The sequence below is a fragment of the Desulfomicrobium salsuginis genome, assembly GCF_054657795.1.
The window spans coordinates 280,598-336,156 of sequence record NZ_BAAHYA010000002.1; the positions used below are offsets into that span (position 1 = coordinate 280,598).

Below are 55,559 nucleotides of genomic sequence, written 5' to 3' on the forward strand. Positions count from 1 at the left end.
AAGAAAAGAAACGGCGCGCCCTGATGAGACGCGCCGTGTTCCGGCAATCAGGGAAAGGGGCGGATTCAGATGATGTCTTTTCTGGGCTTGAGGGAGATGAGTTCAATACCGGCCTGGTACATGCCTGACCAGCCTCCCATCTGCTGGTTGCACCAGCGGACCATCCCGACCATGAAGTCCGGCCGCTCGTAGTCGATGGCGCCGGTCGTCTCGTCGCCAGGGAAGACCTTGATCAGCACATCCTCGACGGGCAACGGGTAATCGAGTTCAAGCAGCAGGCCGTAGGCGCTGTGGTTGATGATGCGGGCGGGGAAAGGCGAGTCGTAGGCTGGGGAGATGATTCCGCACCGTCTGAGGCTGGCCGAGCGCGGGTATTTTCTGTTTTCCGAGTTGTCCGACATGGTTGTCTCCGGCTGTTTTGACACAGGTGTGGCTCTCTGCATTCCCAGAGCATGCTGCCGCGAATTCTGCCGGGTCAGGAGTCGGGCCCGGCCGTGGGTCATTTTGTCAACGATTCGGTATCATTCTCTTTTCAAGTTGCCAATCCTTGTCTGACATTTTTCTCGCTGAGAATGTATATTCGAGGGCGAGGCACCCCCGTCAATTTCAGGAGGAGCAGAAACGCGGAAGGGCGATCATGTGCTGCGCATGATCGCCCATGAGACGTTGCCCCATGAAGGCAATTCTAGACCAGCGCGTCCAACGTTTCGGGCTGCGGTTCGGTTGTGGTCCCCGTGGCAGTTCCGGTCACGCTGCCGCCGATCATGGTGTTGTATATCTCCAGAAACTTGGCGTAGGCTTGTCCGTTTCCCCGCGGCGACGAAAGGGGCGGCAGGGCCTGGGTTTCCGCCACGCTCTGCCGCAAATCGGCCATGAGCTTCGTGAGTTCCGTGCGCAAATTGTCGTAAGCGGAGGGAACGGGCGTATCCGCAGGCTGATCCGGTGATTCGATCCCCTCCAGGTCCTGCGCCGCCGCGGTGATCGTGGTACTGAGGTCCTCGGTGTTCTCAACCGGCGCCTCGGCCTCGGCCGCGATGTCTGCAGCCATCTCCGGGATGGTCTCGGCTGCTTGATCGGCCCCCGGTTCGGTCGAAGGTTCCGCTGCCGGTTCGGCTGCCGGCACGGCGGGTTCCGCCAGGGACATCAGGGCGGTTTCGAGGGCGTCCAGCGCGCCGTTCAGGTCCATTTCCCCGCTGCGGAATTGAGCGAGGATTTCCTCGGCGTCCTGCTTGAAGCCGTCGGCCAGCGCGGCAAGGTCGTCCGCCGTCATGTCGACGGCTTCGAGCAACGTGGCCAAGGGCCCCTCGCTGGTGTCGCCGAGCTTGGCGATCACGTCCTGCACGCCGCTTTCCAGTTCCCGCCCGGCATTGGCGGTTCCCGCGGCCTGGAGTTCGTCGAAGAAATTGATGCGCAGGCGCACGTCCGCCACGCCCTTGAAGTGCTCTTCCTGCAGGAGGCGGATGACCCCTCTGGCGCCGCCGCCCTCTTCATCCGCAATCACCCCATCTACGGCCGACGGCCCGGCCTTGGTAGTTTCCCTGGCTGCATGCCTGGCCTCCTGGAAGCTCATGTTGTCCAGTTCCGGCCGGATATGTCCCCATCCCTGCGAATTTCCAGCACCATGCACGTTCATGGCCTTGCCTCCCCTGGAACAGATACTCGTACCATGTTACCTTTATCGGCATTGTGCGTGTTTTCTTTACCGCAGACGCCCCTCGCATTTGCCGTAGACATGGCGTTTACATTGTCCCGGCCATCGGGTAGGGCGCCCTTGTTTCGCGCGACGTTTTGAAATGTATTGTGAAATGAAAGTGTTATGATCGAAAATCGATAATGTGTTGTAGATCGTCAAGGAGCGTGCAGTGTCTCAGGAACTGAACAAGAAATTCGGTCTGTTCACCGCCATCGCCATGGTCGTGGGCATCGTCATCGGCAGCGGCGTGTTCTTCAAGGCGGAGAAGATTCTCACCGCCACGGGCGGGAACCTGCCGCTGGGCATCCTGTCCTGGGTCATCGGCGGGCTGATCATGATCTCCTGCGCCTGCACCTTCGCCATCATGGCCACCAAGTACGAGCGCGTGAACGGCATCGTGGACTACGCCGAGGCGGCCATGGGTCGAACCTACGGGTATTATGTCGGCTGGTTCATGGCCATGATCTACTACCCGACCCTGACCTCGGTCCTGGCCTGGGTCTCTGCTCGCTACACCTGCGTGCTCTTCGGCTGGGACATCACCGGCGGGCAGTGCATGACCATCGCCGGCTTCTACCTCGTGGCCAGCTACGCCCTGAACGCCCTTTCGCCCGTCCTGGCAGGGAAGTTCCAGGTCACGGCGACGGTCATCAAGCTCATCCCCCTGGCGCTCATGGCCGTGGTCGGCACCGTCTACGGCATGGGCAACGGCATGATCATGCGCAACTTCACGACCGTCGTGACCGAGGTCGAGCCCACCGTGGCCCTGTTCACCGCCGTGGTGGCCACTGCCTTCGCCTACGAGGGCTGGATCATCGCCACGAGCATCAACGCCGAACTCAAGGACTCCAAGCGCAACCTGCCCATCGCCCTGGTGGCCGGCACCTTCGGCGTCATGCTCGTCTACATCCTCTACTACGTGGGCCTGGCCGGCGCCGTGACCAACGAGACCCTCATGGCCGGCGGCCAGGAAGGGGCCAAGCTCGCCTTCGAGACCGTGTTCTCGAACCTCGGCGGGACGCTGGTCTTCGTCTTCGTCATCATCTCCTGCCTGGGTACGCTCAACGGCCTCATGCTCGGCTGCACGCGCGGCATCTACTCCATCGCCGCCCGCGGCGAGGGCCCGGCCGTGGCCATGTTCCGGCAGATCGACCCCGTCTCCAACATGCCGACCAACTCGGCCATCTTCGGCCTGCTGCTCTCGGCCGTCTGGCTGGTCTACTTCTACGGGGCCAACCTGACGGACCCGTGGTTCGGCTTCTTCTGCTTCGATTCCTCGGAGTTGCCCATCGTGTCGCTCTACGCCATGTACCTGCCGATCTTCGTGTCCTTCATGCGCAACGAAGGCGACCTGCCCGTGCTGACGCGCTTCGTGCTGCCGGCACTGGCCCTGTGCGGAAGCCTCTTCATGATCTACGCCGCCATCTACGCCCACGGCATGGCCGTGGTGGCCTACCTGAGCATATTCGCCGTGGTCATGCTGGCCGGTGTCGTGCTGGCGAAATCCAGAGCCCGGGCCTGACGGGCTGCGACGCATCGGGATGGCTGTGCATCCCCCGCACAAAGCGAAACCCCCGACCGATGGCCGGGGGTTTCTTTTTTCAGCGCAGTTCCACCGCCCACGATTCGAGGGGCGGCATCGTGGTGACGAGCTTCTCGCGCTGCAGGAACTCCGCGAAGCGCGTGTAGCGGGCCCGGTCCAGGGCGCCGGGGCGCAGGGCGAAGCGGGGCAGGGTGTCACGCCAGGCGCGGCGGTTCAGTTCGTCGTCCAGGCCGGCCCGGTCGCCGGAGACGAAGAGCTTCCAGCTCTCCTCGGGGTGGTTGACCAGGAACTGCACCCCTTCCTCCAGGGCGTCGACGAAGCGGCGCAGCCTCGGGTCGGCCGTGTTCTTGGACGCGGCCACGAGGATGAGCTCGTCGTAGGGCGGCACGCCGTGCTCCTCCACGAAGAAGGCCCGGCCCGGACGGCCTTCGATGTCCATCTGGTTCAGCTCAAAGTTGCGGAAGGCGCCGATGACGGCGTCGGCCTGGCCCGTGAACAGGGACGGGGACAGGGAGAAGTTGACGTTGACGAGCTTCACGTCGTCGAGGGTCAGGCCTTCCTGAGCAAGCATCGCCTTGAGGATGGCCGTCTCGAAGCCGCCGACGGAATAGCCGATGGTCTTGCCCTTGAGGTCGGCGATGGTCCTGATGGGGCCGTCCTTCATGACCACCAGGGAGTTGAGCGGCGTGGCGACCAGCGTGGCGATGCGCGTCAGGGGCAGGCCTTCGGCCACCTGCACCTGGTGTTGGTGCTGGTAGGACACGGCGATGTCGGCCTGGCCGGCGGCCACGAGCTTGGGCGGGTCGTTGGGGTTGGACGGGGCGATGAACTCCACGTCCAGGCCGCGCGCCTTGAAGAAGCCCTTTTCCTGGGCCACGAAGAGGGGCGCGTGGTCGGGGTTGACGAACCAGTCCAGGAGCACGGTCAGCTTCTCGGCCTGGGCCGTCGTGGCGAAGAGGAGGAGGGAGGCGAGGATGATGAGTTTTTTCATATTGCGTCCTTGTGGTTAAAGTTTTGAGGATGGTACGGAATTTGGGGGCGTGGCAGGGCGGCCACGCACCGGTTCACTGCGGTCCGGGGCCGCCACCCATCATTGCGAGGAGTCTTCGACGAAGCAATCCATCTTTTTGGGCAAACTGCGTACGTTGAACGCCACCTTGGTTCCGGGGCCGGGAAAAAGGAGGGCGGCAAGGCGGCCGCGTATCGGTCCGCTGCGGTCCGGGGCCGCCAAAACTCCTTCGCTGGCCTCGTACTGTTTTCCCGTCGCCGCTGCCGGACAAGCACCTGCACTTCGGGCGGAAGGCGACGGGAAAACAAACGATGCCCGGCTCAGTCAGACAGTTGCCGGCCCCGGACCGCAGCGAACCGACACGCTGGGGCGGTTCCTCGGGCGGTGCTGAGACGAAGATGGATCCCCGCCTTCGCGGGGATGACACCGATATGGGCCTTGGGGTGGAACCTTCGGATGCCGTCACTGAATCCCGCGCGTCACTCCGGAGTCATTCCCGCGAAGGCGGGAATCCATGCCTTTCCACTCGCGATCCTGCGCATCACCTCGGAGTCATTCCCGCGAAGGCGGGAATCCATGCCTTTCCACTCGCGATCCTGCGCACCACCTCGGAGTCATTCCCGCGAAGGCGGGAATCCATGCCTTTCCTTCCACTGCGTCGCGGGCTCCCCAATTCCGCGAGTTTGACTCGGGGAATTGGCGCACAGGTGTTTTCATTGCCTTGCATGCCTCGGCTGCCAGAAGACCAGCCTGTCCAGCAGCCGGTCCACGAGAAAATAGAGACTCAAGGACGCCGCCGCCAGGACGGTCAGGGCGGCGAACATGAGGTCGATCTGCATGCGGGCGTTGGCGTGCAGCATGAAGTAGCCAAGGCCCCGGCTCGAACCGACCCACTCGCCGACCACGGCGCCGATGGGGGCCACGGCCGTGGCCACGCGCAGGCCGGCGGCGAAGGACGGCAGGGCCGAGGGGATGACGATGCAGGTCAGGACCTTGAGGGGCCTGGCGTCCATGATGCGGGCCAGTTCCAGCAGGTCGGCGTCGGTGCGGCGCATGCCGGAGTAGAAGGACGAGGCCACGGGGAAGAAGATGATCAGCACGGCCATGGCCACCTTGGAGGCCATGCCGTAACCCAGCCACAGCACCAGGATCGGGGCCATGGCGAAGACCGGGACGGCCTGGCTGGCCACCAGCACGGGCAGCATCCAGCGCTTGAGCAGCGGCGAAAGGATCATGGCCAGCGCGGCCGAGGAGCCCAGGAGCGTGCCCACGGTCAGGCCCAGCAGGATCTCCGTCAGCGTCGCGCCCAGATGCCCGGCCAGGGCCGGCAGGTGCGCGGCCATGGCCCGGGCCACGGGCAGGGGGCCGGGCAGGATGTAGGGCGGGACCCCCGTCAGGGTGACCAGCAGCTGCCACAGGCCCGTGAGGCCGACCAGCAGGGTCAGGGGGCGCAGGGCCTTCATGCGGCCTCCGCGTTCATGAGCCGGGCCAGCAGCTGCGCATACAGGGCCGCCAGCTCCGCGCCGGGTTCCCGCGGCGTCGGTCCTTGGGGTTCGACGATCTCCATGACCCGCGCGGGGCCGCCGCCCAGGACGACGATGCGGTGCCCCAGGCGCAGGGCCTCCATGGGGTCGTGGGTGACCAGGACCACCGTGGCCCCGGAGGTCAGCTGTGCCGCCAGGTTCTGCAGGCGCACGCGAGTCAGGGCGTCCAGGGCCGAGAAGGGTTCGTCCATGAGGATGACCGGTCGCTCCTCCATCAGCGTGCGCAGCAGGGCGCCGCGCTGGCGCATGCCGCCGGACAGGGCGGCGGGGAGTTTGTCCTCGCTGCCGGCCAGGCCCGCCTCGCGGATGAGGGCCAGGGCCTTGTCCCGCTTTTCCGGGCACAACTCCCCGCGCAGCCTGGCGCCCAGCAGGACGTTGTCCAGCAGGGACAGCCAGGGCAGGAGAAGGTCGTTTTGGCTCATCCAGGATACGGCCGCGTCCGCGCCCTCCTCGAAGCGTACGGAGCCCGAAAAGGCGTAGTGCGGCGTCCCGGCCATGATCCTGAGCAGGGTCGACTTGCCGCAGCCGCTGGGGCCGAGGATGCAGGTCGTCCGCCCGCCCGGGATGGTCAGGTCGAGATCCCGGAAGATGGGCCGGCCTTCGAAATCGAAGGACAGGCCGGTCAGGGTGATGGCGGAGGCGCCGCGCGCCTGTGCGGGAAGGACCAGGTCGGGACGGTTTGAAAGCTCAGGCATCACGTGAAGAATTTGAAGAAGTGGTGCACGGGCCCGTGCCCTTTGCCGATGACGTACCCGGCGCCGGCGCGGATGGCGCCGCTGATGTACTCCTTGGCGTTGCGTACGGCCGTCTCCACGTCGTGGCCTTTGGCCAGGTTCGAGGCGATGGCCGAGGACAGGGTGCAGCCGGTGCCGTGGTTGTTGCGCGTGGGGATGCGCTCGCCGCGCAGGGTCACGATGCGGTTTTCCGGGCCGACGAGCAGCGTGTCGTCGCTGTCGCCCGACTCCAGATGCCCGCCCTTGACCAGCACGTTTTCGCAGCCAAGGGCCGCCAGGTCCATGACCGCGGCGCGGGCTGCCTCGGCCGTGTCGATGTCGCGGCCGAGCAGGACCGAGGCCTCGGGCAGGTTGGGCGTGATGAGGGTGGCCAGGGGGATGAGTTCGCGCTTCAGGGCGTCGATGGCTTCGTCCTGCAGCAGCTTGTCCCCGCTCTGGGCGACCATGACCGGGTCCAGAACGACGATGCGCACGCCGTGGCGCGTCAGGCCGGCGGCCACGGTGCGGATCAGCTCCGGCGAGAAGAGCATGCCGATCTTCACGGCGTCGGCCCCGATGTCGCCCAGCACCGCGTCCATCTGCGCGGCCACGAAGTCCACGGGCACGGCGTGGATGCCCGTCACGCCCTGGGTGTTCTGAGCCGTCAGGGCGGTGATGACGCTGGCCCCGTAGCAGCCGTTGGCGGCGATGGTCTTCAGGTCGGCCTGGATGCCGGCGCCGCCGCCGGAGTCGGAGCCGGCGATGGTCAGGACGCGCGCGTATGTCTTGGGCTGGTTCATGATTCCTCCCGAGCCTTGCGGATGATGGAGAGAAGCTCGGCAGCGGCCCTTTCGGGGTCGGCCGCCGAGACGATGGCCGAGACCACGGCGATGCCGTCGCAACCGGCCCGGATGACCTCGGCCGCGTTGGCCGGGCCGATGCCGCCGATGCCGACGACCGGCAGGGACACGGCCGCGCGGATGGCCGCCACGCCGCCCAGGCCCAGGGGCGGGGCCGTGTCGGTCTTGGTCGGGGTGGCGAAGACCGGGCTCACGCCGATGTAGTCGGCGCCCCCGGCCTGGGCGCGCACGGCGTCCTCCACGCACTCGGCCGAGACGCCGATGAGCATGTCCGAGCCCGTCAGGCGCCTTGCGTCGGCCAGAAGCATGTCGGTCTGGCCCAGGTGCACGCCGTCGGCGCCCACGGCTAGGGCCACGTCAACGCGGTCGTTGATGATGAGCGGCACGCCCGTCCCGGCCAGGATGTCACGCACGGCCCTGGCCTCGCGCACGAACTCCCGCGTGCCGCAGCTCTTTTCGCGCAGCTGCACGCAGGTCGCCCCGCCGGCCACGGCCGCCCGCACGATGTCGGCCGTGTCGCGGCCCAGGGACAGCCCGCGGTCCGTGACCAGGTAGAGGGAGAAGTCAGGCATGGCGCTCCTCGCGGATGCGGCACGAGGCCGCCAGTTCCTCGGGGGTGATGGCGTAGAGGGCGTCCAGGAGGTGGACCTGGAAGGAGCCGGGCCCTTCGGCCCTGGCCCCGGCGCGCTCCCCGGCCAGGCCGAGGAAGGCCAGGGCCGTGGCCGCGGCGCTCAGCGGGTCCGGGTCCACGGCGTGGAAGGCGCCGACCAGGGCCGAGGCCGTGCAGCCCGTGCCCGTGACGAAGGGCATGAGCGGGTGCCCGCCCTCGATGAAGAGCGCGCGCCGGCCGTCGGTGACGAGGTCCGTCGGGCCGGTGATGGCCAGGGTGACGCCGAGCTCCAGGGCCAGGCGGCCGGCCACGCGCGCGGCGTCGTCGACGGAGTCGCAGGAGTCGACGCCCTTGGTGGCCGCGTCCTGCCCGGACAGGGACAGGATCTCCGAGGCGTTGCCGCGCACCACCGAGACCTTCGTTTCGGCCAGGATGGTTCTGGCCGCGTCCGTGCGCAGCTTCGTCGCGCCGGAGCCCACGGGGTCCAGGACGATGGGCTTGCCGAGCTGCGTGGCTTTCCTTCCGGCCTTGAGCATGGACGCGACCCAGACGTCGGTCAGGGTGCCGATATTGAGCACCAGGGCCCCGGCGAAGGCGGCCATCTCCTCGACCTCGTTCGCGGCGTGGGCCATGACGGGGGAGGCGCCGCAGGCCAGCAGGGCGTTGGCCGTGGCGTTCATGACCACGAAGTTGGTGATGTTGTGGACGAGCGGCTTGTCCCGCCTCACGGCGGTCAGGTTCGCGGCGGCTCTGCGGGCCAGGTCGGACATGGGAATACCTCGCACTGCTAAGGATGGAAGCGGTGGAGGCGAGGACTGTGAGGGGGCGCCGGGAGACCCGGCGGACGTCTTGCAATTCCCTTCGCTGGCACGACCCAGATCAGGTTCAACGGGTATCATCTCAGGCTCCTCGCCACCCCTGCAAAAACTGCTTCCCGGCTAGGGCAAGCACGCAGAGGTGTCAAGGGGCGGCTGCGCTACAGACCCATGCAGCAGTTCCGCCCTGCGTCCTTGGCCTTGTACAGGGCCTCGTCGGCCCGCAGCAAGGTTGCGTCGATGCTCTCGCCTGGGCGGTGCAGGGTGTAGCCGATGCTGACTGTCGGTGCGGGAAGGTCGCCGTCGGTCCGCGGGGTTTCGTGCACGTTTCTGCGCAGGCGTTCGGCCACGGCAGGTGCGTTTTCCTGCGCGCAGGACGGGAAAAGGAGCAGGAATTCCTCGCCGCCCCAGCGCGCGCAGAGGTCGTATTCGCGCAGGGTCAGTTCCAGGGCGCGGGCCACGGCGTGCAGCACGCGGTCTCCGGCGGCGTGGCCGAAGCTGTCGTTGACGGCCTTGAAATTGTCTATGTCGGCGATCATGACGGCAAAGGCGTGTTCTGGCCTGCGCGCGGCCTGGGAAGCCGCCTCCTCCAGGCGCCCCGTCATGTAGCGGCGGTTGGGCAGGCCAGTCAGGGCGTCGTAGTTGGAGGCGTGCTCCAGGCGTTCCTTGAGCTGGTGCAGCATGGTCTGGTACTGGTCGCTGATGCGTACGATCTTCTCCAACTGCCGGACCTTGCGCTCGTATCTGCTCAGATAGTCCTGGCTGCGCTCGCGCTCCGCGGCCTGGAAGCGGTCGGCGATGTGGGTCAGCCTGTCCAGCAGGTGCTGTTGGTCGCGGTAGCGCCGGAAAAGCTCGGCCAGGGCGTCCTTCCACCCGTCGGGGGGCGTCTGCGCCGAGAGGATGGATTCGATCCGCTCCTCCAGGCTGTCGGTGCCGGTGCGTTCGGTCATGGTCAGGACCTCGGGGCGATGGTGAAGGAAAAGGTGCAGTCTTCCTTGAACTCCTCGGCCAGTTCGCCGACCCGCTCGTTGTCAGGGTCGTAGCTCCAGTGCACGCTGATGCGGCGGCCGCCCTGGTGGGCCTCCTCCAGCCGGTCGAAGATGTCCATCATGGCCCGGATGCTGCTCGTGTTCAGGTAGACCAGGGCCAGGTCCAGGGACAGGGGCGCGCTGCCGTTCGCCAGGAAGCCCTCGACCCACTCGATGATGGGCTGGAAGAACTCGAAGGGGTTTTCGGGGTAGGAATCCCCGGCCATGGTCAACCGCCCCTCCCGGCTGCTCGTGCGGACCAGGGGGGTGCTGGGGGTCTGGGCAAGGTCTATGTCGTGCATATCGTTCTCGTTTTGTGCTGAAGGCGTTGGTTCAGAGCATGACGCGCAGGCTCAGGAAGCTGCGCCCGGAGTCGATGGCGCGCAATGTGGCCGCCAGGGGGCAGGAAGCCTTGCGCGCCATGTCGATGAGGCCCAGGCCCGCGCTGCCGTTCAGGGTCTCCCTGGGCTGGCGCAGCTGGGTCTTGAAAAGGGTTTTGAGTGCGGCGCGGTCCATGGCCGCCAGCTCATCCACGCGCCGCACGAGTTCCAGGCCGTCCTGCGGTGCCACCACATTGCCGGCGCTGATGACATAGCGTCCGTCCTCGCGGGACACGACGATGGCGGCGTTGGCCGCGCCTTCGAGCTCCGGATGCTGGTCGGCGTAGCGTCGGATGTTCTGGGTCATCTCGATGTAGACCGCAAAGATGTCGGCCACGGCGCTGGGCGCTTCCTGCTGGTGCTGGAGGTAGTCGCGCAGGGCGCGTCCGATCTCCTCGATGAGGGCAGCATTGATGGGGCCGTTGAAGCAGACCATGATCTGCTTGCGGTCGAAAATTTCCCGCAGGTCGTAGAGGTCCGGGGTGGTCATGAGTCGGTCTCCTTCGAAGGGTCTGGCGTCGCCTGGTCGAAACGGAAGGCCAGGACGGTGATGTCGTCGCGTTGCGGCTTTTCCCCGCGGTAGTTGTTCAGGGCCCTGGCCAGGGACGCTTCCTGGTTCTCCAGGGGGAGGGCGGCGTTGTCACGCAGCCAGGCCGTGAACCCGCCGCGGCCGAAGGGCAGGTCCCTGTCGCCGCCGGCCTGGTCCAGAATGCCGTCCGTGACGAGATAAAAGACGCAACCCGGCTCCAGGTCAAGGGTCAGTTGCGTGAAGGTCCTCGGTTTGCGGTCGTTGATCCCGCCCCGATCGCCCCTGAAATTCCTGATCTCCCCGTCGCAGGCCGCGAAGAGGTCGATGTGCGCCCCGGCGAAGCGGACCGTCCTGGAAGCCCTCTCCACGTAGCACAGACCGATGTCCATGGACGTGGCCAGGCGCTCCAGGCGCTGCGTGTCGGGCAGCATGTCCCGCACGGCCCTGTCGGCGCGTTCCAGCAGCGCCGCCGGCTGGCCGAGGCCGAGTTCCACGGTGGCGCGCTCCAGGGCGGCGTGGGCGATCATGGTCATGAACGCGCCCGGCACGCCGTGCCCCGCGCAGTCCACCACGCCGAAGAGGCACCCGCCCTCGTCCTCGCGGTAGAGGTAGAAATCGCCGCCGACCACGTCGCGCGGTTGCCAGACCACGAAGTAGCGGCCCTGCATGTTCGTGTCGAGCCGCCGGTCGGGCAGGATGACGCGCTGGATGAGACTCGCGTAGCGGATGCTCTCGGTCAGCTGGCGGTGGGTGGCGGCCAGCCTGGCGTGGGTCGCCTCCAGTTCGGCCGTGCGCTCGGCCACCCGCCGCTCCAGGTCCTCGGTATAGGCCTGGACTTCGGCCGCCATGGTGTCGAAGGCGCGGGACAGGGCGCCGATCTCATCGTTGCGCTCCGAGCGCATGCGGATGCCGTACTGCCCCTGGGCGATCATTCGGGCCGAGGCGGTCAGGGTCAGCAAGGGTTGCAGGACGAGCCGGTCGAAGCCGAGGGTCAGGCCCAGGATGACCATGAGGATGATGACCCCGCCGCCGATCAGGGCCAGGCGGATGAAGCCCGAGGACAGGACTTCGGCCGCCTCGGGATTGACGCTGCTGACCACCGTCCACCCCAGCTCCGGAAGGTGGGCCAGGGCCATCACCCGCCTGCCTTCGGGGGTGATCTGCTCCATGACCTCGACTCCCCCGGCCTGACGCCGCACTTCAGCCAGCAGCCGGGAAGCGGTTTCGCGCCCGGACTCGGTGCTCAGGTCGGCGAAGAGGGTCCTGTTTGACTCCTGCTTGTCCAGGGCGCCGTATTCGATTTTCGACGGGTCGGGATGGGCCACGATGCGGCCCGCCGTGTCCACGATGAAGCTTGTGCTTCCCTGGGTTCTGGGTGCGAGCATGCTGGCCAGGAATCGGTCGAGCCGCATGCCGGTCCCCACGAGGCCGAGGGGGGCTCCGGCCGCATTGCGGACCTGCACGTTGATCCAGAGGTTCGTGACCTTCAGCATCGCGTCGGGGTTGACGTTCAGCGTGTAAGGGACCGCCTGCTCCATGGTCGAGAAATACCACGAGTCCGCGGTGTTGTTGCGGTCCAGTGTGTAGCGGTAGATGGCGCGGGGCCGCTCCGCATCCGCATAGTAGTAGGCCAGGGTATGGTGGTGGATGACGAAATAGGCCCCGTCGGCGAAAGCCGGGCGGAAGCCGGCGGCCTCGGCCAGGAAACGCCCCCGGGCCAGGGGATCCTGCTCGGACAGGAGCCAGTCGCCCAGAGCGGTCAGGCCGGCGAAGCGCTGGGCGATGGCCAGTTCGCGCCCGACCAGGGACTGGATCTTCTCCCGGGTCAGCTGCGCTTCGGACACGGCCAGCCTGCGGCTCAGATCCGCGGTCAGGTCGTGCAGGATGCGCTTGCCGACGGCGGCCGACATGAGGAGCACCGCCACGGAAATGGCCAGGAGCAGGATGCCGATCTTGCGGCGAAGGCCCGGCAGGCGTCGGGAGTGATCCGATGAGGATGTGGGGGGGTGGTGCATCTGAACCTCGGGCGGCGGTGTCTGACGTCCGCTTTGTATATGATTTTCAGCATAGTGCAATCACCAAAGCGCGCCGGGAGACTCACCCCGCTGGCCAGCGGCGGAGCCCCCGGGCTTGTGCTCCGCATGGTTCATGCCTAAAGTCATACGTATGATGCGTGCCGGGTTCGGCGGGAATGGCAGGTATGTCAAGGGAGAGGGGTGGTCATGAAAAAATATGATAAAGGCGGTTACCGGGGCCTTTTCGGAGTCCTCTGGGCGAACTGGCCGTCGGGGCTGCTGATCGCACTGGCGCTGTGCGTCCTTTCTCGGGACGCCGCCGCCCAGTCTCCTCGTCCCGAACCCGTCCGGGTGGCCAGCGTCTTCGCCATGACCGGCCCGGGCGCAGAGGAGAATTCCCCCAACTACCGCATCGTCAAGCTCGCGGCCGACAAAATCAACGCTGCTGGCGGCGTTCTGGGTCGTCCGCTGGAAATCGTGGAGTTCGACACCATGAGCTCTGCCCTCGGCGCGCGCCAAGCCGCCCATGACGCCATCAAGGCCGGCGTCGTGGCCGTGGTCGGCCCTTCCTGGAGTTCCCAGGCCATGGCCATGGGTCCGGTCCTGCAACAGGCCGGCATCCCCATGCTCGGCGCCACCACCACCGCCCCGGGCGTCACGGCCATCGGGGACTACATCTTCAGGGTCTGCTACACAGACGATTTGCAGGCCATGATCCTGGCACGCTTCGCCAGACAGGATCTCGGCGCCGTCCGCGCCGTGGTCGTGACCATTGCCGGCGACGTCTACAGTGAGGGTCTGAGCGCGGGCTTCACGCAACATTTCACGGCCCTGGGCGGGGTCGTGGCCGGACAGGTGCGCTACCTTCAGGACGCCATGGATTTCGCCGCACAAGTGGAGGCCGTCAGGCGCGAGGCCCCCGACCTGGTCCTCGTGGCCGGGTATACGCGGGATTCGGGCCTCCTGCTCAAGCAGGCGCGCGGGGCTGGTCTGAGCATGCCGTTCCTGGGCGGCGACGGCTGGACCGCCCTCGAACACTACCCGTACCTCGATCCGGCCAGGGGCGAGAACTACTACGTCTCGCACTGGCATCCCGACGATGCGTCCCCGGCCAGTCGCGAGTTCGTCGAATTGCTGCTGCGCGAGTTCGGGCCGGACGCCCTGGACTCCATCGACGCCGGCAACGCCAACGCCTACGACGCCCTCTGCCTTGTGGCCGACGCCATCCGGCGCGCCGGCAGCGCCGAACCGTCGGCCATTCGCGACGCCCTTGCCGCCACGGACGGTTTTCCTGGCGTCACGGGGACGATCTCGTTCAGAGGATCTCGAGATCCCGTGAAGCCCCTGGTCGTTCTGCGCATCACGCCGGATGCCGTCGAGTTCGTGAAGAAGGTGGAGCCCTGATGGCGAGAAAAAGCATCGCTCAGCGCATGAACCGGGACATCATGGTGACCATCGCGGTCATCGCGGTCCTCTTCGTGGCCATGGGGAGCATCATGCAGCTGCGCTGGAAAAACGACAATATCCAGTCCGTATGCCGTTTCCTGGACATGCTCGTGGCCCGCGAGCAGAGCCAGATGGCCAACGAACTCTTCGAACGCAGGTATTCGGCTCTGGGGATGCGCGTCGCGCAGATAGGCGCCCTGGACGAGGTGCTGGAGGTCGTGCTCTACGACGCTTCCGGAAAGCCCCTCGTCCGAGTTGCGGGCGGGGCGCCCGAACTCTCCACGGCGGACGTGCCGGCTCTCGACGCCGTGCGTCCGGAACCGGGCGAGCCCTACCGCTTCGAGCACGATTTTTTGGCCCTGCGCTTCACCAAGGCCGTCACCGCTGCCGGGGAAGTCCTGGGCTGGGTCCGCATCAGCCACGACCTGTCGCTCCTGCGCAGGCAGATGCTCAGCTTCTTCACCTTCTTTTTCGTCCTGCTGACCATCACCCTCATCTGCATGCTGACGCTTCTGCGCAGGAGACTGCGTCAGTCCGTGGTCGTCCCCTTGCGGGAGCTCGGCTCGTCCATGCGGGCCACGGACACCGGAAGCCTGTCCCGCGGCGTATCCCTGCGCCAGGGCGACCTCGAAATCGCCAACCTCGGCGAGGCCTTCGAGGAACTTTTGGCGCGACTGGACCGGTCGTACCGCGAACTCGACGAGGCCAATGCCGCCCTCCGGCGCAGCGAAAGCCGGCTCTCGCGGGCCATCGGCGCCAGTACCGACGCCATCTGGGAGTGGTCCTACGTCACGGGGGAAACCTATTACAGTCCCCGCTGGTATGAGATGCTTGGCTACGCCGACCAGGAACTGCCCATGAGCTATGAGACGTGGCGCAGCCTTTGCCACCCCGACGACTGCGAGCAAACCGAGAGGGAGATTCTGGAGGCGGTGAACTCCAGGGGGCTCAAGTCGTATCAGGCCGAATTCCGCATGCGGACGCGGGACGGGGGCTGGAAGTGGATTCTGAGCCGGGGCGACGTCATCGAACGCGACGGGGACGGCAATCCCGTTCTGCTGAGCGGTACCCACACGGACATTTCCGAGCGCAAGCAGGCCGAAGAGAGGCTCAGGCAGTCCGAGGAGAAGTTCTTCCGGCTTTTTCGGCTCTCCCCTGACACCATCGTTCTCGTCAACGAGAAAACCGGACAACTCGTGGACGTCAACGATTCCTTTGTCGCGCTCTCGGGGTACTCGCGCGCCGAGGCCGTGGGCCGGACTTTCCTGGAACTGGGCATCTATCGCGACCCGGCCCAGCGGGATCTGCTCTACGGGATGCTCGAACGCGACGGCACGGTTCGCAACCTTGAAATCGACGTGCAGCGCAAGGACGGTTCCGTCACGCCTTGCGCCGTCTCCAGCCAGTTGATGCAGATCGACGGGACGACACATCTGCTGGCGGTGGTGCGGGACATCTCGCAGATGAAACAGATGCAGGAACTCATGATCCAGAGCGAAAAGATGCGCTCCGTGGGCGGCATGGCAGCCGGCATCGCGCACGAGATCAACAATCCCTTGGGCATCATCCTCCAGGCGTCCCACAATCTCGTGCAGCGCATGCGCCCCGATTTTCCCAAGAACATCGAGGCGGCCGGGCGCATCGGCCTCAACATGGAACTTCTCGAACGCTACATGCGCGAGCGCAAGCTCGACGTGTTCATTGCGGACATTCATACGGCGGGCGTGCGGGCCGCGGAGATCATCCGGCGCATGCTCGATTTCAGCAGGATGAGCGAAACCGGGCGCACGTCATGCGACCTGCGGCGGCTGATCGAACAGTCGGTGGCCCTGGCGGCCACGGACTACGATCTCAGGAAAAACCATGATTTCGGCCGGATCAGCGTGGAAATCGAAGTCGAGGAAGACCTGCCGCCCGTCGCCTGCACCGAGACCGAGATCGAGCAGGTCCTGTTGAACCTTCTGCGCAACGCTTCCCAGGCCATGGCCACGGCCGTTCCTCCGACCGCGAAGCCGAGAATCCGCATCCATGCATCCGCTCTGCCCGAAGGTGTGCGCATTTCGGTCGAGGACAACGGCCCCGGCATGGACGCCGAGGTCAGCCGCCGCGCCTTCGACCCGTTCTTCACGACCAAGGCGCCGGGGCTGGGCACGGGGCTCGGCCTGTCGGTGTCCTACTTCATCGTCACCAAGAGCCACGGCGGGGATATGCGCGTCGAGTCCGAGCCAGGGAAGGGGGCACGGTTCATCATCGACCTGCCTTCCGCCCAGGAGGAGACATGACCCTTTACGACAAGGTCCGTCTGGCCAGGGAGCGCATGTCCGACGCCCTGGCGCGTTTCGGGGCCCGTGCCGCCGTGGGCTGGACGGGCGGCAAGGACTCCACCGTGGTCCTGGCCCTGTGGCGGGGCGTGCTGCGCGAGGCGGGGTGCGGGGAGGCGCCTTTCGCCATCAACCTCGATACCGGCTGCAAGTTCCCGGAGGTGCTGGCGTTCCGCGACAGCCTGGCGCGGGAGTGGGGCGTGGACGTGACCGTGGTCCGCCCGGAGGTCGACCTGGCGCGCTATCCGCTGGCCGTGGACCCGGTGCAATGCTGCGGCGAGTTGAAAATCCGTCCCCTGAACGAGGCCATCTCCCGCCTGAAGATACCAGCCATGCTGACGGGCGTGCGTGCCGACGAGAATCCGGACCGCGCTCACCGGCCGTGGTTCGAGGACCACGGCGACCATGTCCGTATCCTGCCCATCCTGGAATGGACGGAACTCGACGTCTGGACCTTCCTGGTGCGCGAGGGCATCCCCTGGTGCCCGCTCTACGACCACGGCTACCGGTCGCTCGGCTGCGTGCCCTGCACTTCCCGTTCGGGCCGGGGCGAGCGCTCGGGGCGCGACGCGGCCAAGGAGGAGAGGATGGCGCAGTTGCGGAGCCTGGGGTATTTTTAGAGGAATAAACGCCGTGTGCTGAAGAGGTTGCGGCAGCGCGGCCGCGTTCCGGTCCGTACGGAACGCTCGGACCTGCGCGTTGGACGGTGGGATAAAGGAAATTTCACGGCAGAAGCACGCTTACTCTCCCCCTGCCAAGGGGGAGTACCCGAAGGGGGAGGGGGTATTCTTCCCGGAACCGGACTGGGCTGCGTCGGATGAACACGAGTCAACCACCCCGCCCTCCGGGCACCCCTCCTTAACAGGAGGGGAGTTGAAGTCCGATTCGGATCGCGATCCGGCTCAGTTTTCCTGCGCCGCGCACGCCTCCAGGGCGGCGATGTCGGGGATGCAGATCACGCCGCGTCCTTTCAGTTCGATGACGCCGTCCTTGGCCAGGGCGTTGAGCAGGGAGGACACGGTCTGGCGCGAGGAGCCGATGATGCTGGCCATCTGTTCGGTGTTGAGGCCCAGGGAGACCATGCCGCCGTCCTCGCACTTGCCGCAGTGCCGGCACTCCCGGCAGCGGGGCAGGCGCCTGGCCTCGTAGGTCAGGAATTCCAGGAGGCGGTTGCGCACGTCCTTGAAGGCCAGAGTGTCGATGACGGAGATGGCGTGGGACAGCAGGTCGCCCAGGACGTGGATCATGGCCGAGTTGAAGCTCGGCATGGAGCCGAGGTGGCGCCGGACCTCGGTCACGTCGGCCACGAGGATTTCGAGGTCGTCCAGGGCCTGCACCCAGCCCCTGGTGTGGGTCGCGTAGACGTCGCCCGCGTCCAGCACGGCCATGGTGAATTCCTTGTCGCGGAAGGACAGGAAAACGCGCGCCCTGCCTTGGGTGACGATGAAGATCCGGTTGTCCTGCCGGGGGTGGAAGACCATGGCCCCGCGGGCAAAGGCGCGGGCGTGGAAGGCCTGGCGGACGGGCGCCATCTCGGGGCGTTCGAGATCCTGCAGCAGGGTGGTGTCGGTCAGGCGCATGGTCGGCTCCGTTTCCGCGTCCCGGGAGTTGGGAGCCCGGCTGGCGTCGGGTGCGGGCTCCGGGCGGTCCAGCCGTCATGCGTTCTTTTGGCCGTCATGTCCAGGGCCCCGGCGTCTGCGCGGCCTGCTACGACATGGCCGCCATGAGCCGTGCGCAGACCCCGTCTATGGAGGGCCGGTCGTCCAGCTCGAGAACGCTGGCCTGTTCGAGCTGCCTGCCTGACAGGCTGGCCAGGGCCGGGACATAGACCACGCTTTCGGGCAGCCCGTCCAGACTGGGGAGCCGGGGTTCGCCGACAACCCGGTTGACGGCCAGGACCTGCCGCGGCAGGCCGAGATCCGCGGCCAGAGCGCCAACCCTGGCAGCCGTCTCCAGGGACCTGCGGCTCGGTTCGCTGACCACCACCAGTCCGTCCACCGCGGCCACGGTGCCCCGCCCGAGGTGCTCCACGCCGGCCTCCAGATCCACCAGCACATGGCTTCGTTCCCGCAGCACCAGATGGGCCAGCACGGACTTGAGCAGGGCGTTGGCCGCGCAGGCGCAGCCGTCGCCGGCCCCGGTGATGGAGCCCATGGTCAGGAGGCGCTTGCGGCCCGGCCGGACGCCTTCCGCGGCCGCGACGGGCAGATCTACGCCGAGTTCCCCCGGCAGGTCCGAGACGTCGGGGGTCAGGCTCAGGAAGCCAGAGCCGATGCGCTCCCGGATGAGGTCCTCGCGTGCGCTTAAGGGGACGGGCAGGTCGCCCGGCTCCAGCCCGCAGGCCTGGCCCAGGCTCAGGGCCGTGTCCGCGTCCACGAGGATGACGTCGTGTCCCTGCCGGGCGAGATAGTCCCCGAGCCAGGCACACAGGGTGGTCTTGCCCACGCCGCCCTTGCCGGCGAATGCGATCTTCATGCGTTCCTCCTTGCGGGGGTGCGGGGGAGCCGGGGCTCCCCCGCGTGTTTCCGGCCGGTTCCCGACTAGGCGGACCAGCCCAGGGCCAGGCGCTTGGCCGTGATGCGTTCGTCGATGAGCCCCGCGGCCTTCAAGGGGTCGGGCTCGACGCTGAAACAGGCGCCGAACACGTCGTCGAGGCCTTTGAGGGCCAGGTCCGTGATCATGGCGCTGCCCAGGATGTGCGGCGGCAGCCCGAGGTGGGTGTAGACGCCGCTGGCCACGGCGTAGAGGCCGATGGCGGCCGCCTTCTCGGAGTACCACTCGGGTGCGCTGGCCGCCACGGGCAGGTCGCTGATGTCCAGGCCCGCGTAATTGGCCAGGACCGCGCAGAGGTGCAGGATGCGCGAGTTGTCCACGCAGCTGCCCACGTGCAGCACCGGCGGGATGCCCAGGGCCCGGCAGATGCCGGCCAGCCCTTCGCCGGCCTGGTCGGCTGCCTCGGGTTCCAGCAGCCCGGCCTTGCCCATGGCCACGGTGGCGCAGCCCGTGACGACGACCAGGATGTCGCGCCGGATCAGTTCCCGCGCCAGTCCCACATGCACGTGGTCATGCTTGAGCTTGGGGTTGTTGCAGCCCACGATGCCTGCCACGCCACGGACCTTCCCGGCCTGCAGGGCCTGGATCAGGGGCTCGGGCGTGCCGCCCAGGGCGCCGAGGATGGCCTCGTTGGAGAAGCCGGAGGTGATGGATACGGGTTTGGATGGGATCTCGACCTTGGCCGGGTCGCGCCGGGGGAAGGCCTCGATGGCCATGAGCACCGCCTCGCGGGCTTTGTCGCGGGCGTTTGTGTAATTGAACTCCATGTGGATGCCGCCGGGGAACTTGGCCTTGTCCGACGTGGACACGAATTTCGTGTGATAGCAGCCGGCCACGTTGACCAGGCTCGGCATGATGCACTGGTAGTCGACGATGACCATCTCCACCGCGCCGGTGACGATGGCCAGCTCCGTCATGAGGTGGTTGCCGGCCATGGGCACGCCTTGGCGCATGAGCACCTCGTTGCCCGTGCAGCACAGGCCCGCGATGTTGATGCCCGTGGCGCCGGCCTCTTTGGCCTTGGCCAGGATTTCGGGCTCCCGCGCCGCGGCCAGGATCATCTCCGAGACGATGGGGCTGTGGCCGTGGACCAGGATGTTGACCTGGTCCTCCTTCAGCACGCCCAGGTTGACCACGGCTTTGACGGGCTTGGGCGTACCGAAGATGATGTCCGAAACCTCCGTTGCGATCATGGACCCGCCCCAGCCGTCGGCCAGGGCCACGCGGCCGGCGTGCAGGCAGATGGACACGGGGTCGCAGTCCACGCCCATGTGCGTGCGGTGGAGCATCTCCACGCAGTCGCGGTCGATGCCGCGCGGCGTGCAGCCGAAGCGCTCCCAGACGTCCTTGCGCTTCTGCGGGGCGCGGCCGCTGAAGGCCACGTGGTGGGACCGGCAGCCGTAGTCCTCGAAGAACAGGTCGGCCAGGGCCTTGGCCCGCTCGCGGACGGAGAGGCCTTCGACCGCGATGCCCAGCTCCGTGCAGATGCGCTCGAGCTTGGCCTCGTCACGGATGCCGTAGTCCGTGGTCTTGCCCTCGCCGATGGCGGCCAGGGTCTCCAGCAGGTCCCGGCCGTGGTCAGAGTGGGCGGCCGCGCCGGCGGCCACGAAGCGGCCGAAGTTGCGCGCGACGGTCAGGTCCCCGTCTGCGCCGCACACGCCGTGCGTTTTTCTCGGCCCCTTGGGGTTGATGCGGCAGGGGCCCATGACACACTTGCTGCAGGTCAGCCCCTGGTCGCAGAAGGTGCAGTGGGGCGTCTGGTCCTGGAGCCGGTCCCAGATGAGATTCACTCCCTCGCGCCGCGCCTTGGCGATCATCTTCTGCGCGTCTTCCCACGGACTCAGATCGTGAATTTCCCTTTCCTTGGCCATGCGAACCCTCCTTCAGTTTAACGGCCTGCGCCGGGTCTTTCCGATGATGGATGCAGCCTTGCCGCCCTGTGGCGGCCCATGGGACTGCCATAGGCCATAGCACGTCTTTTTGTCTGTCGCCTAGCTGACAGGCGGGGCGAATTTTAGGATTTCCCCCACCTTGGCTTTGACCGCCAAATTCATTACGCTCCCCCGCCATGACACAGACAGACGCATCCATCCTCGCCCCCCGGCGCGCGACCCGCACCATCTCCGTCGGCGGGGTGGGCATAGGCGGCGGCAATCCCGTGCGCGTGCAGTCCATGACCAACACGGACACCCGCGACGTCGAGGCCACCCTGGCCCAGATCGAGGCCCTGGTCCGGGCCGGCTGCGAGATCGTGCGCCTGGCCGTGCTCGATCTCGAAGCGGCCGTGGTCTTGAAGAAAATTTGCGTGGCTACGGGCGTGCCCCTCATCGCCGACATTCATTTCGACTCCCGTCTGGCCGTGCAGGCCGTGGAGGCGGGGGTGAAGGGTCTGCGCATCAACCCCGGCAACATCGGCGGCCCCGACAAGGTCGACCGCGTGGTGCACGCCGCCCGCGCGGCCGGCGTGCCCATCCGCATCGGCGTCAACAGCGGCTCCGTGGACAGGGAACTGCTCAAGAAACACGGCGGCCCGACCCCGGCGGCCATGGTCGAGAGCGCCATGGAGCACGTGCGCCTGCTGGAGGAGCGCGGCTTTTACGATACCAAGATTTCGCTCAAGTCGTCGAGCGTGCTGGGCACCGTCGCAGCCTACCGGCTCATGTCGCAGACCGTCGACTACCCGCTGCACATTGGCGTGACCGAGGCTGGCACGGCCATGCGCGGGGCGGTCAAGTCGTCGGTGGGCCTGGGCATCCTGCTGGCCGAGGGCATCGGCGACACGCTCCGTGTTTCGCTGACAGCCGATCCCGTCGAGGAGATGCTCGTGGCCTGGGAGATCCTGCGCGCCCTGGGCCTGCGGGCCAGGGGGCCGGAGATCGTGTCCTGCCCGACCTGCGGCCGGACCGAGATCGGGCTTATCGAACTGGCCAACGCCGTGGAGGACAGGCTGCGCGGGGTGGAGGAGGTCTTCACCGTGGCGGTCATGGGCTGCGTGGTCAACGGGCCCGGCGAGGCCCGCGAGGCCGACATCGGCGTGGCCGGGGGACGCGAATCCGGGCTCATCTTCCGCAAGGGCGAGGTGGTGCGCAAGGTCAAGGGCAGGGCCGAGCTGCTGCCGGCCTTCATGGAAGAGCTGGAGAAATTTCTGGACGAGCGGCGAGGCGGGGCGTGACCCGACCTCTTCCGGCGTCCGTGGCCGTGTGAGCAGAAAGGGGGGAACATGCCGGGAAAGGACATCAGGGACCGCGCCGCCGGCGCCGTCATGGGAGCCTTCATCGGGGACGGCCTGGGGCTCGGACCCCATTGGTATTACGACCTTGACGAGCTGCGCCGCGACTACGGCGACTGGATCACCGATTACACGGACCCCATGCCCGGCCGCTACCACGAAGGCATGCGGGCCGGACAGCTGTCCCAGGCGGGCTACATCCTGGAGCTGACCGCGCGCTCCCTGGTCGAGTGCGGCGGCTACGACGAGCCGGATTTCTGCCGCCGCATGGACGAGGAGCTTTTTTCCCTCCTCGACGGCTCGCCCGTCAGCGGGCCGGGCTTCTACACCAGTCAGTCCATCCGCGATGCCTGGCGGCGGCGTGTCCGGCAGCGTCTGCCCTGGGGACGGACGGCCGGCCCGGCCGACACCACCGAGGCCATCGAGCGGACCCTGGCCATCGCCGTGCGCTATGCCCTGGAGCCTGCCAGGCTGGCCGAGGCCGTGTCCGACAACGCCGCCCTGACCCAGAACGACGAGACGGTCCTGTCTTTGACCGTGGCCTACGGCGCGGTGCTTGGGCAGATGGTGCAGGGGCAACCGCTGGACACGAGAATTTCCGGGCGCCTCATGAAACTGGTCAAGAGCGGCGAGCTGCCGTTCCACGCCGTGACGCGCGACAACCTCCAGCCCCCGCGCCCAGGCGACCCGGACCCGCCACGGGCCGGCCGCTTCGCCTCGCCCGACGCCCTGCTGTCCCCGGCCTACTTCGCAGCGGCGGCCGCGGACCCGGCCGTGCGCATCGAACCGGCCTGGAAAGTCTCCCTGGTCTACGGCATGCCGTGCGCCATCTATCACCAGCTCCCGGCGGCCTACTACCTGGCGGCGCGCTTCCGGGACGACTTCGAGTCCGCCGTGCTCCACGCCGTCAACGGCGGCGGCCAGAACCAGGCCCGCGCCATCCTGACCGGCGCCCTGGTCGGGGCCCAGACCGGCCTCTCGGGCATCCCGTGGCGCTTCGTGGACGGCTTGGCACGGGGCAGTGAGCTGCTGGAACTGGCCGAACGGCTGGCGGAGCAGACGGCCGTCTGATTCAACTGTCCGGATTTATTGTCGGAAAAATATCGCGTTCACCAAGAATTCAACCATTTCTTTACATATTCATATCGAGGAGACATTTCATGCTGTTCAGCAAGTTCTACGCGCCCACCCTGAAGGAGACCCCGGCCGAGGCCGAGGTCATCAGCCACAAGCTGCTGCTGCGCGCGGGCATGATCCGCAAGCTGACCAGCGGCATCTACACCTACATGCCGCTGGGTCTTCGCGCCATCAACAAGGTCGCAAACATCGTGCGCGAGGAGATGAACCGGGCCGGGGCCCAGGAAATCTCCATGCCCATGGTCCAGCCGGCCGACCTGTGGCAGGAGAGTGGGCGCTGGGAATTCTACGGCAAGGAGCTCCTGCGCCTCAAAGACCGCAACGGCCGCGACTACTGCCTCGGGCCTACCCACGAGGAGGTCATCACCGACCTCATCCGCGGCGAGGTGCGTTCCTACCGGCAGCTGCCCCTGAACCTCTACCAGATCCAGACCAAGTTTCGCGACGAGATCCGCCCGCGTTTCGGCCTCATGCGCGGCCGCGAGTTCATCATGAAGGACGCCTACTCCTTCGACAAGGACGACGAGGGCGTGAACGCGAGCTACCAGGCCATGTACGACGCCTACGAGCGCATCTTCACCCGTCTGGGCCTGCAGTTCCGCGCCGTGAGCGCCGACTCGGGCGCCATCGGTGGCAGTTTTTCGCACGAGTTCATGGTCCTGGCCGACACGGGCGAGGACACCCTGGCCGTGTGCACGTCCTGTTCCTACGCCGCCAACCTGGAGAAGGCGGAGCTCAAGCCCGGCGCGCCCTGCACCGAAACGTGCGCCCCATTTGAGCAGGTCGCCACCCCCGGCAAGCACACCGTCGAGGACGTGGCCGGCTTCCTGGCCGTGCCCACGGAGAAGATCATGAAGACGCTCCTCTTCGACGTGGACGGACGTTCCGTGGCCGTGCTGCTGCGCGGCGACCGCGAAGTGAACGACGTCAAGCTCAAGAACATGTTGAACGCCACGAACGTCGACCTGGCCACGCCCGAGCAGGTCCAGGCCTGGACCGGTGCGCCCGTGGGCTTCGCCGGCCCCGTGGGTCTCAAGGTCGACGCCATCTACGCCGACTTTGAGATCGCCTCGGCCACGGATTTCGTCTGCGGAGCCAACGCCGCCGACGCGCACCTCCTGCACGTGGACCCGCGCCGCGACATCACCCTGTCGACCGACGCCGCGCCCACGGGCTACGCCGACCTGCGCTCCATCACCCTTGACGACCCCTGCCCGGCCTGCGGCGGCCCCCTGACCATGCCCAAGGGCATCGAGGTCGGCCACGTCTTCAAGCTCGGCACCAAGTACTCCAAGGCCATGAACGCCACCTTCCTCGACGAGAACGGCAAGGAGCAGGTCATCATCATGGGCTGCTACGGCATCGGCGTCAGCCGCGTGGTGGCCGCCAGCATCGAGCAGAACAACGACGCAAACGGCATGATCTTCCCCCCGTCCATCGCCCCCTTCGAGGTCACGGTCCTGGCCATGTCCACCAGGGACGAGAAGGTCATGACCATGGGCCGCGAAATCCACGACTGGCTGGAAAGCCAGGGCATCGACACCCTGTTCGACGACCGCGACGAACGCCCCGGCGTCAAGTTCAACGAAGCCGACCTCATGGGCTCGCCCATGCAGATCGTCATCGGCGGCAAGGGCTTGGAGAAGGGCGTGCTTGAGGTGAAGAACAGGAAGACCGGCGAGAAGCGCGAACTGCCCGTGGCGGATTGGCAGAACGCGATTCTGGAATGGCGCAAGGAAGTGATGAAGGAGTGGGGATTGGCGTAATGATGATGAGGTTGCCGTGTCTGAAAAGAAGGCGCAGCATCAACTCCGGGAAAACAATCTGCCTTCGCTTCGAACCTTTCGGCGTGAATTGCGCAAGCATCTGACCCCGGCCGAAGCAAAATTGTGGACGCACATCAAAAGCTCGCAACTCGAAGGCAGAAAATTCAGACGACAGCACAGTGTGGGCAGGTACATTCTTGATTTTTACTGCCCGCAAGAGCGATTGGCCGTTGAACTGGATGGTGAGGTGCACAGCTTTGTCAGTGCGCAGGAACGTGATTTGGAGCGGGATATTTTTCTGAATACACAGGGAATCAAGGTGTTGCGCTTTGAAAACAAGGTAGTGTTTCAAGATGTTGAGGCTGTGCTGATTGAGATTCAGCGGTATTTTGGGTGGTTTGTGGAAGTAGAGACTGGGTAAGAAGCAACCACCCCGCCCTTCGGGCACCCCTCCTTGGCAGGAGGGGAGTTGGAGCGGTCTTTGGGCGGATGTTGAGGCTTTATGCGTCAGAAGTATGTGCGGGATGCATGGGTCTGGCCTGACGGAACACGCCGAACGGTAAGCACAATCTGATTCTCCCCCTGCGAAGGGGGAGTACCCGCAGGGGGAGGGGGTATTCCTCTTTGAAGCGGGTAAGAGGCAACCACCCCGCCCTTCGGGCACCCCTCCTTGGCAGGAGGGGAGTTGGAGCGGTCTCTGGGCGAATGTTGATGTTTTATGCGTCAGCTGTATGTCGGGGATGCCTGAGTTTGATCTTCCGAAAGACGTTGCACGCCCAGCAAATCCGATTCTCCCCCTGCCAAGGGGGAGTACCCGCAGGGGGAGGGGGTATTCCTCTTTGAAGCGGGTAAGAGGCAACCACCCCGCCCTTCGGGCACCCCTCCTTGGCAGGAGGGGAGTAGGTGTGGTCTCTGGGCGAATGTTGATGCTTTATGCGTCAGCTGTATGTCGGGGATGCCTGAGTTTGATCTTCCGAAAGACGTTGCACGCCCAGCAAATCCGATTCTCCCCCTGCCAAGGGGGAGTACCCGCAGGGGGAGGGGGTATTCCTCTTTGAAGCGGGTAAGAGGCAACCACCCCGCCCTTCGGGCACCCCTCCTTGGCAGGAGGGGAGTAGGTGTGGTCTCTGGGCGAATGTTGATGTTTTATGCGTCAGCTGTATGTCGGGGATGCCTGAGTTTGATCTTCCGAAAGACGTTGCACGCCCAGCAAATCCGATTCTCCCCCTGCCAAGGGGGAGTACCCGCAGGGGGAGGGGGTATTCCTCTTTGAAGCGGGTAAGAGGCAACCACCCCGCCCTTCGGGCACCCCTCCTTGGCAGGAGGGGAGTTGGAGCGGTCTTTGGGCGGATGTTGAGGCTTTATGCGTCAGAAGTATGTGCGGGATGCATGGGTCTGGCCTGACGGAACACGCCGAACGGTAAGCACAATCTGATTCTCCCCCTGCGAAGGGGGAGTACCCGCAGGGGGAGGGGGTATTCCTCTTGAACCGGATTTTATCAGGCTTTCCCAATTTGTGACGCACTGCGTCACAAATTGCTTTAATCATCTGGATTGACCGTTCACCCTAAAAAATATTTAGCGTTCCTATGCACATTTTCTCCGTCCGCACCCTGACCCAGGCCATCAAGGACGTCCTTGAGGGCGAGTTCCCGTTCGTCTGGGTGCGGGGGCAGGTTTCGAACCTTTCCAAGCCGCCTTCGGGGCATGTCTACTTCTCCCTCAAGGACGAGGAGGCGACGCTTAACGTCGTGTGGTTCAAGGGGGCCCAGCCCAAGGCCGGGAAGGATGACGGGGAGCGGGTCAACCCGCTGACCGGCGAGGTGGAAAGCGGGGCGCCGCTGCAGTTGGCCGACGGGCTCGAAGTGCTCGTGGCCGGGCGCATGAACGTGTACCCGCCGCGCGGGGCCTATCAGCTCGTGGCCGAGCTGGTGCAGGGGCAGGGCATGGGCGAGTTGGCCGTGGCCTTCGAGGCCATGAAGGCCAAGCTGGCGGCCAAGGGGTATTTCGACCCGGAGCGCAAGATGACGCCACCGCGCAACCCGCGCCGGGTGGCCGTCATCACCGCGCCCCAGGGCGCTGCCCTGCAGGACTTTCTGCGCGTGGCCGGGGACCGGGGGTACGGGGCCGTCGTGCGGCTGTACCCGAGCCTGGTGCAGGGCGACAGCGCGCCGGCCCAGATCGCCTCCGCCCTGGACCGGGCGGACCGGGACGGCTGGGCCGAGGTCGTGGTGCTTATCCGCGGCGGCGGGTCTTTGGAGGACCTGTGGGCCTTCAACACCGAGCCCGTGGCCGAGGCTCTCTTCCGCTGCCGTCTGCCCGTGGTCTGCGGTGTGGGGCACGAGGTGGACACGACCATCGCCGACCACGTGGCCGACCTGCGCGCGGCCACGCCGTCCCACGCGGCCCAGGTGCTGTGGACCGAGCGGGCGGTGCTCAGGCAGCAGGCCGACGAGATTTTCCTGGCTCTCGCCCGAGGCATGGGACGCTTTCTGGACGAGCGCGAGGGGGGCCTGAACCGGCAGGTGCAGGGGCTCATGTGGAACTCGCCGGCCCGACGCATCGAGCGCGGGGGGTTCGAACTGGAGCGTCTGGCGGACCGGCTGCGACAGGCGGCCCTGCGCATGGCCGGGGAACGGCGCGAGGCCCTGTCCCGCCTGGACGAGCGCCTGCGCCGCGCCTTCGGTCCGGCCCGTCTCATGTCCCTGCAATCCGAGCTGGACCGGACCGGTTCGGCTCTGGCACAGTCCGCTTCGGCCCTGGTCGGCCGTCGCCGGGACGCCCTGCGCGACCTGGAGGGCCGCCTGGCCGCCCTGGACCCGGCCGCGCCCCTGACCCGCGGCTACGCCCTGGTGCGGGGCCGGGACGGGTTCGTGCGTTCGCTCCTGGACGTGCGGCCCGGCGATACGATCCGCGTGCAGGTCTCGGACGGCGAGTTCGGGGCCGAAGTGCTGCCCGAGGAGCTTTCATGATGTTTCGTTTTCTCATGGCGTTACTTTTCCTGGCCGCTGCCGTGCCTCTCGCGCCCGCCCGGGCCGCCCAGCTGCGGGTGGAGTGCCCCGAGGTCATCGGCATCGGCCTGCCCTTCGTGGTCCGGGTCGAGTCCGACACGCCTCTGGACAGGCTTCTCGTGGAGTGGGACGGGCGCAAGCTCCAGGTGCCAGCCGCCGGCGAGCGGAGCGTGGAGTTCCTGCTCGGCTCCGACGTCCTCAAATCCAAGCCCGGTCCGCGGGACCTGCGCGTGACCAAGCTGGGCCTGAGCCCCGTGTCCGTGTCGACGCACGTCCTGGTCGAGAAGCGCGAGTTCCCCGAGCAGCGCCTGACCGTGCCGCCGGACATGGCCACGCCCCCGGCCGCCGTGCAGGAGCGCATCAATCGCGAGCAGGCCGAAGTGCGCGAGACCCTGGCCAGAATTTCGGCCGTGAACCATCTTTCCCTGCCGCTCATGCGCCCCGTGCCGGGGGCCGTGAGCAGCGCCTACGGGCTGCGCCGTTTCTTCAACGACCTGGAGCGCAACCCCCACCGCGGGCTGGACCTCAAGGCCGCCCTGGGCGAGCCGGTGCGGGCCGCGGCCGCAGGGCAGGTTGTGCTCGCGGCGGATCATTACTATGGGGGACGCTCGGTTTTCATCGACCATGGTCTGGGCGTCTATTCCGTGTACATGCATCTCGATGAGTTCCGGACGGAGCAGGGGGCCATGGTCGAGGCCGGGCAGGTCATCGGCCTGGCGGGCCAGACCGGCCGGGTCACGGGGCCGCATCTGCACCTGGGCTTCTATGTGCTGGACATGGCCGTGGACCCGTCGGCCCTCTTTTTCCCCAAGACCGGGCAATAAACGCAGGACAGGATATGGCGAAGACACTGAGTTTCGAAAAGCGGCTGGAACGGGTCAGGGAGATCACGGCTTTGCTTGAGGGCGGGGAGCTTCCTTTGGAGCAGGGGGTCAAGCTCTTTCAGGAGGGCGTGCGCCTGTCCCGGGAGTGTTCGGCCGAGCTGGAGCAGGCCCGCGTCATCGTCGAGAACGCCGGGCAGGAGCCCGGCCCGGAAGCGGGAGAGGACGCATGACGCCGCAGGACATGAAGGCCGAGCTGAAGGCCCTCGGCGTGCTGGTGGAAGGGCGCCTGGCCACGGTTTTCGCTGACGGGGGCACGCCCGCGCATCTGGTCGCCTCCATGGACTATTCCCTCATGGCCGGCGGCAAGCGCCTGCGGCCCGTGCTCTGCCTGGCCTGGGCCGAGCTTGTCGGGGGGCGTCTCGACGAGGTGCTCGATTTCGCCTGCGCCATCGAATGCATCCACACCTACTCACTCATCCACGACGACCTGCCCGCCATGGACGACGACGACCTGCGCCGGGGCAAGCCCTCCAACCACAGGCAGTTCGACGAGGCCACGGCCATCCTGGCCGGTGACGGTCTGCTGACCGAGGCCTTCACTTTGGCCTCGGCCCTGAAACTGCCGGCCGAGCGGGTTATTAAGGCCATATTTCATCTCTCGACCGCGGCCGGCCCGCGTGGCATGGTCGGCGGCCAGGTCCTGGACATGGACCTCACGGGCAAGGGCGCCGACCTCTCGCTGCTTCGGACCATGCACGCCATGAAGACCGGGGCCCTCATCGAGTCGTCCTGCGTGACCGGCTGCATCCTCGGCGGCGGGGACGAGGCCGCCCTGGCCCGGGCCTCGGAATACGGCCAGGCCGTGGGCCTGGCCTTCCAGGTCACGGACGACATCCTCGACGTGGTCGGGGACACGGCCGACTTGGGCAAGCCCGCCGGCAGCGACGAAGCCCGGGGCAAGTCCACCTATCCGGCGCTCATGGGCATCGATAGAAGCCGCGCCCTTGCTCGCGAGAGCGTGGATCGGGCAGTGGGCGCCCTGGACGGCTTTTCGCACCCGCGCGCCGATTTCCTGCGCGCCGTGGCCGGGTACATTCTGGATCGAACGCATTAGGAGCATCCATGACCGAGCAAACCCTGCAGGAACTTTTCCCCACCCTGGCCGGCATCCGACAGCCCGGCGACATCCAGAGGCTGGACGAGAAGGGCCTGACCAGGCTGGGCGAAGAGATCCGCCGCATGATCATCCAGACCGTCTCGTCCACGGGCGGCCATCTGGCCCCGTCCCTGGGCGTGGTGGAGCTGACCATGGCGCTGCTGCGCGTGTTCAACCCCGCCCATGACCGCATCGTCTGGGACGTGGGTCATCAGGCCTATGCCTACAAGCTGTTGACGGGCCGCCTGGCGCGTTTTCACACCCTGCGCCAGCTCGGCGGCATCAGCGGGTTTCCGCGCCTGGGCGAGAGCCCCTTCGACCACTTCGGGGTGGGACACTCCTCGACGTCCATCTCCGCCGCCCTGGGCATGGCCGCGGCCCGCGACTTGGGCCGGCGGGACAACAAGGTCGTGGCCGTCATCGGCGACGGCTCCATGACCGCGGGCCTGGCCTACGAGGGTTTGAACCAGGCCGGGGGGCTGGGCAAGGACCTCATCGTCGTCCTGAACGACAACGAGATGTCCATCTCCCGCAACGTCGGCGCCCTGTCGTCCTTTCTGAGCCGCAAGCTGTCCATGCGCTGGGTGCAGCGGTTCAAGAAGGAGGCCGAGGCCATCATGCGCCAGATTCCCAAGATCGGCGACGACCTGGCCGACTACGCCCGCCGCAGCGAGGACTCCTTCAAGAGCTTCTTCACCCCCGGCATGCTCTTCGAGGCCTTCCGCTTCACCTACATCGGCCCCATCAAGGGGCACGACATGCGCCAGCTGACGAGCGTCCTGGAGCAGGCCAAGGGGCTCGAAGGCCCCATCCTGGTCCATGTCCTGACCAAGAAGGGCAAGGGCTACGAACCGGCCGAGACCAACCCGACCTATTTTCACGGCGTGGGCTGCTTCGAGCCCGAGACGGGCGTGGCCCGCAAGTTCGGCGTCTGCTCGCTGCCGACCTACACGGACGTTTTCGGCTCCACCCTCTGCGACCTGGCGGCGAGGGACGACAAGATCGTGGCCATCACGGCCGCCATGCCCGAAGGCACGGGCGTGGCCTGCTTCTCGGAGCGCTACCCGGACCGATTCTTCGACGTCGGCATCTGCGAACAGCACGCCGTGACCTTCGCCGCGGGCCTGGCCTCGCAGGGCGTGAAGCCCGTGGTGGCCATCTACTCGACCTTCATGCAGCGCTCCTACGACCAGATCGTGCACGACGTCTGCCTGCAGAACCTTAACGTGACCTTCTGCCTGGACCGCGGCGGCCTGGTGGGCGAGGACGGGGCCACGCACCACGGCGTGTTCGACCTGTCCTTCCTTCGCCACATCCCGAACCTCGTGCTCATGGCCCCGCGCAACGAGCCCGAATTGCAGCACATGCTGGCCACGGCCCTGGCCTACGCAGGCCCCGTGGCCGTGCGCTACCCGCGCGGCGTGGGCGAAGGCTCGGCCCTGGCCGAAAAGCCGGAAATTCTGCCCATCGGGCAGGGCGAACTGCTGCGCGAAGGCACCGACGGCGTCATCGTGGCCCTGGGCAGCCGGGTCACTCCGGCCCTGGATGCGGCACGGGTCTTCGCCGAGGAGACGGGAAAGGAAGTGGCCGTGTTCAACGCGCGCTTCGTCAAACCCCTGCCCGAGGCGCAGCTCCTGGCTCTGGCCGCGTCGCAGCCCTTCATGCTGACGGTGGAGGAGAACGCCCTGGCCGGGGGCTTCGGTTCGGCCGTGCTGGAGCTTCTGTCCGACCGCGGCGCCCTGGGGAGCTTGCGGGTCAAGCGTCTTGGGGTGCCGGACCAGTTCGTCGAACACGGCAGCCAGAAGGAGTTGCGGGCCAGGCTCGGCATCAACCGCGACGGCATTCTGGACGCGTTGCGCGGGATGGTCTGAGCGCACTTCGTCACCGCAACGAAAAAAGGCGTCAACTGGTGGCGCCTTTTTTCGTGGAACATTGCCCCTCCGGACAGCGCGTGGAACGATATTCGGAGGGGGTATCGTGAAACGCGGGCCTCGATCCGGAGTCGTGCCGCGTCCATTGCGGGGCGAGGGGCCTGACGCCGCCATCGGTCTTCCAGGCCCCGTCGCGTCGCTACTTCTTGACCACCAGCACCGAGCACGGCGAGTGGGTCACGACCTGGCTCGAAACGCTGCCGATGAGGAAGCGTTCCACGGCCCCGGCGCCCTTGTTGCCGATGACGATGAGGTCGATCTTGTTCTTTTCGGCGTACTTGACGATGGCGTCGGCCGCCGACGGGCTCTCCTCGACCACGACATCGACCTTTGCTCCTGCGGCCTTGGCCTGCTCCTGGGCGCGGCTGACGGTCTTCTGCACGCCCTCGCGCATCTTCTCCAGAAACTCGCCCGAGATTTCGCCGAGATACAGGTTCGTGTACGGCGCGTTGGAGACGGTCAGAGCCGTGAGGGCCGCGCCTTCCTGAGCCGCGAGCTTCATGGCCTTCGTCAGCACCAGCGTGGCGTATTCCGACTGATCGATGGCTGCCAGGATCTTCATGACGTCCTCCTTTTCTCGTTGGGAAACAGTTGTGGGGAAAATGCCCCTTTCAGCCTGATTAGTAGCTCCTCGGACCCGGGACCTGGAATATCTTGGACTCGGTCTTGTCCGGATGCTTGGTCGCCAGATGCTTGTATCTGTTGAGGGCCCGGCCGGACAGCAGGGCCAGTATGGTCGAGAGATCCGAACCTTCGTCGATTTCTCTGAAATTCTCGTTTTCGAGCATGCGCGGACTGAGCCGGTAGGCAGGATCGCCGTCCGGGTCGAAGGTCACATCCCCGGGCTCGATCTCGATCCGGTCCCCGATGGCTTTCTCCAGAAAGCTGTGGACGGTGCGTTCGAAAAACTTGCGCACGTCTTCCGTCGATTCCGCCGCGTCGATCTGGGTGCGATAGCGCGGTTCGACCTCTTTCTGGTGCATCTTGAAGGACATTTGATGTGTCATGTGTTCCTCCTCTGAGTATGTCACCCGGCCGGAAAGCGGCCCGGGACCGTCGTCTGGGGTGCTGCGGCGCGAGAGGGCGGTGGTGCGGCCAGTGCGTGATGTCAGGCGGAAATGCAGGCGGTATTTGAGAAAAACATAACGCTCCGGGAACCTTTTGGCAATGATTTGCTGAAAATCGTTCGCTTCGATGAAACTTTCAGTGAAATCAGGCGGCCGGGACCAGTTGATGGAGACCGGCCCGCAGGTCGGCTATGGGCAAGGACGTGGCGGAAAATGAGAGCCCCCTGGCCGCGTGGCGACGGCATTGGAGTCCGGGCTGGCTCGGCCGGCCGGACTGCGGCCGCCCTCACGCGAGCGCCTGGGCGGGAGGCAGGGGGCTGACGCTCCGGGTTGCAAAGATGGCGTCGATTGCGTAGCTTGATCGAGTGTCGGATCAGGCCGTGTTGTCTCGTGTCGAATACATGTGGGGCGAAGCATTGAAAAACGCAAGAATTGTCCAGATACTCCTTTTTCTCCTGTTGTTCGCATGTGTTCCCATCTGTTTCGCGATGGCGGACGAGCTGCTGCTTTCCGCACAAGAAGTGCAGGCGCTGATTGAACAGAACAAAGGCAACGATGCATTTGTCATACTGGATTTGCGCACTCCCGACGAATATCGACAGGGGCATATTGAAGGCGCGCGGCCGATGAACTACTACGCCACGAATTTTCAGCGCATGGTCTCCCTGCTGGATCGCGACGCGACGATTCTGCTCTACTGCCAGAAGGGCAGGCAGAGCACCCTGGCCCTGCGGGCGATGACGAAGCTCGGCTTTTCGAGGATGTACATCCTGGATGGCGGGATCGCCGAATGGGTCAAGGCAGGACTGCCGCTGGCCGGGCCCTGACGAGGATGCAGCGCGGCGCGCCTCAGCCGCGCAGGGGGAAGGGCAGGGGCGGCAGGGTCCACGTGTGGTGCGTATGCGTGAAGGGGCAGGTCAGGCTCATGCTCACGGCCAGAAGTTGCAGTCCCTGCGGGCAGGCGTTGTCGCGGCCGTAGCGCGGGTCCCCCATGACCGGATGCCCCAGACCGGCCAGGTGCCGGCGGATCTGGTGCTTGCGGCCCGTGTCGATGCGCGCAGTCAGCAGCGCGTTCCCCGCGTCCTGATCGCGCCGCAGCACCGTGAAGGCGGACCGGCTTTCCCTGCCGTCCATAGGTTCGCCCACCGTCACCTCCGTCCAGTCCGGAACGCCGCGCACGATGGCCATGTATTCCTTGTGCACACCTCCCTGCCGGAACAGTTCCCCCAGTTTCGCAGCGGCCGCCGCGTCGTGGGCCAGGAGGATGAGCCCGCGCGCCTCGCGGTCCAGCCGGTGCACGGGGTGCAGTTCGTTTCTGGCCCCGAGGGCTGCCTGGGCAAGGCGGGGCAGGGCGCAGTGGTCCGCGAAGCGGGTGCCCTGGGACAGCACTCCCGCCGGCTTGTTCCACACGGACCAGCGCCTGCCGTTGAAGACGAGTTCCGGCCCGGCCGGGACCAGGGCCAGCAGGGCAGGGTCGTAATTCATCTCCAGGCTGTCGCCCGGTTTCACTTCGGCCGTCGCCCGGCGCAGGCGCGACGCCTTGCGGCCGGGCCGGCGCCACCACACGCCCCCCTTGGCCATGCAGTCCTTGACGCGGGCCTTGGGCAGGCCGGTCAGGCCGGCCAGGGCCTCGCAGGCCGTTGAGACTTCCGTGACAGCCAGGGTGCGGGAAAAGGCTTCGGGCGTCATGGCTTGCCGAATCCCGGTCCGAATTTGTCGATGTGCAGTTCGCCGCCCGTGGCCCAGTTTTCCCGGTCGAACTCCTCGATCTGGATGGAGACCAGCTCCGGCGGGAGATCCAGGGACTGCGCCACGGCCCTGGTCACATCGGCCGCCAGCCTGCGCTTGCAGTCGATGTCGCGGCCCCTCGCCATGCGGATGCTGACGATGGGCATGCTATTTCCTTTGCGCCAGATAGGGCATGTAATCTTCGCGCACCGGGCTGAAGACCTCGATGGCGAGAGCCGTTTCGTGGACGACGGCGCCGTGCTCGACGCCCGAGGCGATGCACCAGCTGTCGCCGGGGCCGAAATGGTGCTCCACGCCGCCGATGGTCATGGTCATGCGGCCCGAGACGAGGTAACCGGCCTGCTCGTGCACGTGGGAATGCATGGGCAGGAAGGACTTCTCCTGCAGTTCGAAGCGGGCCATCAGGGTCTTCTCCCCGTGGACGAGGGTGCTGACCCGGATGCCGGGGATGAGGTCGTGCCAGACGGCGGTATCGTTGGTGGTGATCATGCGCGTGCTCCTGGAAGTGATGGTGAGGCCTTCCCATATACGATCGATTATCCCTTGACAAATTCCCCCTCCGCGGGCAATCGACTGATCCATGAATACCACGGTCACGACCCTTTCCCTCCTTTGGTGGCGGCATGAGAAACATGCCGTGGGATGCGTCTTGGCCTGAAAACCCGACCCGTAAGGGAAGAAGCGAACATCAGCCGCGGCAGTGCAACACTGACCGCGGTTTTTTTTTACCCGAACTCCAAGGAGACACCCCATGACCATGCCCACAGCCGACGGATTTTTCGGCGCCTACGGCGGCCAGTACGTACCGGAACCCATCAGGGACATCCTGAACGAGCTGGCCCAGGCCTTTGAACGTTACCGCAACGACCCGGAATTCATCAAGGAATACGAGTATTACCAGCGGCAGTTCACCGGGCGGCCCAACCCGCTCTACTTCTGCGCCAACCTGACCAGCCGCTGCGGCGGGGCCAAGATCTACCTCAAGCGCGAGGACCTGAACCACCTCGGCGCCCACAAGGTCAACAACACCATCGGCCAGATCCTGCTGGCCAAGCGCATGGGCAAGAAGAAGATCATCGCCGAGACCGGCGCGGGCCAGCACGGCGTGGCCACGGCCGCCACGGCGGCGCTCATGGGCATGGAGTGCACCATCCACATGGGCGCCGTGGACGTGGAGCGCCAGAAGCTCAACGTCTTCCGCATGCAGATGATGGGCGCCAAGGTCGTGCCGGCCGAGAGCGGCCAGAAGACCCTCAAGGAGGCCGTGGACGAGGCTCTCATGGCTTGGGTTCAGGACGCGCAGAACACGTTCTATCTGCTCGGCTCGGCCGTGGGTCCGCACCCCTACCCCCTCATGGTCCGCGAATTCCAGTCCATCGTCGGCCGCGAGGCCAAGGCCCAAATCCTGGAGGCCGAAGGGCGCCTGCCCGACTACTGCATCGCCTGCGTCGGCGGCGGCTCCAACGCCATGGGTCTCTTCTCCGAATTCATCCCCCATCCCGAGGTCAGGCTCGTGGGCGTGGAGCCTGCGGGCCGGGGTCTGGGCTACGGGCAGCACGCCGCCACCCTCTGTCTGGGCGAACCCGGCGTCATGCACGGCTTCAACTCCTACATGCTCAAGGACGGCCAGGGCGAGCCGGCCGAGGTCTACTCCATCTCCGCCGGCCTCGACTACCCGAGCGTCGGCCCCGAGCACGCGCACATGAAGGACACGGGCCGGGCCGAGTACGTGCACGCCAGCGACAAGGAGGCCCTGGACGCCTTCTTCCTCCTGTCCCGCACCGAGGGCATCATCCCGGCCCTGGAGTCGTCTCACGCCCTGGCCCACGCCCTGCGCATCGCGCCGGGGCTGTCGCCGGAGACCATCATCATCGTCAATCTCTCGGGCCGCGGCGACAAGGACGTGGACCAGATCGAGCGCATGGTCGCCAGCGGCGAGGTCGTGCCGCCGACGCTCTAGAACGGCGCAAGGCCCGGTCGGTTTCCCCGGCCGGGCCTTGATCGCGGTTGCGCGCAACGCGGCCTGCGCAGGTTTACCTCACCAGCCCCACTGGCACGCCGACTTCGAGCTGCATCAGGGCGTCGCCCAATTCCAGCTTGTCCAGTTCCCTCCTGAAGGCGTCCACGTTCTGGTCCAGGACCGGAAAGGTCCCCCAGTGCATGGGTGCGACCTTTTTGCACCGAAGCATCATGGTCGCCATGGCGGCCTGGGCCGCGTCCATGGTGAAGACGCCGCCGATGGGCAACAGGGCCAGATCGATGCGGTGGAGCTTGCCCCACAGGGCCATGGACGAGAAGATGCCCGTGTCCCCGGCGTGGTAGACCGTGTAGCCGTCCTCCAGGCGTATGATGAAGCCCGTGGGCACGCCGGCCTCGCAGGAGTGGTGGGCCTGGGTCATGGTCACGCTGACGCCGTGGTGGGTCACGGTGCCGCCGATGTTGAAGCCGATGCCGTTCAGAATCTGGCTGTCGGGCAGCCCCTGGCTCTTGAGCTTGGCGGCCAGTTCCACGATGCACCCCAGCGACGCGCCGGTGCGTTTGCAGATTTCGAGGGCCTGCCCAACGTGGTCGCCGTGGTCATGGGTCACCAGGACCAGGTCGGCCTCGACGTTCTTGGCCGTGGTCTTGGCCGAGGGGTTGCCGTCGAACCAGGGGTCGACGAGGATGGTCCTGCCCTTGGATGTTATGGCGAAGGCCGAGTGGCCGTGCCAGGTCAGCGTGTTCATGTTGCCTCCTTGTGGTCGTTGAGGGCGGACCGAAGCTCCGCCGCGATGCCCGCGGTCAGGTCCAGAAGGCTCCCGGCCGCCGGGGAAAAAGACTCGAAATCCGTGCCGGCCCTGGCCAGATCTTCCACCGCCTTGGCGGCCAGCCCTTCCGGCGTCAGCCCCATGTTCAGCAGCAGCCCCTTGACGGCGTGGGCGTGCCGACCGGCCTCGGCCACATCGGCCCCGGCCAGGCAGACCTCCAGGCCAGCACGGTGTTCCGCCAGGGAGTCCAACAGGCTCTGCACCAGCGGCATGGCCTCGTCCCGCTCCAGTTCGTACTGGGCGCTCAGGGCGGCCAGGATGCGCTCGAAGCAGCCCCTCCCGCAGACCGAATCGGATGGAGCGGCCTCATCCGTGGCGGGCGGGACGACATGCCCGGCCTGGCCCGGCGCCGATTGTGCGGCCTGGGCTTCCGTCCCGTCTCCGGAGCCCGCGAACGTGCCGAGTACGGCGTGCACCTCTTCGGCGCGCAGGGGCTTGGTCAGGTAGCCGTTCATGCCGATGTCCATGCAGCGCTGTTTGTCCTCCAGCAGGGAATGGGCGGTCATGGCCACGATGGGCGTGAACGTCCCTGCGATCTTTTCGCGCAGGGCCCGGATGAGGATGCTGCCGTCGAGGTCCGTGGGGGCGGGGCGGCCCTGCTCGCAGGCGCGGATGACCTGCGTGGCCGTGAAGCCGTCCATGACGGGCATCTGCAGGTCCATGAAGACCAGGTCGTAGGTGTGGCGGCCAAGCATGGTCAGGGCGTCGAGGCCGTCGCGGGCGTGGTGCATGGATTGGCCCATGCGCCGCAGCAGGAGTTCGGCCAGTTCCCGGTTGGTGGGAACGTCGTCGACCAGGAGGATTTCCAGGGGCCGCAGGCTGGTCAGCTCCTCCCCGGTCGGTTCGTCCGACGCGAGTTCCAGGCGCAGCCCGAAGACCCCGGCCAGGGCCTTGAGCAGTTCGTCCTGCATGAGGGGCTTGGCCAGCACCGCCTTGACGCCGCCAGGTCCGACGGTCACGGAGCGGTCGCCGATCTGGGTCAGGACGATGGTCGGCTTGCCGTGGAGGGTTCCGCCGAGGTCCATGAGCTCCATGCAGGCGAAGTCGCCGAAGTCCGTGTCGAGGATGACGAGGTCGAACCCTTCGCCCTCAAGTCCCAGGCAGTCCATGCATTCGGCCGTTTCGCAGGGCAGGCCCCAGAATTCGAGCAGGCGGCGGACCTGGCGGCGGATGAGGCGGTTGTTGGCCACGACCAGGGTCTTGGCCGCGTTGTCGAAGACTCCGGCGTGGGTCGTGTCGGCCGGGGCGATAAGCCCCATGCGCGCCGTGAACACGAAGGCGCTGCCGTGGCCGGGGGCGCTCTCCACGTTGATGTCGCCGCCCATGAGCCGCACGAGCTTGCGGGCGATGGACAGGCCGAGGCCCGTGCCGCCGTAGACGCGGGTGGAGGAGCTGTCGACCTGGGTGAAGTCCTCGAAGATGGCGGACAGCTTGTCCGGGGGGATGCCGATGCCCGTGTCCTCGACGCGGAAGCGCAGCAGGCACGAGTCTTCGCGGACTTCAGCGACCTCGCAGGAGCAGCAGACATGACCTGACGGCGTGAACTTGAGGGCGTTGCCGAGCAGGTTGATGAGAATCTGGCGCAGGCGGATGGGGTCTCCGCGTACTTCGCGGGGCAGGTCGCAGGGCAGGAGGCAGACGAGTTCAAGGCCCTTTTCGGCGGCGGTGAGACCCAGGGTGCCGACGGTGCGTTCGATGGCGGCGCGCAGGTCGAAGTCGCGCGGTTCCAGTTCGAACTGGCCGGCCTCGATCTTGGACAGGTCCAGGACGCCGTTGATCAGGTCCAGCAGGGCTTCGGAGGCCGTCTTGACGATGTTCAGGGCGCGGCGTTGCTCGGCGGCCAGTTTCGTGCTCAGGACCACGTCCGTCATGCCGATGATGGCGTTCATGGGCGTGCGGATTTCGTGGCTGAAATTGGCCAGGAACTGGGACTTCACGCGGCTGGCGGTTTCGGCCTGCCGTCTGGCTTCGTCCAGCTCGGCCACCAGCCGGGCCAGGTGCTCCGCGCTTTCGGGCAGGTGCGTGCTTTCGGTGTTCATGAGGATTCTCCCCGGCGCGGCGCCTTGGCGGCGTTCGCTGCCTGTGTGCGCGGGCGCGACTGCGCGAGCTTACCCGAAACCGCCTCCGATTCCAACCGCGGGACCCGGTCCGGCGGCGAAACGGCTGCAGTCCGAAATTTGAAATCTCAAATTGTTTTCTTTTGCCGGAATCTTAGGTAGGGTTGCAGAGATTCGAGCATCGTTAAACCGATGGATGTCATTTGCGCATGAACACACTGCCCATACGCGTCGCCGTTTTCCTGTTCTGCATTTTCGCGGCCTGCCCGACCGGCGCCTTTTCCGCCGAACCCGAGACGATCCGCCACAAGGTCGTCGCCGGGGACACGATCCGCGGCCTGATCCTTGAAGCCAACTGCATCTCGTCGATGTCCGAGTACACGCGCGCCCGCGAGGCCTTTGCCGGGCTCAACCCCGGCCTCTCCCATTCCGAAATGCTCAAGCCCGGATCCGAGGTGCCGGTCCCGGTCCTCTTCAGGAACAAGGGCTGCCTCGATTTTCGCGAGCAGCGCGTGGTGCGGGTCGACTTCGAGAGCCGGGGAAACATGGAGAAGGTCTTCGTCTATCTCGACGGCCCCGTGCTGCCCGATGTCTTCACCCTCAGGCAGACGCAGCCCGTGCGCGTGGTCTGCGATTTCGACGGCGCCCTGCCCGAGGCGGGGCTGCAGCGCGACGTCGACGTGCAGGGACGCATGATCCGCAGGATTCGTCTCGGGCACGAGGACAAGCCCTTCAAGCGCGCCCGGGTCGTGCTCGACGTGGACGACGCCGTGGCCGGCCGCGTCGAACTGGAATTCTTCGAACAGACCAGCCTCTTCGTCCTGACGATCCACGAGGCCGCGAAAAACTGACCCTCCTTCCAGAACCCCTTCCCGGGCTCTTCCGGCCCGCCCGCAAGGACACCGCATGTACGTCCACGTCCCGCCCGAGGAGATCGAGCCCCGGTCCCTGGCCATCATCGACGCCGAAGTCCCCGAGCCGCGCCCCTTCGCCGGAGAGCAGTGGGCCGTGGCCCGGCGCATGGTCCACACCACGGCGGATTTCGACCTCCTGAACCACATCCGCTTCCACCCGGACGCCGTGCGTGCCGGCATGGACGCGCTGCGCGCGGGCGCGGACATCGTCACGGACACGCGCATGGCCCTTTCGGGTATCCCGGCCCGCCGCCTGACCCCGCTGGGCTGCGCCGCGCGCTGCCTCATGGACGAGCCGAGGGTGGCGGCCAGGGCGAAGGCCGAGGGCGTGACGCGGGCCTGGGCGGCCGTGGACGAGGTCATGGACGGCGGCGGGGCGGACATCTTCGTCATCGGCAACGCGCCCACGGCCCTGTACCGCCTGCTGGAGCGCGTCGCCCTCGGCGCGCGGCCGCCGAAGCTCGTCGTCGGCATGCCCGTGGGCTTCGTCAACGCGGCCGAGTCCAAGGAACTGCTCCTGGCCCAGGACGCCATCCCCTACATCGCCGTGGCCGGACGCAAGGGCGGGTCGAGCCTGGCCGCCAGCGTCGTCAACGCCCTGCTCATCCTCGCCGCCGGGTAACGTCCGCCGCAAAAAAAAACCGCCCCGGCCGGACGTTCGGCAGGGGCGGTTCGCATTCTCTGGCCCAGGCCCTTCAGACTTCTTCGACAATGCTCATGGACACGTTCAGGACGATGTCCGAGACCCTCTCCTGGAAGCCGCGCATGTGCCCCGAGCGCAGGTGCCTTTCCAAAGCGGATCGGCTGGCCCATCTTTCCACGATGGTCACGCTGTCCGGGTCGTAGCGCTGGCTGTCCATGTCCATGCGCACGTCCCGGGTGGGAAAGTAGTCCAGGCAGCCGGCCTCCTGGCGCACCAGCGTCGCCAGTTCGCGGAATTCGCGCAGGAAGAGCGGGGATTGTCCGGGCTTCAGGGCGACGCGCGCCGTGACGTGGATCATGCGTCCTCCTTGCGGGCGCCCTGGCCGCTCAGCAGATAGACGCCGAAGATCACGGCCACGCAGCCCGTGGCGAAGCAGAAGAGGCCCGCCCCGGCCTTCAGCAGGAAAAGGGGCAGATGCAGGTGGCGATACAGGACGGAGCGTTCGGGCCTGTCCGGGTCCACCAGCACGGTCACGGTGCGGTTTTCGGCCTGGGCCGCGCGCAGGGTTTCGTGCAGGTCGGGCTGGGGGCACTCGTCCCCGATGCACGAGAATTGCCCTTCGTGGCTTCTCTCCCCGAACTCGTAGGCGTAGCGCGCCACGGTCTGGTTGCCCAGGGCCTGGTCGGGGCCGGAGAGGTGCTCCACGGCGATGACCCGCGCGGATTGTGGCGTCCAGGCCTCGGCCGCGCGGAAGGTCAGGTAGCTCTGCCCGGCGTCGAGGAGAAAGCGGGTGCCCAGGATGACGAAGGGGATGCCCAGGAGCAGCAGGATCAGTTTGCGCAGCGTCGAAAACATCCGGCTAATCCTGGGGCTCGAAGCCGATCTTGCGGATGGCGTTCTTCACGGCCGTGAGGTCCACGTCCGGGCCGGCGTCGAAGGTCGCCTGGCCGGGCGTCAGGGTCACGGAGACGTTGGCGATGCCGGGCATGGACGAGAGCAGCTTGGTGACGGAGCCGGTGCAGTGGGCGCAGGACATTCCTTTGATGGCGATGGTCGGCATGGTTTCCTCCTGTGTTTCGGACACCATGGCCCAAAGCACCGTGGAAGGCAACGGCCGGAGGGGCACTGGACAGCCGGGGAATTCTGCGCCAAGGTCGGGTGAACAACCAACGCAGGACAGCCATGCTTTTTCGTAATACCAAAGCCCGCCTCAACCGCCGCAAACTCAGTCCCGACCTGGAATCCGAATACTGGAAGCGCTACCGCATCCGCCTCAAGGACAAGGCCGCCGTCGACGGCATCGCCCGTGCCGGAGCCCTCGTGGTCCGCACCCTGGACATGATCCAGGCCAGCATCCGCCCCGGCGTCACCACCGACACCCTGAACACCCTCGTGCACGAGTTCACCCTGGAGCACGGCGCGACGCCTGCGCCCCTGGGGTACCGGGGTTTCCCCAAAAGCGTGTGCGTGTCCGTCAACGACGAGATCTGCCATGGCATCCCCGGCCCGCGCGTCATCGGCGAAGGGGACATCGTCAATGTCGACGTGACGAGCATTCTGAACGGCTGGTACGCCGACGCCAACCGCACCTTCCTCGTGGGCGAGGTCTCCCCCGAAGCCAGGCGCCTGGTGGAGGTCACGGCCGAGTGCCTGGCCCGCGGCATGGCAGCCGTCAAGCCCGGCGCGACTCTGGGCGACGTGGGGCACGCCATCCAGACCCACGCCGAGGGCGCCGGCTACTCCGTGGTCCGGGAACTGGTCGGGCACGGGGTCGGGCACGCCTTTCACGAGCCGCCCCAGGTCAACCACACGGGCCGGCCGGGTCTGGGCATCGTTCTGGTGCCGGGCATGGTCTTCACCATCGAGCCCATGATCAACCAGGGCGGGATGGGCGTGAAGCGCCTGGACGACGAATGGACCGTGGTCACGGCCGACGGCAGCCTGTCGGCGCAGTTCGAGCAGACGGTCCTGGTCACGGAGAAGGGCGTGCGCAGCCTGACGCCGTATTCCCTGGATACGGCGGCTACGGAGTAACCGTTTCGCCTTCGCGGGCAACGCCTCCGGCCGGCTCCCGGGAACGGGGCATTTCGTCGGGTCGGAGTTCAGGCCGTCGCAACTCATCCGTGTCATCCCCGCGAAGGCGGGGATCCATCCCACGGCCTTCAGGAACCGTCCGCAATGCATGGATTCCCGCCTTCGCGGGAATGACGGGGTGAGAGGGCGGTATGCCCGAAAATTGGCAACTGCCCCCCTGCAAGCCAAACCGGTTTGCCCGGAACGAAATTTCCTTGAATTTTCCGGCAGTCTTCCCACCACCCGCAAAAAGCCCGCCCCTGTGCGTTCAGGGAGCGGGCTTCGCTTTTTGCGACGGGCTTGCCGAACAGTCGTGTTGCCCGGCCGGTCCGTCATCATGCCGTCATCGGTTCGTCATTCGTCGCGGCGGCTGACCTGCACGGCGTCATGGCCGCATTCGACGATGCATGACCCTCCCTGGCGGCGTGCCGCGATGAGCGTCGCGCCGTTGCCGGCGTTGCAGGCGGAGCGGGCGTCGACGATGCGGCCCGCCGCGTCGCGGTAGGCCGCGTCCATCAACGTGTTGCAATCCGGCAAGGTTGCGCCCGACGATGTCAGGGACGTGCGGCAACCGGGCCCGCATCGGCCGCGGCGGTCGCCCACGCCATTTTCTGCCGCATGGGGAAGTACGCCTGCCTGCCTTCATGCTGCAGAATGATCTGCGTCACCTGGGACCCGTCGGACATGAAGGTCACGGTTCCCTGGACCGGCGCGGCGGCTCCGGGAGGCGCCCCGTAGACGTAGACGAACTTGTTGAACCGATACAACGGGCAGTGCAGGCCGAGGCAGTCGGCGTGCAGCACGAGTTGGCCTCCCCGTTTTCGAGCGTCTTCGATGAAAACGCACTTGCCCGGACCCAGACTGTAGGCTCCGGCGAAATTGTCCTCCGTGAATTCCTGGTCGTCCAAGCCGGGGATGCAGCGTGTCTCGGCTCCATCCTTGAACTGCGCAGGGCTCAGGTCTGCGGCCAGGGCGGCGTATGGGATGAGAAGCAGCAGAAAGGCAAGTATGAGCTTTGTCATGGGATAACTCCTTTTCGTATCGAAATTTTCGATACATGCAGGCATGTCGCCGTACATGTGAGATGATGGTTTGCGTGCCGTTCCTGAAACGCCATCCCGATCGTGCCGCCGGTCCGCACGGTGCATTGCATACGGCGGCCGTTCAACCGGGATGGGCTACGAGCGTGAGACGCGTTTCATGTTTCGCCTCCTGTGTTCATTGTCTGTGGCAGGGCCGGTGTGCCGTGCCCACGGCGAACGCGTACCTTACGGTATCGAGTCCTGCCGAAGATGCGACGACGGAAATTGTGCCTCAAGGTCGCCCTTTCAGCCGTGCACGGTCATGTCGTCGTGGCTTCTGGCGGAACAGTCTCGGTCGAGGTGGCGAAGCGGATGGTGCGAGGTTCGGGGAACCTGCGGGAGTGCGGGTCGAGTGAGAAGGTATGCAGGGCGTGCGTGCGGGTTCGCGGTTCGGTCGGTAGGTCGGCTTGAATTTTTTGGAAGCGAAGCGAGGATTCGCTCGTGCGACATGCCATTACCGTGTTGCCGTCTGGGACGTGGTTGAAAATTTCGAACAGATCAGGTCGTCGAGTCGATCGCATCATGTCGTGTCAATTTTTTTGCATTCATTCAGTTCAATACATTTTGTATTTATTATAACATAGAAAATATTATATGCAATAATAAAATAAAAAAATGTTGAGTCATACGTTAGTGACATACGGGAATAATATTTTTTGTACTACGTCGTGCGTAAGTATAAAAATTCATGCGTCATACATGTATGACAATCTTTGTATCCTTTTTGATTTTTCTTATAAATTGATAAATTTTGACGAATAAATGAAAAAATAATTTTCTGCGTCCTCCGACATTCCTGTGCAATACCGCGGAAGAGCCCGTGATCGTTTGCGCGTACGCGTATCCGTCAGGATAGTCGTTAATCGATTTATATTGGATCGTTACGGTATGTGCGCCCTTCTTCAAGGCAATGACGGCGTATTGCCGGCCGCGAGGCTTGGATCGATTTCTGAATCGCTCGGTTTCGGCTGGTTGTTTTGTTGCGGTTTTGGGCTGCACGGGCGCAGGTGACTGGGCGCGATCGTGGCAGGGGAAACGTAAAGGCCCGCCCCCGTGATGCGGGGGCGGGCCTTATTGGAAGAAGTGGCCGGGAAGCCGTCTTCCCGGCCTTCCGATGGAGGAGGGCCCTTAGGCCTTGCTTCTGGATCTCGAGCCGAACAGCTTGGCGAACATGGCCTTGCGGTCCAAAAGGCCGGGTATCTCCGCGTCGGCCACCGCGTAAGGGTGGTACGACTTGGGGTCTGCCTGGTACAGATAGATGACCCTGGTGGACTCGGCGTCGCCCAACACCGCGTCCGGGTATTTCTTCTGCACTTCGGCCAGCCGTTTTTCGGCCAGGGCCAGCATTTCGTCCCGATCTCCGAAGTTCATGGTTCCGGTGGGGCATGACTGCACGCAGGCGGGCTTCAGGCCGTTCTGCACGCGGTCAAGGCACATGGTGCACTTGGTCATGACCTTGGTTTCCGCGTTCTGGCGCGGGATGTTGTAGGGGCAGGCCTCGCGGATTTCGTCGAAATCCGGGAGATCCTTGGTTCTTTCCGTGAAGATGACGGCGCCGGTGGCCTCGTCATGGATGATGGCCTTGTCGTCGTAGGCGTCGGCGGTCATCTTGCACGGGGGTTCGGTGCAGTGCCGGCACTGTTCCGGGAAGAACAGCCAGGCGGCCATGAAGCCCTTGTCGTCGGCGACTTCCTTCATATGCACGGTCTTGTAGGTGATGGCCGAGACGTCCATGGGGTTCTGATGGGACCCGTGGTTTCTGGTCTCCTCGGCCGGGAGCTTGTTCCACTGCTTGCAGGCTATCTGGCAGCCGCGGCAGGCCGTACACTTGGTCAGATCGACGAAGAATGATTTTCCTGACATATCGACTCCTTACGCTTTCTTCACGTTGACCATGAAGGCCTTGCTTTCCGGGATGCCGGTATTCGGGTCGCCGACGGCCGGGGTGAGCAGGTTGGCGGCGTCTCCGCCGTCCTTGGGCCAGACCCAGCCGAAGTGCCAGGGAATGCCGACCACGTGGACCGGATTGCCCATGACCTCGAAGGGCTTGAAGCGCTTGGTCACGATGGCGATGGCCCAGAGCTGACCGCGGGGGTTCTCCAGGATGACCTTCTCGCCGTTCTTGATGCCTTTGAGTTCAGCCAATTCTTCGCTCATTTCGCAGAACATCTGCGGCTGGGCTTCCGTCAGCCAGGGCAGCCAACGGGTCAGAACGCCCGTCTGCCAGTGTTCGGTGACACGGTAGGTCGTGCAGACAAAGGGGAAGCGCGGGTCGCAGGTCGTGCGCTTGTGGGCCTCGTCGGCGAACAGCAGGGCCGTGGGGTTGTTGAGCGTCTTGGAGAAGGGATGCTCGGTGACCGGGCATTCCAGCGGCTCGTAGTATTCGGGGAAGGGGCCGTCGTTCAGGCCGGGGCCGTAGAGGGCGCCCATGCCGTGCTGCTGCATGATGAACGGGTGCTTGGCGCCGGCGTCGCCGCCGCCGTCGACCACGTCGATGAGCCACTTCTTGTTGGCGGCGTCCCAGGCCAGGACGGGCTTGTTCGGTGCCCAGGGCTTGCCTTCGAGGTCAACGCTGGCGCGGTTGTAGATGATGCGGCGGTTGACCGGCCAGGACCAGGTCCAGTTCGGGTAGAGGCCGATCTTTTCCTGTTCGGGCGTCTGGGTCTTGTCGCGGCGGGCGGCCATGTTGCCTTTGTCCGTGTAGGAACCGGCGTAGATCCAGTTGCCGGAGCATGTCGAGCCGTCGGCCTGCATGATCAGGAAGCTCGGCAGCTGGCTGCCGGCCTTGTACACGGTTTCCTTGCCGTCGGGTCCCTTGATGGTCGTGTCCTTCAGGAAGTAGCCGTTGATGAGCTTGGCCGTCTTGTGCGGGTCGAAGGCGTGCCCGTCGCCCCAGTCGTCGACGTTCAGGCCGAGGATCGGGTCGGGGAAGGCGCCCTTGTCCTTCTTGTAGAGTTCGCGGATCTTCAGCGCCAGTTCATAGATGATGTCGCCGTCCGGCTTCGTGTCGCCCATGGGCTTCGGGCCGGCGTAGCGCCACTGCATCCAGCGGCCGGAGTTGGAGATGGAGCCTTCCTTTTCCACCGATACGCAGCAGGGCAGGAAGAAGACTTCGGTCTTGATCTTCTTGGGATCGACGCCCGGGCCCTTCCAGAAGGAGCCGGTCTCGTTCTCGAAGATGTTGACGTTGACCATCCAGTCCAGTTTGGCCAGGGCTTCGCGGGTCTTGTTGGAGTCCGCGCCACTGGCGGCCGGGTTCATGCCCCAGGCGAAGAAGCCCTTGAACTGGCCCTTGAGCATCTTGTCGAAGAGGACCAGCCAGGAGGCGTTCTGGCCTTCATCCAGCTTGGGCAGCCATTCGTAGGACTTGGCCGGCTCGGCGTCCTTGTAGAGGGCCTTGAGCAGGCTGGTCATGTACTTGGGCTGGTGCTGCTTCCAGTTGACGCTCTTGGGGTCCTTGCTGACCGGGGTGATGCCCTTCAGGTAGTCGTCGTAGACGGTCTGGTTGGCTCTGGGGGTCGGCAGGTAGCCGGGAATGATGTGGAAGAGCAGGGCCTGGTCCGTGGAACCCTGGACGTTGGATTCGCCGCGCAGTGCGTTCACGCCGCCGCCGGCCACGCCCATGTTGCCCAGCAGCAGCTGGATCATGCTCATGGCGCGGATGTTCTGCACGCCGACGGTGTGCTGGGTCCAGCCCATGGCGTAGAGGATGGTGCCGGCCTTGTCGGGCTTGCCCGTGGCCGTGTAGGCCTTGTACAGGGCCAGCAGCTTGTCTTCGGGCGTGCCGGAGATGGAGGACACTTTCTTGGTGTCGTAGCGGTCGTAGTGGGCCTTCAGGAGCTGGTACACGCAGCGGGGGTCCTTCAGGGTCATGTCCCGCTTGGGAACGCCGTTCTCGTCCATCTCGAAAGCCCAGGACTTCTTGTCGTACTTGCGTCCGGCCTCGTCGAAGCCGGAGAACAGGCCGTCCTTGAAGCTGAAATCCTTGCCGACGATGAAAGAGGCATTGGTGTACTGGAGAACGTATTCCTTCTGGATCAGGTCATTGTCCAGAATGTACTTGATCATGCCGCCCAGGACACCGATGTCGGAGCCGGAGCGCAGGGGGACGTACAGGTCAGCCTTGGAGGAGGTGCGGGTGTAACGCGGGTCGACGTGGATGACGGTTCCGCCCGCTTCCTGCGCCCTGTTCACCCACTTCCAGCAAACGGGGTGGTTTTCGGCAGCGTTGCTGCCCATGATAAGAATGCAATCACTGTTCTTGAAATCGATCCAGTGGTTGGTCATCGCGCCGCGTCCGAACGACTCTGCCAGAGCCGCAACAGTTGCGCTGTGTCAAATACGTGCTTGGTGCTCTATGTATGTCAGCCCCAGACTGCGGAGGAAGGACTGGTAGATCCAGCACTCCTCGTTGTCCATGGCTGCCGAGCCGACGGAGGCCAGGCCTTCGGTGCGGTTGACGACCTGGTCCTTGGCGTTCTTGACGGTGAAGGACTCGTCGCGGACCTTTTTGACGCGCTTGGCGATTTCCGTGATGGCCCAATCCCAGCTCTTCTCTTCCCACTTGTCGCTGCCGGGGGCGCGGTACTGGACCTTGGTGATGCGTTTGGGGTTTTCCGCCAGCTGGAAGTGGGCGGCGCCCTTGGCGCACAGTGCGCCTTCGCTGATGGGATGGTCGGGGTCACCTTCGATGTTGATGGCGCGTCCCGTCTTTTCGTCGGTGGTGACGATGAGACCGCAGCCTACCGAGCAGTAGCAGCAGACCGAGGTGGTTTCCTTGCCTTTGCGCAGGCTCATGAGCTGCGCGTGGGCCTTGGTCGGCGCCAGATCAAACCCCAGGCCTCCGAAGGCCGTGACCGCGGTGGCCGCGGCAGTGAGTTTGACGAATTCTCTTCTTCCCAGTTTCATGCAGTTCCTCCTGACAATGTTTCTGGTGTTACCTGCCACGAATTTCACGGCCAAGGCTTATCAAAAGCCGGCGGCCAGACGGAAACGGCGTATCGAGGCGTGGGGCGACGGCGGGCTTCTTCATGGAGCCCACGATCCTCACCACCGTCCTGGCGGTCAGAACCGCCTGGAGATCGAAGCCCAGACCCGAGAAGGGCATCATGTCCCAGCTGGGGGACTGCCCGTAATTTCTCGCTCCGGATGGGCAAACTTTCGATACGGTTTCCGATTTTTCCATGATTTGAGCTAAGAAGGAAAAATCGAAGAAGTTGCAAGAAGATGCTTATTCCTCAAAGTCCGGCACCATGGCGCAGAGGTACTCGGCCAGGATGGGGAAAATGTCCTCGTTCTTGTGGTTGTAGCGGAATTCCAACTCTTTGATGTAGAGCGGGAAGTTTCTGGGCGAGATGCCCTTGAGGCGGCGGAACCACTCCTTGGAGAAGGACCAGAAGCCCTTGGACGAGTCGATGTGGAGGCCCTTGTCGGCATGGCGGATGTTGTAGATGGAGGACAGCTGGCTGCCGCCCGTCAGCAGGGCCGCGTACTGCTTGAAACGGTCGGTGTAGATGATCTTGCCCAGGCTCGCGGTCTTGAGGTGGAAGTTCATCTTGAAGTGGACGATGCTGTCACCGTCGAGCTCGGGGATGAGGTCGGCGAAGACATGGGTGCCGCGCTCGACGATGCCGAAGACGGGCATGCGCCCGCCCCGGGTGCTCATGTCCAGATGGAATTTGCCCGACTTGGAGAAGCCCAGCCCCTCGATGGAACGGACGATGAGTCGCGCGTCCAGGGAATGGGCCAGGATGGCCATGCGCAGAGTCGTCACGGCCTTGTAGGCCGTGTTGTAGGTGACGCCCAGCTGTTCGGCCATGCGCCCCGTTGGGACCTCAAGCTCGAAAAGCTTGATCAGCCTGAGCCACTGCCTGGGGGAGAGGTTTCCGTTGTTGAGGAAACGCTGGCTGAAGTCGTGAAAGGTATAGGCGCAGCGCGCGCAGCGGCGTCTGCCGCCCTGCAGGGTGTACAATTTTCGGCTGCGGCATTTGGGGCAGATACGCTGATGGTTTTTCCAGCAAAATTGCAACAGGTATTTTCTTGCTGAATTTTCATTTTTAATCAAATTTTCAAATGTTTGAAAATCCATTTTATAAAAATCCTGTGCAAAAGTTTGGGTAATATGGTGTTTCTGCTCTTCTACCCAGATCTCGTTTAGTCTTGGTGTGACTGGATTTCATTATGTCCAAAAAGGCATAATTCGTCCCTCCCTTTGGGTATGAATTCATGCTTTGGCACAGGGTAGTGCTTTTGGGCCCCCAGCGCAACCGTCCTTCGCACAGTGGCGCATGTCATACTTTTCAGGTAGTCCGTTCCAGGCACGAATCGTAATTCATCAGGAGGCTCTCGTGCACCATCGGCTACACATCGTTTTGCTCGTCCTGTGCGCTTTCGCCCTTGGGTCATGCCAGGAGGCCGAAGTGCAGATCCCTCTCGCCCCGGTGGCTTCGGGAGTGACCGACACGGAAGTGACCTTCGGCTCCTCCCTGCCCCTGCAGGGCCATGCCGCCTATCTCGGCCAGGAAACCCTGCGTGGGGCCATGAGCTACATCAAGTATGTCAACGAGCAGGGCGGCGTGCATGGACGGACCATCCGCATCATCACCCGCGACGATTCCTACGATCCTCCAAAATGTCTGGACAACACCCAGCGCTTCCTCATCGAGGACAAGGTCTTCGGTCTGTTCTGCTACGTCGGCACGCCGACGACGGTCAAAACTCTGCCCCTGGTGGAGGAAGCCCAGATCCCGCTCCTGGGCATGTTCACCGGCGCCAACGCCCTGCGCGAGCCCTTCATGCCCTACCTCATCAACGTGCGGGCCTCCTATTACCAGGAGACCAGCGCGGCGGTGGAGCACATGGTCCAGGACCTCAAGCTCACGCGCATCGCCGTCTTCTACCAGTACGACGCCTACGGCTTCGACGGCCTGACCGGCACGGAGTTGGCCCTGAAGCGTTTCGGCCTCGAACCCGTGGCCAGGGGCAGCTACATTCGCGGCACCCACGACATCCGCGAGGGTCTGGAACGCATCCGCGAATCCGGGGCCGAGGCCGTGGTCATGATCGGCACGTCGGACCCGTGTGCGAATTTCATCCGCAGGTCCCTGGATACCGGATTTTCGCCCATCTTCTACATGGTGTCCTTCGTCGGCGCCAAGGAGCTGTCCAGGAATCTGCTGCAGACCGAGACCAACGGCGTCAACGTGGTCATGTCGCAGGTCGTGCCGCCGCCCATCCGCCGCGACGGCACCGTGGCCGAAAGCGCCGGGGAGTTCGTACGGCTGCTGGACGAGCACTACCCCGGCGAGGAACCGAACTTCGTGGGCTTCGAGGGCTACATCAACGCCAAGGTGCTGGTGGAGGGGCTCAGGCGGGCGGGGCGTGACCTGACCCGGGAGTCGTTCCAGGCGGCCATCGCCTCCATGACGGACTTCTCCCTGGGCGGGGACGTGACGCTGTCCTTCGGCCCCGTCGACCATCAGGGCATGGACAAGGTCTACTTCACCCGCCTGCACGAGGGGCGCTTCCTCCTGCTCGACAACTGGGCCGAGCTTCGCGGGGAGGCCAGACCATGAAGCCCTATGCGCGCATTTCTCTCAAGAACAAGATCTTCGTCTCCATCCTGGCTGTCATCCTCATCATCAGCGTGACCATCGCCCTGCTGGCCCGATGGATCCTCATCTCCGGCCTGACCAAGGAACTGGAGCAGCGCGGCGTGGCGGTGGCCCACTCCATCGCCGAGCGCGGCGGCGGGCTGGTCCTGGACAAGAACTACCCGGAACTTCTGAACCTCATCTTCGACGAGGCGCGCCTGCGGGAACGCCAGCACCTCATCAACTACATCTTCGTTCTGGACCGGGGCGGGCAGGTCCTGTCCCACACCTTCACCGTGCCCTTTCCGGAGCCCCTGAGCACCGCCAACCCCATCGCCGAGGGCAGCGTGCACAGCGTGCGCCTCGTGGCCGTGGGCGCCCTGACGTCCTACGACATAGCCGTACCCATGAACGAGGGCCTGTACCGCATCGGCACCGTGCACGTGGGTCTGAGCAAGGAGCACATCGACAAGCTCGTGGCCAAGCTCAGGTTCATGTTCTTGGGCTTCATCTCGGCCGTCATCATCATCATCTTCTATGTCAGCCACCGCATCTCGCGCTACATCACGAGCCCCATCTCACGGCTGACCAACATCTCCGACGAGTTGAGCCGCGGCAATTTCGACGTGCATCTGGACCTGGGCGAGGGCCTGGACTGGGCCGTGACCAACTGTCCGGCCTACAAGGACACGAACATGCCGTGCTGGCATTTCGACGAGCAGGGCCGCAAGTCGCGCAAGGCCGAGGGCAAGACGGGGCAGGTCTGCGCCACCTGCCTCTTCTACCGCAAGCGCGAGGGCGACGAGGTCATCCAGCTGGCCGATTCCTTCATGAGCATGGTCTGGTCCATCCGGCTCTACCGCAAGCGCCTGCAGGAATCGGAGATGAAGTACCGCTCCCTGTTCGACTCCGGCCCCGACCCCATTTTCGTCGTGGACTGCGACACGGAGCTCATCCTCGACGCCAACCCGCGCACCGAGGAACTGTACGAGTACGCCAAGGACGAACTTCTTGGGCTGTCCTTCACCAGGCTCGGCCACGAGCAGGTCAAGGAGTGCCTGTCCTACCTGGAGGACGGCCGTTCCAACACCGGCTGCGTCTATTACCCGAAGGTCCTGCACTACAAGAAGGGCGAGCGGCCCTTCTACGTCAACATGCACGCCTGCCCCATCAGTTACGGTGGCAAGCGGGCCATGATCGTGGCCGTGACGGACATCACCGAGATGATGGAGAAGGACGCGCAACTGGTGCAGGCCGCCAAGATGAAGACCCTGGGCGAGATGAGCGCGGGCATCGCCCACGAGATCAACCAGCCCCTCAACGCCATCAAGATGGGCAGCGAGTACCTGAACCTGCTCATCGAACAGAATCGCGAGGTCAGCGTGTCCCAGATCAGGGACATGGCCACGGAAATCAGCCAGCAGGTGGACCGGGCCACGGACATCATCAACAACCTGCGCGCCTTCGGCAAGAAGTCGGGCCTGGTCATGGAGCGGGTGGACATGAATGAGCCCATCCGCGGCGTGCTGTCCATCATCGGCCGCCAGTTCTCCATCCAGCGCATCACCATCCGCCTGGAACTCGGCGACGACCTGCCCGTCATTAAGGGGCACAACAACCGCCTGCAGCAGGTTTTCTTCAACCTGCTCAACAACGCGCGCGACGCCATCCAGGAGAAGATGGAGTCCGAGCCCGGCATGTGGGGCGACATCCTCGTGCGCACCTACGCCCGCGACGGCAGGGTCTACGCGTCCTTCTCGGACAACGGGCCGGGCATCGAGGATTCGGTGCGCAACAAGATCTTCGAACCCTTCTTCACCACGAAACAGACCGGCAAGGGCATGGGCCTCGGCCTGGCCATCACCTATGGCATCGTCCGCGACTACGGTGGCACCATCACCATTGACAGTCGGCCGGGAGAGGGTACGACGTTCGTGCTCAGCTTCCCGTGCGCCGAGGGGCTTCAGACGCCCGAACCAAAAGCAGGCCGGCCGCAGCCGCTCCCGGCCCAAACCAGCAGGATACCCGAATGACCCAAGAAAAAATTCTGGTTATCGACGACGAGAAGGCGACCCTCAAAATGTTCCGGCTTTTTCTGGACGTCTACGGATTCGACATCCTGACGGCGGAATCGGGCGAGGAGGGCCTCGACGTCTTCGAACGCGAGCGGCCGGACATTGTCCTGACGGACATCAAGATGCCGGGCATGGACGGCATCGAGGTCCTGCAGGAGATCAAGCGGCGGTCGCCCGCCACGGAGGTCATCGTCATCACGGGACACGGCGACATGGACCTGGCCATCCAGGCCCTGAACCTCGACGCCGCGGACTTCATCAACAAGCCCATCCAACGCCAGAGCCTGGAACAGGGCCTGTCCCGCGCCCGCGAGCGCCTCAAGCTGGCCAAGAGCCGGCAGAACGAGGTCCGCACCAGGCCCCATGGCCGGGCGCTGGTGGTCGAGATCCAGGGCAGCGTCAGTTCCCACAGCGAGCCCTACCTGCGCGAAGCCTACACCAAGGCCAGGGAGGCGGGGAGCGGGCGCATGGTGCTGCATTTCGACCCCAACACCTCGGTCAACGGCGCGGGGATCGCCATCCTGACCCAGTTGGTCCTGGAGAGCGAGAAGGACGGCATGGAGATCGTCATGGCCGGGCTTTCCGAGAACTTCCGCAAGGTTTTCGGCATCGTGGGCCTGAGCCGCATGGTGCAGATCTTCGACACCCTGGACCAGGCCTGCGCCTAGCGCATCCCGGCCCCGCCAACCGCAAGGAGTGAACATGACCGTCTTCATCCGCCTGATTTTCTGCCTGCTGCTGGCCTTTCCGGCCGCCGCCCTGGCCGCCCCGCCTGAAGTCGGTCAGACCATGCCCGCCCTGACCCTGCCCGTGCCCCAGGACCAGGCCGGTCAGGAAATGCTCGGGGTGCAGGGCAAGACTTCCTTCACCCTGGCCGACCTGCCGGGCGAACTCGTCTTCATCGAGGTCATCGGCGTTTATTGCCCCCAGTGCGTCAAGCAGTCGCCGGGCTTCAAGTCGCTTTTCAACCGCCTGAGCAAGGGCAAGACCAAGGGGCGCGTGGCCATGTTGGCCCTGGCAGCCGGCGGGAACGACGCCGAGATTCGGCAGCTGGCCTCCACGGGGCAGTACCTTTTCCCCATCGTCAGCGACCCCGACTACGCGGCGCACAAGGTGCTGGGCGAGCCCCTGACGCCCTTCACCATCATCTGCAGGCCCGGCGGCGAGGTCCTTTACACCCATCTGGGCATCGTCGAGGACGTCGATGGCCTCTACCAGCAGATCAAGGCTCTGCTCGACAAGGGGTAGGCCATGACAGGCGCTTCCCGGCCGGAAGGCGACATAGACCGCGCCAGGTACCAGTTCAGAATCCTTTCGGATACGGCCGCGGAACTGAGCGGGGTCAGGTATCCGCACAAGATCCTTGAATCCTTCGCGCTCTCGGCTC

At 65.3% G+C, this 55,559-nt stretch carries 53 protein-coding genes (1 of these 53 cut by a window edge); 23 read left to right on the forward strand and 30 right to left on the reverse strand.

Annotated features, from left to right (window positions below):
- Positions 1-65: 65 nt before the first annotated feature.
- Together ACYQ3G_RS08510 and ACYQ3G_RS08515 are read right to left on the reverse strand one after the other, a co-directional pair.
- Entirely contained in the window at positions 66-401 is a 336-nt protein-coding gene (locus tag ACYQ3G_RS08510) for a hypothetical protein (RefSeq protein WP_459824798.1), read from the reverse strand.
- A gap of 284 nt (positions 402-685) precedes the next feature.
- Complete coding sequence (locus tag ACYQ3G_RS08515; RefSeq protein WP_459824800.1) at positions 686-1,633, reverse strand: hypothetical protein; 948 nt, start codon at positions 1,631-1,633, stop codon at positions 686-688.
- A 229-nt stretch (positions 1,634-1,862) separates the two neighbouring features.
- On the opposite strand from ACYQ3G_RS08515, the gene ACYQ3G_RS08520 reads away from it, so the two are divergent.
- The gene (locus tag ACYQ3G_RS08520) at positions 1,863-3,215 is read left to right on the forward strand and encodes an APC family permease (RefSeq protein WP_459824802.1); all 1,353 of its coding nucleotides are present in this window, start codon (positions 1,863-1,865) and stop codon (positions 3,213-3,215) included.
- A 79-nt stretch (positions 3,216-3,294) separates the two neighbouring features.
- On the opposite strand, the gene ACYQ3G_RS08525 is transcribed toward ACYQ3G_RS08520, so the two are convergent.
- The 10 genes from ACYQ3G_RS08525 to siaA all read right to left on the reverse strand — a co-directional run bounded on the left by ACYQ3G_RS08525 (position 3,295) and on the right by siaA (position 12,739).
- Positions 3,295-4,227 carry an ABC transporter substrate-binding protein gene (locus tag ACYQ3G_RS08525; RefSeq protein ID WP_459824804.1) on the reverse strand — a complete coding sequence of 311 codons (933 nt, stop codon included), beginning with the start codon at positions 4,225-4,227 and terminating at the stop codon, positions 3,295-3,297.
- 731 nt (positions 4,228-4,958) lie between these two features.
- Positions 4,959-5,708 carry an ABC transporter permease gene (locus ACYQ3G_RS08530; protein ID WP_459824807.1) on the reverse strand — a complete coding sequence of 250 codons (750 nt, stop codon included), beginning with the start codon at positions 5,706-5,708 and terminating at the stop codon, positions 4,959-4,961.
- Positions 5,705-6,484 (reverse strand): ABC transporter ATP-binding protein, encoded by a 780-nt coding sequence (locus ACYQ3G_RS08535; protein WP_459824810.1) that lies wholly within the window; start codon positions 6,482-6,484, stop codon positions 5,705-5,707. Before ACYQ3G_RS08535 ends, ACYQ3G_RS08530 begins: the two co-directional genes overlap by 4 nt.
- Complete coding sequence (thiD, locus tag ACYQ3G_RS08540; RefSeq protein WP_459824812.1) at positions 6,484-7,302, reverse strand: bifunctional hydroxymethylpyrimidine kinase/phosphomethylpyrimidine kinase; 819 nt, start codon at positions 7,300-7,302, stop codon at positions 6,484-6,486. The genes ACYQ3G_RS08535 and thiD overlap by 1 nt, the downstream gene beginning before the upstream one ends.
- Positions 7,299-7,934 (reverse strand): thiamine phosphate synthase, encoded by a 636-nt coding sequence (gene thiE / locus ACYQ3G_RS08545; RefSeq protein WP_459824815.1) that lies wholly within the window; start codon positions 7,932-7,934, stop codon positions 7,299-7,301. Before thiE ends, thiD begins: the two co-directional genes overlap by 4 nt.
- Positions 7,927-8,742: a hydroxyethylthiazole kinase gene (thiM, locus tag ACYQ3G_RS08550; RefSeq protein ID WP_459824817.1), complete on the reverse strand. Its 816-nt coding sequence runs from the start codon at positions 8,740-8,742 to the stop codon at positions 7,927-7,929. Before thiM ends, thiE begins: the two co-directional genes overlap by 8 nt.
- 206 nt (positions 8,743-8,948) lie before the next feature.
- Positions 8,949-9,737 (reverse strand): biofilm regulation diguanylate cyclase SiaD, encoded by a 789-nt coding sequence (gene siaD, locus ACYQ3G_RS08555; RefSeq protein ID WP_459824819.1) that lies wholly within the window; start codon positions 9,735-9,737, stop codon positions 8,949-8,951.
- Positions 9,738-9,739: 2 nt separating this feature from the next.
- Positions 9,740-10,117 carry a biofilm regulation phosphoprotein SiaC gene (siaC, locus tag ACYQ3G_RS08560; RefSeq protein ID WP_459824821.1) on the reverse strand — a complete coding sequence of 126 codons (378 nt, stop codon included), beginning with the start codon at positions 10,115-10,117 and terminating at the stop codon, positions 9,740-9,742.
- A 31-nt stretch (positions 10,118-10,148) separates the two neighbouring features.
- Complete coding sequence (gene siaB / locus ACYQ3G_RS08565; RefSeq protein ID WP_459824824.1) at positions 10,149-10,685, reverse strand: biofilm regulation protein kinase SiaB; 537 nt, start codon at positions 10,683-10,685, stop codon at positions 10,149-10,151.
- Complete coding sequence (gene siaA / locus ACYQ3G_RS08570) at positions 10,682-12,739, reverse strand: biofilm regulation protein phosphatase SiaA (RefSeq protein ID WP_459824827.1); 2,058 nt, start codon at positions 12,737-12,739, stop codon at positions 10,682-10,684. Before siaA ends, siaB begins: the two co-directional genes overlap by 4 nt.
- A 207-nt stretch (positions 12,740-12,946) precedes the next feature.
- On the opposite strand from siaA, the gene ACYQ3G_RS08575 reads away from it, so the two are divergent.
- The 3 genes from ACYQ3G_RS08575 to ACYQ3G_RS08585 are packed head-to-tail and all read left to right on the forward strand — an operon-like array spanning position 12,947 to position 17,126.
- Positions 12,947-14,143 (forward strand): ABC transporter substrate-binding protein, encoded by a 1,197-nt coding sequence (locus ACYQ3G_RS08575; protein ID WP_459824830.1) that lies wholly within the window; start codon positions 12,947-12,949, stop codon positions 14,141-14,143.
- A complete protein-coding gene (locus ACYQ3G_RS08580; protein ID WP_459824833.1) occupies positions 14,143-16,467 on the forward strand; it encodes a PAS domain S-box protein in 2,325 nt (774 codons plus the stop codon). Before ACYQ3G_RS08575 ends, ACYQ3G_RS08580 begins: the two co-directional genes overlap by 1 nt.
- Positions 16,464-17,126 carry a phosphoadenosine phosphosulfate reductase family protein gene (locus ACYQ3G_RS08585; RefSeq protein ID WP_459824834.1) on the forward strand — a complete coding sequence of 221 codons (663 nt, stop codon included), beginning with the start codon at positions 16,464-16,466 and terminating at the stop codon, positions 17,124-17,126. Before ACYQ3G_RS08580 ends, ACYQ3G_RS08585 begins: the two co-directional genes overlap by 4 nt.
- Positions 17,127-17,408: 282 nt before the next feature.
- Here the strand turns inward: ACYQ3G_RS08585 and ACYQ3G_RS08590 are convergent, their stop codons facing one another.
- From ACYQ3G_RS08590 to cooS, 3 genes are all read right to left on the reverse strand, one after another.
- Complete coding sequence (locus ACYQ3G_RS08590) at positions 17,409-18,086, reverse strand: Crp/Fnr family transcriptional regulator (RefSeq protein WP_459824836.1); 678 nt, start codon at positions 18,084-18,086, stop codon at positions 17,409-17,411.
- A 127-nt stretch (positions 18,087-18,213) separates the two neighbouring features.
- Positions 18,214-18,981: an ATP-binding protein gene (locus tag ACYQ3G_RS08595; protein WP_459824838.1), complete on the reverse strand. Its 768-nt coding sequence runs from the start codon at positions 18,979-18,981 to the stop codon at positions 18,214-18,216.
- 65 nt (positions 18,982-19,046) lie between these two features.
- Complete coding sequence (gene cooS / locus ACYQ3G_RS08600; protein ID WP_459824840.1) at positions 19,047-20,930, reverse strand: anaerobic carbon-monoxide dehydrogenase catalytic subunit; 1,884 nt, start codon at positions 20,928-20,930, stop codon at positions 19,047-19,049.
- 197 nt (positions 20,931-21,127) lie between these two features.
- Here cooS and ispG point away from each other — a divergent pair, with 197 nt between their 5' ends.
- The 9 genes from ispG (at position 21,128) to dxs (ending at position 32,053) form a co-directional block, all read left to right on the forward strand.
- A complete protein-coding gene (gene ispG / locus ACYQ3G_RS08605; protein WP_459824843.1) occupies positions 21,128-22,231 on the forward strand; it encodes a flavodoxin-dependent (E)-4-hydroxy-3-methylbut-2-enyl-diphosphate synthase in 1,104 nt (367 codons plus the stop codon).
- A gap of 48 nt (positions 22,232-22,279) precedes the next feature.
- Positions 22,280-23,359, forward strand: a complete 1,080-nt coding sequence (locus tag ACYQ3G_RS08610; protein ID WP_459824846.1) for an ADP-ribosylglycohydrolase family protein — start codon at positions 22,280-22,282, stop codon at positions 23,357-23,359.
- Between the two features lie 89 nt (positions 23,360-23,448).
- On the forward strand, positions 23,449-25,191 hold the full coding sequence (locus ACYQ3G_RS08615; RefSeq protein ID WP_459824848.1) for a proline--tRNA ligase: 1,743 nt from the start codon (positions 23,449-23,451) through the stop codon (positions 25,189-25,191).
- 16 nt (positions 25,192-25,207) lie between these two features.
- Positions 25,208-25,612 (forward strand): endonuclease domain-containing protein, encoded by a 405-nt coding sequence (locus ACYQ3G_RS08620; protein ID WP_459824850.1) that lies wholly within the window; start codon positions 25,208-25,210, stop codon positions 25,610-25,612.
- A gap of 1,168 nt (positions 25,613-26,780) precedes the next feature.
- Complete coding sequence (xseA, locus tag ACYQ3G_RS08625; protein ID WP_459824853.1) at positions 26,781-28,163, forward strand: exodeoxyribonuclease VII large subunit; 1,383 nt, start codon at positions 26,781-26,783, stop codon at positions 28,161-28,163.
- Complete coding sequence (locus tag ACYQ3G_RS08630) at positions 28,160-29,026, forward strand: M23 family metallopeptidase (protein WP_459824856.1); 867 nt, start codon at positions 28,160-28,162, stop codon at positions 29,024-29,026. Before xseA ends, ACYQ3G_RS08630 begins: the two co-directional genes overlap by 4 nt.
- Positions 29,027-29,040: 14 nt before the next feature.
- Positions 29,041-29,256 carry an exodeoxyribonuclease VII small subunit gene (gene xseB / locus ACYQ3G_RS08635; RefSeq protein ID WP_459824858.1) on the forward strand — a complete coding sequence of 72 codons (216 nt, stop codon included), beginning with the start codon at positions 29,041-29,043 and terminating at the stop codon, positions 29,254-29,256.
- Positions 29,253-30,140: a polyprenyl synthetase family protein gene (locus ACYQ3G_RS08640; protein ID WP_459824860.1), complete on the forward strand. Its 888-nt coding sequence runs from the start codon at positions 29,253-29,255 to the stop codon at positions 30,138-30,140. Before xseB ends, ACYQ3G_RS08640 begins: the two co-directional genes overlap by 4 nt.
- Before the next feature lie 8 nt (positions 30,141-30,148).
- Positions 30,149-32,053, forward strand: a complete 1,905-nt coding sequence (dxs, locus tag ACYQ3G_RS08645; protein WP_459824862.1) for a 1-deoxy-D-xylulose-5-phosphate synthase — start codon at positions 30,149-30,151, stop codon at positions 32,051-32,053.
- Between the two features lie 199 nt (positions 32,054-32,252).
- On the opposite strand, the gene ACYQ3G_RS08650 is transcribed toward dxs, so the two are convergent.
- Complete coding sequence (locus ACYQ3G_RS08650) at positions 32,253-32,675, reverse strand: universal stress protein (protein ID WP_459824864.1); 423 nt, start codon at positions 32,673-32,675, stop codon at positions 32,253-32,255.
- A 58-nt stretch (positions 32,676-32,733) separates the two neighbouring features.
- Positions 32,734-33,120: a hypothetical protein gene (locus ACYQ3G_RS08655; protein ID WP_028578542.1), complete on the reverse strand. Its 387-nt coding sequence runs from the start codon at positions 33,118-33,120 to the stop codon at positions 32,734-32,736.
- A 440-nt stretch (positions 33,121-33,560) separates the two neighbouring features.
- On the opposite strand from ACYQ3G_RS08655, the gene ACYQ3G_RS08660 reads away from it, so the two are divergent.
- Positions 33,561-34,007, forward strand: coding sequence for a rhodanese-like domain-containing protein (locus ACYQ3G_RS08660; protein ID WP_459824867.1), 447 nt, complete (start codon positions 33,561-33,563; stop codon positions 34,005-34,007).
- Between the two features lie 22 nt (positions 34,008-34,029).
- On the opposite strand, the gene ACYQ3G_RS08665 is transcribed toward ACYQ3G_RS08660, so the two are convergent.
- The 3 genes from ACYQ3G_RS08665 to ACYQ3G_RS08675 are packed head-to-tail and all read right to left on the reverse strand — an operon-like array spanning position 34,030 to position 35,418.
- Positions 34,030-34,869 (reverse strand): pseudouridine synthase, encoded by an 840-nt coding sequence (locus tag ACYQ3G_RS08665; protein WP_459824869.1) that lies wholly within the window; start codon positions 34,867-34,869, stop codon positions 34,030-34,032.
- Positions 34,866-35,075 carry a tautomerase family protein gene (locus tag ACYQ3G_RS08670; protein ID WP_459824871.1) on the reverse strand — a complete coding sequence of 70 codons (210 nt, stop codon included), beginning with the start codon at positions 35,073-35,075 and terminating at the stop codon, positions 34,866-34,868. Before ACYQ3G_RS08670 ends, ACYQ3G_RS08665 begins: the two co-directional genes overlap by 4 nt.
- Before the next feature lies 1 nt (position 35,076).
- Entirely contained in the window at positions 35,077-35,418 is a 342-nt protein-coding gene (locus tag ACYQ3G_RS08675; protein WP_459824874.1) for a cupin domain-containing protein, read from the reverse strand.
- A gap of 262 nt (positions 35,419-35,680) precedes the next feature.
- Here ACYQ3G_RS08675 and trpB point away from each other — a divergent pair, with 262 nt between their 5' ends.
- Positions 35,681-36,889, forward strand: coding sequence for a tryptophan synthase subunit beta (trpB, locus tag ACYQ3G_RS08680; RefSeq protein ID WP_459824876.1), 1,209 nt, complete (start codon positions 35,681-35,683; stop codon positions 36,887-36,889).
- 73 nt (positions 36,890-36,962) lie between these two features.
- Here the strand turns inward: trpB and ACYQ3G_RS08685 are convergent, their stop codons facing one another.
- Both ACYQ3G_RS08685 and ACYQ3G_RS08690 read right to left on the reverse strand, forming a co-directional pair.
- Positions 36,963-37,655, reverse strand: a complete 693-nt coding sequence (locus tag ACYQ3G_RS08685; RefSeq protein ID WP_459824878.1) for a metal-dependent hydrolase — start codon at positions 37,653-37,655, stop codon at positions 36,963-36,965.
- Entirely contained in the window at positions 37,652-39,775 is a 2,124-nt protein-coding gene (locus tag ACYQ3G_RS08690; protein ID WP_459824881.1) for a hybrid sensor histidine kinase/response regulator, read from the reverse strand. The genes ACYQ3G_RS08685 and ACYQ3G_RS08690 overlap by 4 nt, the downstream gene beginning before the upstream one ends.
- 227 nt (positions 39,776-40,002) lie before the next feature.
- Between ACYQ3G_RS08690 and ACYQ3G_RS08695 the strand changes: the two genes are divergently transcribed.
- Complete coding sequence (locus ACYQ3G_RS08695) at positions 40,003-40,644, forward strand: AMIN domain-containing protein (RefSeq protein ID WP_459824884.1); 642 nt, start codon at positions 40,003-40,005, stop codon at positions 40,642-40,644.
- A 55-nt stretch (positions 40,645-40,699) separates the two neighbouring features.
- On the forward strand, positions 40,700-41,329 hold the full coding sequence (locus ACYQ3G_RS08700; protein ID WP_459824887.1) for a precorrin-8X methylmutase: 630 nt from the start codon (positions 40,700-40,702) through the stop codon (positions 41,327-41,329).
- A 73-nt stretch (positions 41,330-41,402) separates the two neighbouring features.
- Here ACYQ3G_RS08700 and ACYQ3G_RS08705 read toward each other — a convergent pair whose 3' ends face one another.
- Genes ACYQ3G_RS08705 through ACYQ3G_RS08715 form a run of 3 tightly spaced genes read right to left on the reverse strand, consistent with a single transcriptional unit; the run spans position 41,403 to position 42,410 of the window.
- The gene (locus tag ACYQ3G_RS08705; RefSeq protein WP_459824889.1) at positions 41,403-41,708 is read right to left on the reverse strand and encodes a putative quinol monooxygenase; all 306 of its coding nucleotides are present in this window, start codon (positions 41,706-41,708) and stop codon (positions 41,403-41,405) included.
- Positions 41,705-42,205 (reverse strand): DUF3592 domain-containing protein, encoded by a 501-nt coding sequence (locus tag ACYQ3G_RS08710; protein WP_459824891.1) that lies wholly within the window; start codon positions 42,203-42,205, stop codon positions 41,705-41,707. Before ACYQ3G_RS08710 ends, ACYQ3G_RS08705 begins: the two co-directional genes overlap by 4 nt.
- A gap of 4 nt (positions 42,206-42,209) precedes the next feature.
- Positions 42,210-42,410, reverse strand: a complete 201-nt coding sequence (locus tag ACYQ3G_RS08715) for a heavy-metal-associated domain-containing protein (RefSeq protein WP_459824893.1) — start codon at positions 42,408-42,410, stop codon at positions 42,210-42,212.
- A gap of 122 nt (positions 42,411-42,532) precedes the next feature.
- Here ACYQ3G_RS08715 and map point away from each other — a divergent pair, with 122 nt between their 5' ends.
- Complete coding sequence (map, locus tag ACYQ3G_RS08720; RefSeq protein ID WP_459824896.1) at positions 42,533-43,384, forward strand: type I methionyl aminopeptidase; 852 nt, start codon at positions 42,533-42,535, stop codon at positions 43,382-43,384.
- Between the two features lie 393 nt (positions 43,385-43,777).
- Here the strand turns inward: map and ACYQ3G_RS08725 are convergent, their stop codons facing one another.
- The 5 genes from ACYQ3G_RS08725 to ACYQ3G_RS08745 form a co-directional block, all read right to left on the reverse strand.
- A complete protein-coding gene (locus tag ACYQ3G_RS08725; RefSeq protein ID WP_459824900.1) occupies positions 43,778-43,939 on the reverse strand; it encodes a hypothetical protein in 162 nt (53 codons plus the stop codon).
- Between the two features lie 38 nt (positions 43,940-43,977).
- Positions 43,978-44,445 (reverse strand): hypothetical protein, encoded by a 468-nt coding sequence (locus tag ACYQ3G_RS08730; protein ID WP_459824902.1) that lies wholly within the window; start codon positions 44,443-44,445, stop codon positions 43,978-43,980.
- Positions 44,446-45,633: 1,188 nt separating this feature from the next.
- Positions 45,634-46,368, reverse strand: coding sequence for a 4Fe-4S dicluster domain-containing protein (locus ACYQ3G_RS08735; RefSeq protein WP_028578555.1), 735 nt, complete (start codon positions 46,366-46,368; stop codon positions 45,634-45,636).
- A gap of 9 nt (positions 46,369-46,377) precedes the next feature.
- Complete coding sequence (fdnG, locus tag ACYQ3G_RS08740; RefSeq protein ID WP_459824905.1) at positions 46,378-49,413, reverse strand: formate dehydrogenase-N subunit alpha; 3,036 nt, start codon at positions 49,411-49,413, stop codon at positions 46,378-46,380.
- A gap of 322 nt (positions 49,414-49,735) precedes the next feature.
- Positions 49,736-50,593, reverse strand: a complete 858-nt coding sequence (locus ACYQ3G_RS08745) for a transposase (RefSeq protein ID WP_459824907.1) — start codon at positions 50,591-50,593, stop codon at positions 49,736-49,738.
- Between the two features lie 259 nt (positions 50,594-50,852).
- On the opposite strand from ACYQ3G_RS08745, the gene ACYQ3G_RS08750 reads away from it, so the two are divergent.
- The 5 genes in view from ACYQ3G_RS08750 to ACYQ3G_RS08770 are tightly spaced (at most 34 nt apart) and all read left to right on the forward strand, a layout consistent with a single transcriptional unit that may run on beyond the window.
- Positions 50,853-52,079 carry an ABC transporter substrate-binding protein gene (locus tag ACYQ3G_RS08750; protein ID WP_459824910.1) on the forward strand — a complete coding sequence of 409 codons (1,227 nt, stop codon included), beginning with the start codon at positions 50,853-50,855 and terminating at the stop codon, positions 52,077-52,079.
- A complete protein-coding gene (locus tag ACYQ3G_RS08755) occupies positions 52,076-54,130 on the forward strand; it encodes an ATP-binding protein (RefSeq protein WP_459824913.1) in 2,055 nt (684 codons plus the stop codon). Before ACYQ3G_RS08750 ends, ACYQ3G_RS08755 begins: the two co-directional genes overlap by 4 nt.
- Positions 54,127-54,840 (forward strand): STAS domain-containing protein, encoded by a 714-nt coding sequence (locus ACYQ3G_RS08760; RefSeq protein ID WP_459824915.1) that lies wholly within the window; start codon positions 54,127-54,129, stop codon positions 54,838-54,840. The genes ACYQ3G_RS08755 and ACYQ3G_RS08760 overlap by 4 nt, the downstream gene beginning before the upstream one ends.
- Positions 54,841-54,874: 34 nt before the next feature.
- Positions 54,875-55,420 (forward strand): peroxiredoxin family protein, encoded by a 546-nt coding sequence (locus ACYQ3G_RS08765; RefSeq protein ID WP_459824917.1) that lies wholly within the window; start codon positions 54,875-54,877, stop codon positions 55,418-55,420.
- Between the two features lie 3 nt (positions 55,421-55,423).
- On the forward strand, positions 55,424-55,559 hold the 5' end (the start) of the coding sequence (locus tag ACYQ3G_RS08770; protein ID WP_459824921.1) for a rhodanese-like domain-containing protein. 1,484 nt of this gene lie beyond the right edge of the window; 136 of the gene's 1,620 nt are visible here — the first part of the coding sequence; the start codon lies at positions 55,424-55,426; the stop codon falls past the right edge of the window.

Bases quoted from the DNA above. Each gene is read 5' to 3' on its own strand.
- ACYQ3G_RS08510 (WP_459824798.1), bottom strand. From the start codon at position 401: ATGTCGGACAACTCGGAAAACAGAAAATACCCGCGCTCGGCCAGCCTC.
- ACYQ3G_RS08515 (WP_459824800.1), bottom strand. From the start codon at position 1,633: ATGAACGTGCATGGTGCTGGAAATTCGCAGGGATGGGGACATATCCGG.
- ACYQ3G_RS08525 (WP_459824804.1), bottom strand. From the start codon at position 4,227: ATGAAAAAACTCATCATCCTCGCCTCCCTCCTCCTCTTCGCCACGACG.
- ACYQ3G_RS08530 (WP_459824807.1), bottom strand. From the start codon at position 5,708: ATGAAGGCCCTGCGCCCCCTGACCCTGCTGGTCGGCCTCACGGGCCTG.
- ACYQ3G_RS08535 (WP_459824810.1), bottom strand. From the start codon at position 6,484: ATGCCTGAGCTTTCAAACCGTCCCGACCTGGTCCTTCCCGCACAGGCG.
- thiD (WP_459824812.1), bottom strand. From the start codon at position 7,302: ATGAACCAGCCCAAGACATACGCGCGCGTCCTGACCATCGCCGGCTCC.
- thiE (WP_459824815.1), bottom strand. From the start codon at position 7,934: ATGCCTGACTTCTCCCTCTACCTGGTCACGGACCGCGGGCTGTCCCTG.
- thiM (WP_459824817.1), bottom strand. From the start codon at position 8,742: ATGTCCGACCTGGCCCGCAGAGCCGCCGCGAACCTGACCGCCGTGAGG.
- siaD (WP_459824819.1), bottom strand. From the start codon at position 9,737: ATGACCGAACGCACCGGCACCGACAGCCTGGAGGAGCGGATCGAATCC.
- siaC (WP_459824821.1), bottom strand. From the start codon at position 10,117: ATGCACGACATAGACCTTGCCCAGACCCCCAGCACCCCCCTGGTCCGC.
- siaB (WP_459824824.1), bottom strand. From the start codon at position 10,685: ATGACCACCCCGGACCTCTACGACCTGCGGGAAATTTTCGACCGCAAG.
- siaA (WP_459824827.1), bottom strand. From the start codon at position 12,739: ATGCACCACCCCCCCACATCCTCATCGGATCACTCCCGACGCCTGCCG.
- ACYQ3G_RS08575 (WP_459824830.1), top strand. From the start codon at position 12,947: ATGAAAAAATATGATAAAGGCGGTTACCGGGGCCTTTTCGGAGTCCTC.
- ACYQ3G_RS08580 (WP_459824833.1), top strand. From the start codon at position 14,143: ATGGCGAGAAAAAGCATCGCTCAGCGCATGAACCGGGACATCATGGTG.
- ACYQ3G_RS08585 (WP_459824834.1), top strand. From the start codon at position 16,464: ATGACCCTTTACGACAAGGTCCGTCTGGCCAGGGAGCGCATGTCCGAC.
- ACYQ3G_RS08590 (WP_459824836.1), bottom strand. From the start codon at position 18,086: ATGCGCCTGACCGACACCACCCTGCTGCAGGATCTCGAACGCCCCGAG.
- ACYQ3G_RS08595 (WP_459824838.1), bottom strand. From the start codon at position 18,981: ATGAAGATCGCATTCGCCGGCAAGGGCGGCGTGGGCAAGACCACCCTG.
- cooS (WP_459824840.1), bottom strand. From the start codon at position 20,930: ATGGCCAAGGAAAGGGAAATTCACGATCTGAGTCCGTGGGAAGACGCG.
- ispG (WP_459824843.1), top strand. From the start codon at position 21,128: ATGACACAGACAGACGCATCCATCCTCGCCCCCCGGCGCGCGACCCGC.
- ACYQ3G_RS08610 (WP_459824846.1), top strand. From the start codon at position 22,280: ATGCCGGGAAAGGACATCAGGGACCGCGCCGCCGGCGCCGTCATGGGA.
- ACYQ3G_RS08615 (WP_459824848.1), top strand. From the start codon at position 23,449: ATGCTGTTCAGCAAGTTCTACGCGCCCACCCTGAAGGAGACCCCGGCC.
- xseA (WP_459824853.1), top strand. From the start codon at position 26,781: ATGCACATTTTCTCCGTCCGCACCCTGACCCAGGCCATCAAGGACGTC.
- ACYQ3G_RS08630 (WP_459824856.1), top strand. From the start codon at position 28,160: ATGATGTTTCGTTTTCTCATGGCGTTACTTTTCCTGGCCGCTGCCGTG.
- xseB (WP_459824858.1), top strand. From the start codon at position 29,041: ATGGCGAAGACACTGAGTTTCGAAAAGCGGCTGGAACGGGTCAGGGAG.
- ACYQ3G_RS08640 (WP_459824860.1), top strand. From the start codon at position 29,253: ATGACGCCGCAGGACATGAAGGCCGAGCTGAAGGCCCTCGGCGTGCTG.
- dxs (WP_459824862.1), top strand. From the start codon at position 30,149: ATGACCGAGCAAACCCTGCAGGAACTTTTCCCCACCCTGGCCGGCATC.
- ACYQ3G_RS08650 (WP_459824864.1), bottom strand. From the start codon at position 32,675: ATGAAGATCCTGGCAGCCATCGATCAGTCGGAATACGCCACGCTGGTG.
- ACYQ3G_RS08655 (WP_028578542.1), bottom strand. From the start codon at position 33,120: ATGACACATCAAATGTCCTTCAAGATGCACCAGAAAGAGGTCGAACCG.
- ACYQ3G_RS08665 (WP_459824869.1), bottom strand. From the start codon at position 34,869: ATGACGCCCGAAGCCTTTTCCCGCACCCTGGCTGTCACGGAAGTCTCA.
- ACYQ3G_RS08670 (WP_459824871.1), bottom strand. From the start codon at position 35,075: ATGCCCATCGTCAGCATCCGCATGGCGAGGGGCCGCGACATCGACTGC.
- ACYQ3G_RS08675 (WP_459824874.1), bottom strand. From the start codon at position 35,418: ATGATCACCACCAACGATACCGCCGTCTGGCACGACCTCATCCCCGGC.
- trpB (WP_459824876.1), top strand. From the start codon at position 35,681: ATGACCATGCCCACAGCCGACGGATTTTTCGGCGCCTACGGCGGCCAG.
- ACYQ3G_RS08685 (WP_459824878.1), bottom strand. From the start codon at position 37,655: ATGAACACGCTGACCTGGCACGGCCACTCGGCCTTCGCCATAACATCC.
- ACYQ3G_RS08690 (WP_459824881.1), bottom strand. From the start codon at position 39,775: ATGAACACCGAAAGCACGCACCTGCCCGAAAGCGCGGAGCACCTGGCC.
- ACYQ3G_RS08695 (WP_459824884.1), top strand. From the start codon at position 40,003: ATGAACACACTGCCCATACGCGTCGCCGTTTTCCTGTTCTGCATTTTC.
- ACYQ3G_RS08700 (WP_459824887.1), top strand. From the start codon at position 40,700: ATGTACGTCCACGTCCCGCCCGAGGAGATCGAGCCCCGGTCCCTGGCC.
- ACYQ3G_RS08705 (WP_459824889.1), bottom strand. From the start codon at position 41,708: ATGATCCACGTCACGGCGCGCGTCGCCCTGAAGCCCGGACAATCCCCG.
- ACYQ3G_RS08710 (WP_459824891.1), bottom strand. From the start codon at position 42,205: ATGTTTTCGACGCTGCGCAAACTGATCCTGCTGCTCCTGGGCATCCCC.
- ACYQ3G_RS08715 (WP_459824893.1), bottom strand. From the start codon at position 42,410: ATGCCGACCATCGCCATCAAAGGAATGTCCTGCGCCCACTGCACCGGC.
- map (WP_459824896.1), top strand. From the start codon at position 42,533: ATGCTTTTTCGTAATACCAAAGCCCGCCTCAACCGCCGCAAACTCAGT.
- ACYQ3G_RS08725 (WP_459824900.1), bottom strand. From the start codon at position 43,939: ATGGACGCGGCCTACCGCGACGCGGCGGGCCGCATCGTCGACGCCCGC.
- ACYQ3G_RS08730 (WP_459824902.1), bottom strand. From the start codon at position 44,445: ATGACAAAGCTCATACTTGCCTTTCTGCTGCTTCTCATCCCATACGCC.
- ACYQ3G_RS08735 (WP_028578555.1), bottom strand. From the start codon at position 46,368: ATGTCAGGAAAATCATTCTTCGTCGATCTGACCAAGTGTACGGCCTGC.
- ACYQ3G_RS08745 (WP_459824907.1), bottom strand. From the start codon at position 50,593: ATGGATTTTCAAACATTTGAAAATTTGATTAAAAATGAAAATTCAGCA.
- ACYQ3G_RS08755 (WP_459824913.1), top strand. From the start codon at position 52,076: ATGAAGCCCTATGCGCGCATTTCTCTCAAGAACAAGATCTTCGTCTCC.
- ACYQ3G_RS08760 (WP_459824915.1), top strand. From the start codon at position 54,127: ATGACCCAAGAAAAAATTCTGGTTATCGACGACGAGAAGGCGACCCTC.
- ACYQ3G_RS08765 (WP_459824917.1), top strand. From the start codon at position 54,875: ATGACCGTCTTCATCCGCCTGATTTTCTGCCTGCTGCTGGCCTTTCCG.